Annotated in this window: 43 protein-coding genes (2 of these 43 cut by a window edge); 18 read left to right on the plus strand and 25 right to left on the minus strand. The window is 72.1% G+C overall.

Going from position 1 to position 57,671, the window contains the following annotated elements; translation table 11 throughout:
• The 7 genes from QOM21_RS24120 to QOM21_RS24150 form a co-directional block, all read right to left on the minus strand.
• Window positions 1-1,093, minus strand: the 5' portion of a protein-coding gene (locus QOM21_RS24120; protein WP_407553128.1) for an FHA domain-containing protein. 398 nt of this gene lie to the left of the window's left edge; the window shows 1,093 of its 1,491 coding nt (coding positions 1-1,093); it begins with the start codon at window positions 1,091-1,093; its stop codon lies off the left edge, out of view.
• A 48-nt stretch (window positions 1,094-1,141) separates the two neighbouring features.
• Complete coding sequence (locus tag QOM21_RS24125) at window positions 1,142-2,479, minus strand: vWA domain-containing protein (protein ID WP_407553129.1); 1,338 nt, start codon at window positions 2,477-2,479, stop codon at window positions 1,142-1,144.
• A gap of 283 nt (window positions 2,480-2,762) precedes the next feature.
• Window positions 2,763-4,067 carry a PP2C family protein-serine/threonine phosphatase gene (locus QOM21_RS24130; RefSeq protein ID WP_407553130.1) on the minus strand — a complete coding sequence of 435 codons (1,305 nt, stop codon included), beginning with the start codon at window positions 4,065-4,067 and terminating at the stop codon, window positions 2,763-2,765.
• A 553-nt stretch (window positions 4,068-4,620) separates the two neighbouring features.
• Entirely contained in the window at window positions 4,621-7,470 is a 2,850-nt protein-coding gene (locus tag QOM21_RS24135) for a tetratricopeptide repeat protein (protein WP_407553131.1), read from the minus strand.
• On the minus strand, window positions 7,467-8,789 hold the full coding sequence (locus tag QOM21_RS24140) for a hypothetical protein (protein WP_407553132.1): 1,323 nt from the start codon (window positions 8,787-8,789) through the stop codon (window positions 7,467-7,469). Before QOM21_RS24140 ends, QOM21_RS24135 begins: the two co-directional genes overlap by 4 nt.
• Window positions 8,790-8,942: 153 nt before the next feature.
• A complete protein-coding gene (locus QOM21_RS24145) occupies window positions 8,943-9,965 on the minus strand; it encodes a glutamate ABC transporter substrate-binding protein (RefSeq protein ID WP_407555779.1) in 1,023 nt (340 codons plus the stop codon).
• A gap of 22 nt (window positions 9,966-9,987) precedes the next feature.
• Window positions 9,988-11,361: a hypothetical protein gene (locus QOM21_RS24150; protein ID WP_407553133.1), complete on the minus strand. Its 1,374-nt coding sequence runs from the start codon at window positions 11,359-11,361 to the stop codon at window positions 9,988-9,990.
• A gap of 394 nt (window positions 11,362-11,755) precedes the next feature.
• Between QOM21_RS24150 and QOM21_RS24155 the strand changes: the two genes are divergently transcribed.
• Together QOM21_RS24155 and QOM21_RS24160 are read left to right on the plus strand one after the other, a co-directional pair.
• Entirely contained in the window at window positions 11,756-12,442 is a 687-nt protein-coding gene (locus QOM21_RS24155) for a FadR/GntR family transcriptional regulator (protein WP_407555780.1), read from the plus strand.
• Window positions 12,443-12,691: 249 nt separating this feature from the next.
• Window positions 12,692-13,108, plus strand: coding sequence for a hypothetical protein (locus QOM21_RS24160; RefSeq protein WP_407553134.1), 417 nt, complete (start codon window positions 12,692-12,694; stop codon window positions 13,106-13,108).
• A gap of 355 nt (window positions 13,109-13,463) precedes the next feature.
• Here QOM21_RS24160 and QOM21_RS24165 read toward each other — a convergent pair whose 3' ends face one another.
• From QOM21_RS24165 to QOM21_RS24200, 8 genes are all read right to left on the minus strand, one after another.
• Complete coding sequence (locus QOM21_RS24165; protein WP_407553135.1) at window positions 13,464-14,444, minus strand: N-acetylglucosamine kinase; 981 nt, start codon at window positions 14,442-14,444, stop codon at window positions 13,464-13,466.
• Window positions 14,435-15,688: a 6-phospho-beta-glucosidase gene (locus QOM21_RS24170; RefSeq protein WP_407553136.1), complete on the minus strand. Its 1,254-nt coding sequence runs from the start codon at window positions 15,686-15,688 to the stop codon at window positions 14,435-14,437. The genes QOM21_RS24165 and QOM21_RS24170 overlap by 10 nt, the downstream gene beginning before the upstream one ends.
• 7 nt (window positions 15,689-15,695) lie before the next feature.
• Window positions 15,696-16,598, minus strand: a complete 903-nt coding sequence (locus QOM21_RS24175) for a carbohydrate ABC transporter permease (RefSeq protein WP_407553137.1) — start codon at window positions 16,596-16,598, stop codon at window positions 15,696-15,698.
• A 6-nt stretch (window positions 16,599-16,604) separates the two neighbouring features.
• Entirely contained in the window at window positions 16,605-17,555 is a 951-nt protein-coding gene (locus QOM21_RS24180) for a carbohydrate ABC transporter permease (protein WP_407553138.1), read from the minus strand.
• Window positions 17,556-17,567: 12 nt separating this feature from the next.
• Window positions 17,568-18,908 (minus strand): ABC transporter substrate-binding protein, encoded by a 1,341-nt coding sequence (locus QOM21_RS24185; protein ID WP_407553139.1) that lies wholly within the window; start codon window positions 18,906-18,908, stop codon window positions 17,568-17,570.
• A gap of 194 nt (window positions 18,909-19,102) precedes the next feature.
• Window positions 19,103-20,296, minus strand: a complete 1,194-nt coding sequence (locus tag QOM21_RS24190; RefSeq protein ID WP_407553140.1) for an ROK family transcriptional regulator — start codon at window positions 20,294-20,296, stop codon at window positions 19,103-19,105.
• A 305-nt stretch (window positions 20,297-20,601) separates the two neighbouring features.
• Complete coding sequence (locus tag QOM21_RS24195; protein WP_407553141.1) at window positions 20,602-20,979, minus strand: hypothetical protein; 378 nt, start codon at window positions 20,977-20,979, stop codon at window positions 20,602-20,604.
• A 168-nt stretch (window positions 20,980-21,147) separates the two neighbouring features.
• Window positions 21,148-22,233 (minus strand): mechanosensitive ion channel family protein, encoded by a 1,086-nt coding sequence (locus tag QOM21_RS24200; RefSeq protein WP_407553142.1) that lies wholly within the window; start codon window positions 22,231-22,233, stop codon window positions 21,148-21,150.
• Between the two features lie 290 nt (window positions 22,234-22,523).
• On the opposite strand from QOM21_RS24200, the gene QOM21_RS24205 reads away from it, so the two are divergent.
• Window positions 22,524-23,060: an HNH endonuclease gene (locus tag QOM21_RS24205; RefSeq protein WP_006605595.1), complete on the plus strand. Its 537-nt coding sequence runs from the start codon at window positions 22,524-22,526 to the stop codon at window positions 23,058-23,060.
• A gap of 52 nt (window positions 23,061-23,112) precedes the next feature.
• Here QOM21_RS24205 and QOM21_RS24210 read toward each other — a convergent pair whose 3' ends face one another.
• Window positions 23,113-26,136 (minus strand): beta-N-acetylglucosaminidase domain-containing protein, encoded by a 3,024-nt coding sequence (locus QOM21_RS24210; protein WP_407553143.1) that lies wholly within the window; start codon window positions 26,134-26,136, stop codon window positions 23,113-23,115.
• Window positions 26,137-26,734: 598 nt separating this feature from the next.
• On the opposite strand from QOM21_RS24210, the gene QOM21_RS24215 reads away from it, so the two are divergent.
• The 8 genes from QOM21_RS24215 (at window position 26,735) to alc (ending at window position 35,879) form a co-directional block, all read left to right on the plus strand.
• On the plus strand, window positions 26,735-27,004 hold the full coding sequence (locus QOM21_RS24215) for a hypothetical protein (RefSeq protein WP_393895512.1): 270 nt from the start codon (window positions 26,735-26,737) through the stop codon (window positions 27,002-27,004).
• A 6-nt stretch (window positions 27,005-27,010) separates the two neighbouring features.
• On the plus strand, window positions 27,011-29,164 hold the full coding sequence (malQ, locus tag QOM21_RS24220) for a 4-alpha-glucanotransferase (protein WP_407553144.1): 2,154 nt from the start codon (window positions 27,011-27,013) through the stop codon (window positions 29,162-29,164).
• Window positions 29,165-29,258: 94 nt separating this feature from the next.
• On the plus strand, window positions 29,259-30,992 hold the full coding sequence (locus tag QOM21_RS24225; protein WP_407553145.1) for an alpha-L-fucosidase: 1,734 nt from the start codon (window positions 29,259-29,261) through the stop codon (window positions 30,990-30,992).
• Window positions 30,993-31,051: 59 nt separating this feature from the next.
• Window positions 31,052-31,300, plus strand: coding sequence for a hypothetical protein (locus QOM21_RS24230; protein WP_407553146.1), 249 nt, complete (start codon window positions 31,052-31,054; stop codon window positions 31,298-31,300).
• Between the two features lie 240 nt (window positions 31,301-31,540).
• On the plus strand, window positions 31,541-32,518 hold the full coding sequence (locus QOM21_RS24235; RefSeq protein ID WP_407553147.1) for an acyl-ACP desaturase: 978 nt from the start codon (window positions 31,541-31,543) through the stop codon (window positions 32,516-32,518).
• A gap of 223 nt (window positions 32,519-32,741) precedes the next feature.
• The gene (locus QOM21_RS24240) at window positions 32,742-33,626 is read left to right on the plus strand and encodes a DMT family transporter (RefSeq protein WP_407555781.1); all 885 of its coding nucleotides are present in this window, start codon (window positions 32,742-32,744) and stop codon (window positions 33,624-33,626) included.
• 29 nt (window positions 33,627-33,655) lie between these two features.
• Window positions 33,656-34,618: a LysR family transcriptional regulator gene (locus QOM21_RS24245; RefSeq protein ID WP_407553148.1), complete on the plus strand. Its 963-nt coding sequence runs from the start codon at window positions 33,656-33,658 to the stop codon at window positions 34,616-34,618.
• A 106-nt stretch (window positions 34,619-34,724) separates the two neighbouring features.
• Complete coding sequence (gene alc / locus QOM21_RS24250) at window positions 34,725-35,879, plus strand: allantoicase (RefSeq protein WP_407553149.1); 1,155 nt, start codon at window positions 34,725-34,727, stop codon at window positions 35,877-35,879.
• A gap of 216 nt (window positions 35,880-36,095) precedes the next feature.
• Here alc and pepN (QOM21_RS24255) read toward each other — a convergent pair whose 3' ends face one another.
• Window positions 36,096-38,663, minus strand: a complete 2,568-nt coding sequence (gene pepN / locus QOM21_RS24255; protein ID WP_407553150.1) for an aminopeptidase N — start codon at window positions 38,661-38,663, stop codon at window positions 36,096-36,098.
• 164 nt (window positions 38,664-38,827) lie between these two features.
• Between pepN (QOM21_RS24255) and QOM21_RS24260 the strand changes: the two genes are divergently transcribed.
• Complete coding sequence (locus QOM21_RS24260; protein WP_407553151.1) at window positions 38,828-39,364, plus strand: DUF1203 domain-containing protein; 537 nt, start codon at window positions 38,828-38,830, stop codon at window positions 39,362-39,364.
• An 80-nt stretch (window positions 39,365-39,444) separates the two neighbouring features.
• Here QOM21_RS24260 and QOM21_RS24265 read toward each other — a convergent pair whose 3' ends face one another.
• Window positions 39,445-40,476, minus strand: a complete 1,032-nt coding sequence (locus QOM21_RS24265; protein WP_407553152.1) for an aspartate-semialdehyde dehydrogenase — start codon at window positions 40,474-40,476, stop codon at window positions 39,445-39,447.
• A gap of 576 nt (window positions 40,477-41,052) precedes the next feature.
• On the opposite strand from QOM21_RS24265, the gene QOM21_RS24270 reads away from it, so the two are divergent.
• Window positions 41,053-42,801: a TIGR03767 family metallophosphoesterase gene (locus QOM21_RS24270; RefSeq protein ID WP_407553153.1), complete on the plus strand. Its 1,749-nt coding sequence runs from the start codon at window positions 41,053-41,055 to the stop codon at window positions 42,799-42,801.
• An 11-nt stretch (window positions 42,802-42,812) separates the two neighbouring features.
• On the opposite strand, the gene QOM21_RS24275 is transcribed toward QOM21_RS24270, so the two are convergent.
• Window positions 42,813-43,835 (minus strand): hypothetical protein, encoded by a 1,023-nt coding sequence (locus QOM21_RS24275; protein ID WP_407553154.1) that lies wholly within the window; start codon window positions 43,833-43,835, stop codon window positions 42,813-42,815.
• 124 nt (window positions 43,836-43,959) lie between these two features.
• Window positions 43,960-46,548 (minus strand): aminopeptidase N, encoded by a 2,589-nt coding sequence (pepN, locus tag QOM21_RS24280; RefSeq protein WP_407553155.1) that lies wholly within the window; start codon window positions 46,546-46,548, stop codon window positions 43,960-43,962.
• Window positions 46,549-46,659: 111 nt separating this feature from the next.
• Here pepN (QOM21_RS24280) and QOM21_RS24285 point away from each other — a divergent pair, with 111 nt between their 5' ends.
• Entirely contained in the window at window positions 46,660-47,295 is a 636-nt protein-coding gene (locus QOM21_RS24285) for a DsbA family protein (RefSeq protein ID WP_407553156.1), read from the plus strand.
• A gap of 156 nt (window positions 47,296-47,451) precedes the next feature.
• Here QOM21_RS24285 and QOM21_RS24290 read toward each other — a convergent pair whose 3' ends face one another.
• The 3 genes from QOM21_RS24290 to QOM21_RS24300 all read right to left on the minus strand — a co-directional run bounded on the left by QOM21_RS24290 (window position 47,452) and on the right by QOM21_RS24300 (window position 51,434).
• Window positions 47,452-48,093 (minus strand): superoxide dismutase, encoded by a 642-nt coding sequence (locus tag QOM21_RS24290; RefSeq protein WP_393895527.1) that lies wholly within the window; start codon window positions 48,091-48,093, stop codon window positions 47,452-47,454.
• A gap of 182 nt (window positions 48,094-48,275) precedes the next feature.
• Window positions 48,276-49,724: an amino acid permease gene (locus tag QOM21_RS24295; RefSeq protein ID WP_407553157.1), complete on the minus strand. Its 1,449-nt coding sequence runs from the start codon at window positions 49,722-49,724 to the stop codon at window positions 48,276-48,278.
• A gap of 294 nt (window positions 49,725-50,018) precedes the next feature.
• The gene (locus tag QOM21_RS24300; protein WP_407553158.1) at window positions 50,019-51,434 is read right to left on the minus strand and encodes an amino acid permease; all 1,416 of its coding nucleotides are present in this window, start codon (window positions 51,432-51,434) and stop codon (window positions 50,019-50,021) included.
• A 312-nt stretch (window positions 51,435-51,746) separates the two neighbouring features.
• Here QOM21_RS24300 and QOM21_RS24305 point away from each other — a divergent pair, with 312 nt between their 5' ends.
• The gene (locus QOM21_RS24305; RefSeq protein ID WP_407553159.1) at window positions 51,747-52,373 is read left to right on the plus strand and encodes a biotin transporter BioY; all 627 of its coding nucleotides are present in this window, start codon (window positions 51,747-51,749) and stop codon (window positions 52,371-52,373) included.
• A gap of 97 nt (window positions 52,374-52,470) precedes the next feature.
• Here the strand turns inward: QOM21_RS24305 and QOM21_RS24310 are convergent, their stop codons facing one another.
• Window positions 52,471-53,934: an amino acid permease gene (locus QOM21_RS24310; RefSeq protein WP_407553160.1), complete on the minus strand. Its 1,464-nt coding sequence runs from the start codon at window positions 53,932-53,934 to the stop codon at window positions 52,471-52,473.
• Between the two features lie 214 nt (window positions 53,935-54,148).
• On the opposite strand from QOM21_RS24310, the gene QOM21_RS24315 reads away from it, so the two are divergent.
• Both QOM21_RS24315 and QOM21_RS24320 read left to right on the plus strand, forming a co-directional pair.
• Window positions 54,149-54,634: a ribose-5-phosphate isomerase gene (locus QOM21_RS24315; RefSeq protein ID WP_407553161.1), complete on the plus strand. Its 486-nt coding sequence runs from the start codon at window positions 54,149-54,151 to the stop codon at window positions 54,632-54,634.
• A 73-nt stretch (window positions 54,635-54,707) separates the two neighbouring features.
• Window positions 54,708-55,535: an Fpg/Nei family DNA glycosylase gene (locus QOM21_RS24320; protein ID WP_407553162.1), complete on the plus strand. Its 828-nt coding sequence runs from the start codon at window positions 54,708-54,710 to the stop codon at window positions 55,533-55,535.
• A gap of 55 nt (window positions 55,536-55,590) precedes the next feature.
• Here QOM21_RS24320 and QOM21_RS24325 read toward each other — a convergent pair whose 3' ends face one another.
• Window positions 55,591-56,820: a GNAT family N-acetyltransferase gene (locus QOM21_RS24325; RefSeq protein ID WP_407553163.1), complete on the minus strand. Its 1,230-nt coding sequence runs from the start codon at window positions 56,818-56,820 to the stop codon at window positions 55,591-55,593.
• Between the two features lie 127 nt (window positions 56,821-56,947).
• Between QOM21_RS24325 and QOM21_RS24330 the strand changes: the two genes are divergently transcribed.
• Window positions 56,948-57,671, plus strand: the 5' portion of a protein-coding gene (locus QOM21_RS24330; RefSeq protein WP_407553164.1) for a PP2C family protein-serine/threonine phosphatase. 422 nt of this gene lie beyond the right edge of the window; the window shows 724 of its 1,146 coding nt (coding positions 1-724); its start codon is at window positions 56,948-56,950; the stop codon falls past the right edge of the window.

The following is a 57,671-nucleotide window of genomic DNA, read 5'->3' on the forward strand; positions in this document are numbered from 1 at the left end:
AGCCCGCGCCGACGACCGGCGGCGGACCCTGCGGCGGGGCGGCCGGGACCTGGCCCGTTCCGCCGTTCCACTGCTGGTCGGGCTGCTGCGGGGGACCCTGCTGCTGGTGCTGCTGGTGCTGCTGGTGCTGCTGGGAGTCGTACGGGCCGGGCTGCTGCTGTTCGTACGGCGCCGGGGGCTGCTGCTCGTACATGCCGGGCTGCTGCTGCGGCTCGTAGGGGCCGGGCTGCTGCGGCGGGAACGGCGCGGGCGGCTGCTGCTGCTCGAACGGAGCCTGGGGGCCCGGCTGTGCGGGGGCCATCGGCGGCGCGGCGGTCTGTGCGCTCGGCGGATTCAGGGTCCAGTCGTCGCCCTGCTGCTGCGGCTGCTGGTGGTGCTGACCAGGACCGGGCATGCCAGGACCGGGTTGACCAGGACCGGGCATGCCGGGGCCGGGCATGCCGGGCGGCGGGCCGGGCTGACCCGGGTAACCGCCGGGGCCGGGCTGCCCGGGGGGCGGGCCCTGCTGCGGCTGCTGAGGCTGGTGCTGTTGCTGCGGCGGGGGGAAGCCGTAGCCGCCCTGGCTGTCCTGGGGGCCGGGGCCCGGACCGGGCGCGGGGGGCGGCGGAAAGCCGTAGCCACCCTGGCCGCCGGGGGGCGGGCCGGGCTGCTGGCCGGGCTGCTGGCCGGGCGGCGGGGCGTAGGACGTAGGGGAGTGCGTGAGGAAGTTGTAGCGGCATCCCTCACAGAACGGCGCCATCGCCTGACGCGCTGTACCGCACTGCGGGCACAGCTCGGCCTGTCCGGACTGATCGGGGCCGGGGCCGGGCGCAGGGGCGGGCGGGGGAAAGCCGTAGCCGCCCTGATCGCCCTGGGGGCCAGGACCGGGCGCGGGGGCCGGCGGCGGGAAGCCGTAGCCACCCTGGCCGCCTTGAGTACCGGGGCCGGGGCCGCCGGGCGGCGGGCCGGGCTGGCCGGTCGGCTGGCTGGGCGGCGCGTTCAGGAACCCCGCAGGCAGGGAGGGCGGCGGGGGGACAGCACCCGCCATCCGGTGGCCGCACACCTCGCACCAGTCTTCGGCCACCGACTGGTGGCCGTTCGGGCAGGTCGGCATGTCGGTTCTTCCCCCTCTGTACCGTTTCTCCGGTGGTACTTCTCGTCGTTACTTCTTCACGCGAACGGTCTTCGTCGAGCGCGTTTCGAGTGTCATTTCGTCCGCCTCGGCGACCTTCGCCTTGAGTCGCACAGTACCGGTCGCCGCATCGACGACGTCCACCACCTTCGCAAGCAGTTTCGCAGTCTCCACGTTCCCCGAGGCGTTCGCCAACTGCACCGCCCGGCCCAGTTTCGCGGTGGCGTCGTCCGCATCGCCCGACTTGCGGGCATCGAGTCCCTGCTGGATGGCTTGTGCCAGTTCTGCCTGTCCTGTGTAGTGCGCGACCTGCGGGTTGATCGATGTGGACGCGGCCATGTCATCGGTCCAGACCGCCCGTACGAGCCCCTGGGCAAGGGGCCGCGCGGGGGCGCCGTCCTGACCCGAGATGATCAACGAGACCCGTGCGGCGAGCATCTCCTGGCCGACGCCGGCGTCCGGTACGCGCACGCAGAGGTGGTAGTCGCGGGACTCGTCGCCCCAGGAGCCGGTCGGATAGTCCCCCGACCGCGGGCCCGATTCGGTGCGCCGGCCGGTGAGATCGGCCATGGTGGGCGCCACTTGCTTGACGAAGGCGACCTCCGTGCCCAGTGGTGTCCACAGCCGCAGGCCGACATCGGCGACCTCCTTGCCCATCGCCGCCTCCATCATCTGCCGGAAGTCGGCGGTCAATTCGGCCGGATCGGCGACGATATCGGCGGTGCCGAGCAGCGCCGCGGCGATGCCGGTGACCTCCTTGACCTCCCAGTCGGTCCCCACTCCGCGGGCGTCGCAGGTGAAGCGCCCGGCGCAGGCGTCCAGCGTGGCCCGCAGATCCTGCGGCGTTTCGTGCTCGTTGCGGCCGTCGGTCAGCAGGATGCCGTGCCGGATGCCGACCTCGGCGGACGACAGCAGCCGGTCGGCCAGCCGCAGCCAGCTGCCGATGGCGGTGCCGCCGCCCGCGGTCGGCTTTCGCAGGGCGTCCTTGGCCTCGGCGCGGGTGGCCGCGTCGGCGACGGCCAGCCGGCCGCCGCCGGGGTAGACCTCGGTGGCCCGGTGGGTGCCGGCCACCACCGCGAAGGCGACGCCGTCGCGCACCGTGTCGACGGCGGCGGCGGTCGCCTCACGGGCCCCGTGCATCTTCGTCGGCGGGTAGTCCATCGACCCGGAGCAGTCGACCATGATGACCACGCCTGCGTCCGGCGTGGTGGAACGCCCCGCGAACACCGGCCGGCCACCGGTCGTACCGCCGCCCGTCGCCGTGACCGTGACGATGGCGTTCACCTCGCGCCCGCCCTCGGGGAGGTACGGGTTCTGGTACACCTCGGCGGAGAAATGCGGCACACGCGACTTGGCGAAATTGGCCATCAGTTCCGCTCCTTGAGACTCGTGCCGATTGCTTGGCAAGAGGGGCAAATGGGGCGGACGGAAGTCCTGCTGTACTTCCCCCCGTCGGCGCGGGCCCGCGCCGTGGTCATCGCTCGGTGGTGCGTGCGTGCTTGCGGGTGCGTGGCTGGTCAGTCGGTCGGTGGCGGTACGGGCGTGCTCCCGCCGCGCGCCCGCCCCGGGAGGGGGCACGTTCCCGCTCCCGCTTCCTTCAGGCGAGGTGCGGTTCCGTCGAGATTGTTGCGCCGAGTTCGTTTTCGGCCGGTCAGGCCGATCCTGCCCCTATAAGAGGTGCCGGGAACGGGACGAGCGCCACTGTTACGTTGTCGTGGCCCCCGCTGTCGAGGGCGTGGGTGACCAGCGTCCTGGCGCTGTTCAGCGGTTGGGCGGGCGCGTCGTGGGGCAGGATCGCGGCCATCCGGTCCGCGGACTCGGCGTAGTTCCACAGGCCGTCCGTGCACACCACCACGACACCCGGGCCGTCAGGCTTGAACGTCGCGGTGTGCGGCTCCACTTCGTAAGCGTCGGCCCCGAGCCAGCCCGTGATGGCGTGGGCGCGCTCGTCGGCGTTGGCCTCCGCCTCCGTCATCAGGTTGTTGGCGATCATCTGGGCCGCCCAGGAGTCGTCCTCGGTGAGCCGGACGGGCGGTGCCGTGCGGTCGTTGGGGATCCAGTAGGCCCGGCTGTCGCCCACCCAGCCGACGGTCAGCAGCCCGCCGCCCACCACCGCACCGACGAACGTGCAGGCGGGAGCGTTCTGCTGGCGGTGTTCGTCGTGTGCCGCGGCGGGATCCTCGGCCAGCGCGTCGACAGCGGTGGACGCCGCCATGATCGCGTCGTGCATGGCCTGCTGCGGATGGGTGCCCTGTGGCAGGGCGGCCAGCAGCGCGGCGCCCGCGGCTTCGGACGCCGCCTGGGACGCCTCGTCCGGCCGGGTCGCCGACGAGACGCCGTCGCAGACCACTGCCACGACGGCGGGCGTGCCGTCCGGCAGCGCGGCTGCCCTGAGGGCGAAGAAGTCCTCATTGCGGTGGTGGCGGTGACCGCGGTCGCTGACGGCCGCGATACCGGACAGCTCGCGCTCCATGTGGTCCCGTTGCCGCGGCTGGGCATGGCCGCACCGCTCGCAGTAGCCGTCGGCGTCGACGGCGCCCGCCCGGCACGACCCGCAGACGCGGGTGCCCTGCGGGGGAGTGGGGTGCGCGGCGGTGTCCTCGGCCGGGGTGCCCGCGGCCCGTTCACCGGCGTTCGGGCCGTGCGGCGCCGATCCCGCACCGGCTCCTGCTCCCGATCCTGTTCCCGCACCTGCCGCCGCTGCGGCGTCGGCGACCACCTCGTAGCCGGCGACGCGGGGATCGGCGGGCACGTCGGCCGGCGGGCCGGAGCTCTGCCCCGCGCCGTTCGGCTCGTCGGCCGCCTGTGCGCGTGCGTCCGCTGGTACGCCGCTGCCCGCCGTCGGCGCATGACCGGGCATCGGCGGGGCGTCGGCCTCCCCGTACGCAAGGCGGGCCTGCGGGTCGGGGGGAGGCGGGCCGGCGGGGGCCTGGGGTGACTGGGCTCCCTGAGGCACGGGTGCTCCCTGCGGTACGGGCGCCGGCGCGGGCCCCTGCGCCGGATGGGGTGGGTGTGGCGGATGGGGTGGGTGCGGCGGCTCGGGCGCGCGTGATGCCTCGGGCCGGTGCGACGGCTGCGGAGTGCCAGATGCCTGCGGGGCGCCCGACGCCTGTGGGGCCTGCGGCGCGTGCGGCCCCTCCGGCGGGAGGGGTGTCTGCGAGCCGTGGGGCGTATGCGGGGCCGGCGGCGTCTGCGAGCCGTGGGGCGTCTGCGGTTCGTGAGGTGCGTCGGTGACGGGTGCGGGCCTCGGGGCGGGCACCGGCGGCCCCACCGGCGGGTGAAGCAGCGACGCGGGGCGCGGACCCGCCAACGCTCCCGGGGCGTACGCGGGTGGCGGAGGGGGGGTGTACGCAGGGGCGTCGGCCGCGCCGTTCACCGTGGGCGTCGGCTGCCCGCCCGGACGCTCGGCAGGCGCCACGAGGCCGGCGCCGCACCGCCCGCAGAAATTGTCTCCCGTGTCGAGCGGCTCATCGCAGCTCGGGCACCGGGAAAGCCCAGTCACACCCATGTCACACCCACGTCCTGGGGCGGAAGCGGTTGGCCCGTTCCACCAGCTCGATCCTTTCCTCGCCACGCTGCGCCAACCGCGCGAGCATGCGGTACGACCTCTCCAGCCCGAACCGCAGGCCCCGCTCGTCCAGCGCGCTGCCGAGCAGCGACGGCAGCCCGTGTGTGGTCTGCCCGCCGTCCGGCCCGCCACCGTGGCTCCCGGAGAGTACCCAGTCCAGGGCGCTGCCCAATACTTCGGTGGCGAGTTGTTCCCGGCGGGCGGAGTCCAGGCCGAAGTCCGCGAGGGATTCGACCTGTTCGGCGGCGGCACGCAGATCCGGCAGCAGCGCGTCGCGGGCGGACCGCCGCCGCAGCCGGGCGCGGATCGCCGCGATCCGCGCCGCGGTGAAGTGAATGGACGACTCCGGTACGGATTCCAGCGTCTCGACCGCGCCCGTCCGGTCGCCCGTCGCCAGCCGCACCCGGGCGAGGCCGAACGCGGCACCGACATAGTTGTGGTCGGTCGTCCACACCATGCGGTAGTACTCCGCGGCGTTGTCCAACTGCCCCAGCAGCTCCGCGCAGATGCCCAGGGCCAGCTTCGGTGCGGGCTCCCCCGGGAAGGCGTCGTAGATCGCGTCGAATGCCAGCGCGGCGGTTTCGCGGTCCTCCGTGGCCAGCGACACCAGGCCGCGGTTCCACACCACCCGCCAGTCGGCTCTCCACTCCCCGGCCGGATCCGACTCGATCGCCTCCAGGGCCTCCAGCGCGGCGGCACCCTCGCCCGTCTCCAGGCGCGCCCGCAGGCCCCGCAGCCGCGCCTCCAGGGAATCGGCGGGAGCCGAGCGCAGTGCCGCGATCAGCTCGGCGGGTGCGGCGGTCATCAGGCCCGCGAGGAAACCGGCGTTGGGGTCGGCCGGGTCCACCCGCGGCACCGGCAGCGCGAGCACCGCGACACCGGGGTCGACGGGGCGCAGTACGGGCCCCTCGGCCGAAGCGCCGCCTGGCACGGTCGTATGGGGGACCGCGCCGCCACCCGCCTCGCCCGTGGCACCCGCACCTCCAGGACCACCCGCACCGGCAGTGCCGCTCGCCGGGCCGCTCCCGTCCGGTGGTTCGATCTCGTACGCCGTCTGCGCCGGGATCACCGCAGGGCCGGCCACCGACCCCGGCCGCCCGGCCTTCCTGGCCGCCCGCCGGCCACGGCGAGGCGCCACCTCGCGCGCGCCCAGCAGCGAACTGTCGCCCTGCGGCGCCGCCATCAACTCCGTGTCCACCACTCGCAGTTCCGGCCCGAACAGCTTCGACACCGACGGCCGCTGCTCGTCCGACTGCAGCGCCACGACCTCCCGCAGCACACCCGTCAGCTGCTCGGCCATCTCCTCCGCCGACGCGAACCTGCGGGAGCGCTCCGGGTCCGTCGCGCGCACCAGAAGCCGGTAGAAGGACTCGTACGTCCGGAAGACGTCGATGTGCTCCGGATCCGGCAGGGAGTCGACGAACACATTCGTATAGCCCTGGAAGTCGAAGGTGAGGACGGCCAGGCTGCGCGCGACGGTGTAGAGGTCGGAGGCGACCGACGGTCCCAGGGCGGCCACTTCCGGCGCCTGATAGCCGATCGTGCCGTAGATGGGGCTCTCGTCGTCGTCCATCCGGCGCACCGCGCCCATGTCGATCAGCTTGAGCTGGTCGTTCTGCTGGATGGCGTTGTCGACCTTGAAGTCGCAGTACAGGAGGTTGCGGCTGTGCAGATGCCCGAGCGCCTCCAGCGCCTCGATGCCGTACGCACACGCCTGCTCCACCGGGAGCGGATCGCGCCGCCCGCCCTCGGTGCGCCGGTCGTTGGCGATGTCCTTCAGGGACTTCCCGCCGACGTACTCCATCACGATGTAGCCGTCGAGACTGCCCGTCGACCGGTCGAGATGCTCGACGAAGTTGTAGATGCGCACGATGTTGGCGTGCTCGATCTCGGCGAGGAACCGCCGCTCGGACACCGCGACCGCCAGCGCCTCCTCGTCGCCGGTGTCCAGCAGGCCCTTGAGCACCACCCACCGGTCGGAGACCGCCCGGTCGACCGCGAGGTAGATCCAGCCCAGCCCGCCGTGCGCCAGGCACCCCACGACCTCGTACTGGCCGTGCACCACCTCACCGGCCCGCAGCTTGGGCACAAAGCTGTACGGGTGGCCGCACTTCGTGCAGAACCCCGCCGCACGCCCCTCGTGCTCACCCCGTGCCCGGCCCACCGGCGCCCCGCAGTCACCACGACTGCAGAACCGCTTCCGCTCGGGGACCTCCGGGTTCTCCAGCACCGCCGCGCGGGGATCGGGCCGCGGCACCTGCGGCACCGAGACCAGCCCGGCCCCCAGCCGCCCGCGCGCCGACCCCGCCCCCGAGCCGCTGCCCGCGCTGTGCACCGATATCGACACCGATGCCGGCGCCGACATCCCTTGCGTCGGCTCACCACCGGACATCGCACGCGACAGCCGGCCCGACACCGAACGCCGCGACCCGGCGGAACGCCCGGACGCCGACCGCCGGGACCCGGCGGAGCGCCCCGACGCCGACGCCTCCGCCGCACCGCCCCCCGGAGCCCCGCCCGCACCGGCGGCATGTGTCCCCGCCGTACCGGCGAACGCACCCGCCCTACGCGAGGACAACGCCGAACGGGCCGAACGCGCCGAGTCGCCGCCCCACGCCGCACCGGCCGGCGCCCGGCCCGTCAGACCCGTCGGCGGCGACGACAGCCAGCCTCCCGGCGACACCACCGGCGCCAGACCACAGGTGTCGCAGTACAGCTCACCGTCACCGACATCCTCATAACTCCCCGCGCAGTCCCGCCGCTGGCACTCCGCCCCGGCCCGCGCCGTCACGACTCCTCCCCGGGCTCCACCTGCGGCGGCACACACGCCTCCGTCGCCGCCTGCTGATAGCGCCACACCGCCTGCTCGGCCGCCCGCAGATCACACGGCGCGCTCCACAGCATCCGGCGCGCCACGTCATACCGCTCCACCAGCAGCGGATCCTCCGCCACGCCGTGCCGCGCGACCTTCGCCCGATACGCATCGAGCCTGCCCCGCAGCTCCGCCCGCACCGCAAGCGGCGCCGTCACAGCCGTCAACGACTCCCGCGCCCGGTGGAGTTCGTCCTCCGCACGCTCCTCCAGACTGTCCAGCAACGGCGACAGGCGATGCCACTGCGAACGCCGCCGGTAGTCCGCCGCCGCGGACAACTGCTCGTGCAGCGCCGTCGACGGACCACTGACCGCCGGCACCTCCGACGCCGCGATCTTCGCCAGGACCTCACCGCGCGCCTGCCGCGCCTCGGTCAGCGTGCGGTCGGCACGCGAGAGAACGTCCCGCAACTGCATCAACCGCTGCTCCGCGTCCTGCCGGACGTCCAGCACCGCCTCGACCTCACGCCGGATGTCCTCCAGCGCCCGCGCCGCACGGTCGTACCGCTCCGTATCGGGGCGCCCCCCACCGGGCGCGGAACTCCCCGTCGACGACGACACCCAGAACGCCAGCGGATCCGCGATCACCTCGGCGCGCAGCCGCGACAACTCATCCGTGATCCACTCCAGATCGTCGCCCGCCGGATGCTCACCCGGACGCACCCCCACCGAATGCGCCAGCGACCGCGTCCGCCGCAGCTCCGCCGACAGCAGATCGATCCGCGCGGGCAACGCCGACCACACCGCGTCCGCCGCGACGATCACATCCAGCGACCGCGCGTACAGCCCGTTCATCCGCGCGACCAGCTCCTCCAGGCTGAACCGCTCGCTCAGCACGGCCGGGCCGCTCTCCGTACCGCCACCGGCCGCCGCACCCGGAACCGTCACCCCGCTGCCGCGCAACAGCTCCGTCAGCTCCACGAGATCCTCCGCCGACGGCCAGCGCCGCCGCTCCCGCAGCACCCGCGCAGCCTCCAGCGCATCCGTGTACGCGTCGAACAGCGACCACAGAACCGTGATGGATCGTTCCGTCGACGCCCAGCGCTCCTTGGTGACACCCGACAGATCGGCGCCCTCCAGCAGCCGCCGACCCGCATGGTCCTGCAACGCCAGCAGCGACGTCTCGATCGCCTCGTACTCGGCACTCAGCCGCCCCAGGGCACGATCCACCTCCTCCCGGTCGAGCACCGGGGCATCGGGCCTCCCCGCAGAGCCGGGGAAGGGTCCAGGGACCCCCATCGATCACCTCTCCAATACGCGTACGGTGCACGGCGGTTGCTGAGCTACGGCCTCACGGCCCTCCCAACTCCCTCAATACTGACGGTTCCGGCTTCAAGGACAAGGACACCTCCGTGCCCATAGTGACGGCAACAAGCCCGCCCCGTGGGCCGATCAGTCGCTGTACTCCGGCGACGGCGGCCCCGAGACCCCCGGCAGGTCCGCCGCCAGCCACTTGCGGTACGCCCGCATCCAGTCACTGCCGTCCCCACCGCCCCGGTAGTCGTCCAGCACCTTGTTGACCCGCCGCACCAGATCCGTGTCGTCCTTGTTCATCGCCACGCCGTACGGCTCGTCCGTGAACGGCTCACCCTTCAGCTCCACCGTCGGATCCTGCGCCGCCTGCGCCGCCGCCAGCGCATTGTCCGTGACCACCGCATCCGCCTCACCGAGCTGCAGCCGCACCAGACAATCCAGCTGATTGGGCACCGTCAGCACCCGCGCACCGTGCCGCTGCGCGGCCAGCTCCGACTCACCCGTCGAACCGGCGGCCGTGCACACCCGCTTCCCCCGCAGCGAACCGTCGAACGCCTCGATCTTCGACCCCTTCGGCGCCAGCACCTGCTGCCCGCCCTGGAAATACGCCGTCGAGAACGCCACCTGCTCCTTGCGCGCACAATTGATCGTCATCGTCCGCACCACCATGTCGACCGAGCGCTCGCGCACCGCGGGCACCCGCTGATTCGTCGGCACCGCCCGGAAGACGACCTTGGCATCCGGCCCCAGGATGTCCTCGGCGATCGCCCGCGCCAGATCGATGTCGAAACCCTCCAACTTGCCCGTATGCGGATTGCGATACCCCCAGCGGTAGGTGTTCTGGTCCACACCCACCACCAGCTGGCCCTTCGCCTTGATCCGGTCCACCGCCGCACCACCGCCCGACGACGGCCGCAGACTCTCCGCCACATTCCCCGGCGTGCACTCCGCCGCGGCGGGCGCCGCCTTCGCCGCCTGCGCCGCCCCGGGAACGTCCGTACGATGCGTCGCCGCCGGCCCCGAACCGGCCCCACCGGCCTCCGCGACCTCACGCCCCACCACAGGCACCAACGCCACAGCGGCCACCGCCAACACACCCACCGCGGCCACCACCGGCCTGGCCGGCGCGGCACGCAGCTCCCGCAACGCTCGCGCGCGCACCCTCACGTCCCCACCACGCCCCTCACCGGTACTCCGACAACCTGCGCCCGATACCCAGCACCGCACCGACCGCCGCGAGCACCGCCAACACCGCCGCACCCACCGCAAGCCCACGAAGCGCCCCCCGCCCGCCATCCGCGGCGGACCGGAACTCCCCCTGCTCATGCGCCAACGCCCGCTGCAACTCGGCATCCACCCGGTCGAACGACTCACGCGTCGGCCGGTCCGTACCGATCACCTTCGCCAGCGCCTGCTCGTAATCACCCCGGTCATCCGCCGCACGCGCCTGCGCATGACGCTTCTGCCACTCCCGGACATGCGCCAACGCCTCCCGCACCGGGCGCCGCCCCGCATCGTCGTCCGCCAGCGCCGCCGCCACCCCCAGCCGACTCCCCGCCGCCGCACCACCGCTCCCGCCGGCCCCGGCCAGATCCGTCATCCCCGAGACGAAGCCGACCTCGTAGAAATCCTTCTGGTCCGCCGTCAGCACCGCACCCCGCGCCACCAACGTCAAATTCTCGTCACCACGCGCCTGCAACGCATCGATCCGCGCCTCGTTCAGCACCCGCAACGACCGCGCACCGTGCTCATAGGACTCACCCAACCCCGAGCGCGCCATCGCATGCCCCGCCACCAACCACACCAGCACAGCCACCGAAGCCGCCGACGCGGCCACCAGGCCCCTGTTGAAAACCCGGTTCGTCCGCCGGTAATGACGACGCTGCGCCCAACCGAGCGCCCCCAGAGCCACCACCCCGGAAGCGACCGCCCAATACGGCCACGCCTTCGCCGCGCCGTAATCCGCCGACAGCCGGTCCGTCTCCGCGTCATACAGCGCCCGCGCCGCCGGAAGCAGCTCCGTACGCATCTGCTCATTGGCATACCGCAGATACGCGCCACCCAACGGCAGCCCCTGACGGTTGTCCGTCCGCGCCGTCTCCACCAGGCCCGCATACCGCGGCAACTGGCGATTGAGCCGCGAGATCAGCCGGCCCGCCGCATCCGAACTCCGCGTGTTCGCCGAAGCCTTGACCAGCAGCTCCGACGCCGTCGCGATATCCGCCGCATAGCGCCGGCGGGTGGTCCCGCTCTCCTCGCCGCCGGCCAGGAAGCCACCGGCGGCGGTCGTATCGGCGTCCGCCAGCGAACGGTAGATACTCGCCGCATCCGCGCTCAACGGCTGACTGCGCTCGACGACATCGTCCGCGGCCGCCGCACGATCGGACACCTGCCAGGCCGTGACCGCCCCGAACACCACGACCAGCAGAGCCAGCACCGCACCGATCACCCGCAGCCTGCCGGGCTCGGTCGTCGCCGCCGCACGCAGCTCGTCCAGCCCCTCGGCCCACGCCGTACGGCGCCCCGGCACGGGCGGTGACACACTGCTGGTCGGCACGGACGACACAGAACCTCCCCCTGGCTCGCTCACCGGCCCCGCCCCCGCGCCCGCACGAGAGCGCTCACGAGAACTGGTGCACGGGCAGCAGTATGTCCGCACCCACTGACAACCACACCGCAAATGCCCCGATCTTGTTCCGATCGCGACCCGCGGCAGGGAGCGGCACGGGGGTGGGGTCCGGCCGTGGGCGTGAGGCATGGGCCGAGGCATCGCGGGCCGGGCGGCGGGTGCGTGGAGGCGGCGGCGGGCGTGGATGCGGGCGGCCGCGCCGCTGAGCGACCGGCCCGTGGCGGTGCGCGAGCACGGCCCGCGCCGCTTCGCGAGCGCCCCGATCCGCATTACAGTTGCCAGACATCAGGTGACCTGCCGAAGGGGAAGTGATCGAGTGGAGATGGTCCGCAAGGGCAGGGTGTCGCTGGTGGAGACCGCGACCGACGAGATCCGCGGCCAGATCGTGAACGGCACCTGGCCCGTCGGCAGCCGCATCCCGCCCGAAAGCGCACTGTCCGAGGCCCTCGGCGTCAGCCGGGCATCGGTCCGCGAAGCCGTCCGCTCCCTCGTCCACTCCGGCCTGCTGGAGCCCCGCCAGGGCGACGGCACGTTCGTGATCTCCGACGACGACAGCGCCGTCGCCCTCCGACGCCGCCTCGAACGCGCCGAACTCTCCCACGTCACCCAGGTCCGCCAGGGCCTCGACGTCGTCGCCGCACGCCAGGCCGCCAAGCACCGCACCGACGAGCAACTCGCCGGAATCGAGGCCGCCCTGGCACGCCGCAACGCCGCCCTCGCCGCCCAGGACGGCGACGCCTTCACGGCCGCCGACGCCGAATTCCACGTCCTCGTGGCAGAGGCCGGCGCCAACCCCGTCCTGGCTGACATCTACCGCTCGCTCAGCGCGGCCCTGCGCGCCGAACTCCGCCGCGCCGCCTGCCTCGACACCGCTACCGCGGCCCCCACCGACCCTCACTCCCGGCTCGCCGACGCCATCCGCGCACAGGACCCGCACGCAGCGGTGGACGCGGCCGTCCTGCTGCTCGCCGGCCATGTAAGGGACCTCGCGCTGCCGCTCGAGGACTGAGCTGGAGGGTTGAGGGGCCTGCGGTCGGGTGCCGCGAGGACCCCTGCTCAGCCTTTCTCGTCTCGCGAGCTGTTGAACACGATGACCGGCGCATTGCGGCGCATTCCCCGCCCCCCTCTTCACCTCCGCGCGCCGGTGGTCAACACCCTCTCTCGCGACTACTGTGAGTAATCACAGTAAGCCTTGAGGCAGTGATCGACGCGGGTCCCACCCGCGTCCCGGTGCATCGGAGGTACCCACGTGAGACGCATGGCCAGACTCCTCGAACCCCTCACCGCGGCGACGACCGCGTACTGGGCCGTACCCGACCGTGGGCCGGTGGCCAGCGGCTTCCTCACCATCGGCCGCACTACGTACGTCGACCCGGCCGGGAGTTACCCGATCGACCACCACCGGGCCGACGGCTCCGCCACCGTCATCATCAACGACACCAACCGACACGTCGTCATCGTCACGGAAAGCGACCGTGGCGGGCGCGCAGGGGGGCGTGGGGGAGGACGCGGCGGTGGCGCCGGTGCCGGGTCGGGAGCCGGGGCCGGGATCGGTAGACAGGCCGCCGTCGACAAAGGTGCCGAGGCGTGGGGTGTCGACGGGGACGCTGACGTCGTGCTCGCTCCGGGTGAGCGCGTCGAGACATGGCGCGGAAGCTGCGTGCAGGTCAACTGAGGGGACGGGTAGATCCCTGCGGGCAGGTCCCTCACAGGAGAGGCGCCGCGCACAGCGGGAACGGCGTCGGCCCTGCTGAGACACCACGTACGTCATCGAGCCGCGCAGCCCGTGCGACGCCGACTGCGTCAACGGCGCCGCACACCCATCACGGCGCCGCGTGCGTCATCGAGGCCGCACGCCCATGACGACGCCAGGTGCGCCATCGACGCTGCGCAGCCCGCACAATCGCAAAACCGGGGGAGGGGTGGGGTGGGGAGGGGGAGGGCCCCAGAGGGAGGGTGCAGCCTCGCCCCCACGGCCCACGGCACCCGGCCCCAGCCCCGGCCCTGGCTCCAACCCCCACCCCCACCCCCTACCCCCACCGCCCCCGCACCCGTTCGTAAGCCGCCTGCCCCGTTTCTGCTCGGTCGAGGGCGTACAGGGCCGCGCCCAGGACGGGTGGGGCGGTCACGACGAGGGGGATCGCCTTCGGGGCGCGTTCGGCGAGGAGTTGGGTCACCCGGTCGTGCAGCAGCGGATGCCGGGCGGCCAGCACGCCGCCGCCCAGGACGACGGGAACCGGCTCGGCGAGCAGATCGAGGCGCTCCAGGGCCACGCAGGCCAGCAGGACGATCTCTTCGGCCTGCCGCGCGACGATCGTCCGCGCGACCCGGTCGCCGCCCGAGGCGACGTCGAAGAGCACCGGCGTCAGCTCGTGCCGCCGCAGGTCGGGGAGGTGCCGCAGGTGCAGCGCCTCGATGAGTTCGAGCATGCTGGTCAGGCCGAAGTGGGTGGGCAGCGCGTCGGCCAGTTCGCTGCGCTCACCCCGCCCGTCCTCGGCGCGCGCCGCGTGCCAAAGGGCCTCGTCGGCGAGGTACCCGCCGCCGCCCCAGTCGCCGGAGATCCGCCCGACGGCCGGGAAGCGCGCCGTGGCCCCCTCGCGCCCCAGCCCGACGGCGTTGATGCCCGCCCCGCACACCACGGCGACCCCGATGGGCTCGCCGCTGTCCGGCAGTCCGGCCCTCAGCAGCGCGAAGGTGTCGTTTCCCACGGTCACCGTCCGCGCCCACCCCCGGGCGGTGATCTCCCCGGCCAGGGCCGCCTCCTCGGCGGGCAGATCGGCGTTGGCGAGATACGCGGAGACCTGGTCGACCGGCCCCACCGCCCCCGCCTGCGCCAGCGCCGAGGCCACCAGCGGCGCCAGGACGTCCACCGCCGGCCCGGCGCCCACCACCGGCGGCTGGAAGCCGCCCCCGCGTGCGGTGCCGAGGATGTTCCCGTCCGTGTCCACCAAGGCCACGTCCGTCTTGCTGTTGCCCGCGTCGATGGCGAGCGCCGTGCCGGTCAGGCCCACGTGAGGTGCTCCCGGTTGTGCGCGATCAGCTCGTCGGTGAGCCGGTCCGCGTAGTCGATCTGGCCGATGAGGGGGTGGGAGAGCAGCGCGTTGAAGACGCGGTCCCGGCTGCCCTTCAACGCGGCTTCCAGCGCGAGGTGTTCATAGGCCGTGACGTTGGCGATCAGCCCGGCGTAGAGCGGTTCCAGGGGCCGTACGGGCAGCGGCGCGGCTCCCGTGGCGCCCACCGTGGCGGGCACCTCGATGACGGCGTCGTCCGGCAGGAAGGGCAGCGTGCCGTTGTTGAGTGCGTTGACCACCTGGACATCGCCGGTGTCGCGCAGCAGGGAGGACGTCAGAGCGACCGCGGCCTCCGAGTAGTACGCCCCGCCGCGCTTGCCCAGCAGTTCCGGCTTCTCGTCCAGTGCCGGGTCGGCGTACATGTCGAGGAGTTGCTTCTCGATGGCGGCGACCTCGGCCGCCCGGGACGGTTTGCTGCGCAGTTCCCTGACGACCTCGTCGTGCTGGTAGTAGTAGCGCAGGTAGTAGGAGGGGACGACGCCGAGGCGGTCGATCAGCGTGCGCGGCATGTGCAGGTCGTCGGCGACGGCGTCGCCGTGTGTGGCGAGCAGGTGGGGCAGGACGTTCTCGCCGCCGACGCGTACCGCGCGCTCCCAGGTGAGGTGGTTGAGCCCGACGTGCTCCAACTCGACCTGATCCGGGCTCACGCCGAGAAGCGCGGCGAACTTCCGCTGGAAGCCGATGGCCACGTTGCACAGCCCGACGGCTTTGTGTCCGTGGGTGAGCAGGGCGCGGGTGACGATGCCGACGGGGTTGGTGAAGTCGACGATCCAGGCGTCCGGGTTGCGGCGGCGTACGCGTTCCGCGATGTCGAGGACGACGGGTACGGTGCGCAGCGCTTTGGCGAGGCCGCCGGCGCCGGTGGTCTCCTGGCCGACGCAGCCGCATTCCAGGGGCCAGGTCTCGTCCTGGTCGCGGGCGGCCTGGCCGCCGATGCGCAGCTGCAGCAGGACGGCGTCGGCACCGTCGATGCCGGCGTCGAGGTCGTGGGTCCAGGTGATCCGTCCGGGGTGGCCCTGTGCGGCGAAGATCCGTCGGGCGAGCCGGCCGATGAGTTCCAGGCGGTCGGCGGCCGGGTCGATGAGGACGAGTTCGGTCAGGGGGAGGGCGTCACGCAACCGTGCGAAGCCGTCGATGAGTTCGGGGGTGTAGGTCGATCCTCCGCCGACCACTGCGAGCTTCATTCCTTGATCAGCCCTTCACTCCGGTGAGTGTGACGCCTTCGACGAAGGCCTTCTGTGCGAAGAAGAAAACGATGATGACCGGGGCCATGACCAGGAGCGTCGCGGCCATGGTGAGGTTCCAGTTGACGCTGTGGGCGCTCTTGAAGGACTCCAGGCCGTAGGAGAGCGTCCAGGAGGCGGGGTTCTGCGCGGCGTAGATCTGCGGGCCGAAGTAGTCGTTCCAGCAGTAGAAGAACTGGAAGAGGGCGATGGCGGCGATGCCGGGCTTCGCCATCGGTACGACGATCTTGAGCAGGGTGCGGAGCTCGCCGCAGCCGTCGAGCTTGGCCGATTCGATGTACTCCTGCGGGATGGTCAGCAGGAACTGCCGGAGCAGGAAGATCGAGTAGGCGTCGCCGAACGCCATCGGGATGATCAGTGGCCACAGGGATCCGGACAGATGCAGCTGCTGCGCCCAGACCAGGTACATGGGGATCACGATGACCTGCGGCGGCAACATCATCGTGGAGATGACCAGGATCATGGCCGTGCGGCGTCCGCGGAAGCGGAACTTGGCGAGCGCGTAGGCGACGGGGACGGCCGAGCAGACGGTGAAGAGGGTGCCCAGGCCCGCGTACATCAGTGAGTTCTTCCACCAGTCGAGGAAGCCCGGGGTTCGGAAGACGGTGACGTAGTTGGACCAGTTCCACCGGTGGGGCCACAGTTCGCCGCTCATCGCCTGGTCGTCGCTCATGACGGACGTCAGGAACACGAACACGAAGGGCAGGACGAAGAACAGGGCGGCGGCGATGGCGACGGCGTGGACGGCGATCCAGTGCAGCAGACGTCTGCGGCGGGCGCGTGCCGCCGGGTCGCCGGTGGCGCCGGTGGAAGCCGTGGTCCGGCGGGCGGTGAGAGCGGTGGTGGTCATGTCGGATCAGTCCTCCGCCGGGAGCAGGCCGGCGCGTTTGCGCATCAGCAGGGTGGTGACGGCCATGGCGATGACGAAGAGCACGAGGGAGAGCACGCACGCCGCGCCGGTGTTGAAGTTCTGAAAGCCCATGGAGTACACGAGTTGGGGCACGGTGAGGGTGGTGTGGTCGGGGTAGCCGGGCTGGATGACGGTGCCCGGGCCGATGGAGACGCCGGAGGCGAGCTTCCCGGCGACGAGTGCCTGTGTGTAGTACTGCATGGTCTGTACGACGCCGGTGACGACGGCGAACATCACGATCGGGGTGATCGCGGGCCAGGTGACGTAGCGGAACTTCCCCCAGGCGCCCGCTCCGTCGAGGTCGGCGGCCTCGTACTGCTCCTTCGGTACGTCCAGCAGCGCCGCCATGAAGATCACCATGAGGTCGCCGATGCCCCACAGGGACAGCAGGACAAGCGAGGGCTTGGCCCAGTCGGGGTCGTTGAACCAGGAGGGCGCGGGGATGCCGACCGCGCCGAGGATTTCGTTGACGGGGCCGGTGCCGGGGTTGAGGAGGAAGACGAACGCCACGGTCGCGGCGACGGGCGGCGCGAGGTAGGGCAGGTAGAAGGCGGTCCTGAAGAGGCCGGTTCCCGTTTTTATTTTCGTGACGAGCACGCCGATGCCCAGCCCGAAGACGACGCGTAGCGCGACCATCACCACGACCAGCCACAGGGTGTTCCACAGGGCGGGCCCGAACAGCGGCATCTGGGTGAGGACGTAACTCCAGTTCCGCAGGCCCACGAAGTCGGGTTCCTGGATCTGGTTGTAGTGCATGAACGAGAAATAGACGGTGGCGATCAGCGGGTAGCCGAAGAAGACGGAGAAGCCGACCAGCCAGGGGGAGAGGAATCCGAGGGTGCGCAGTCGTTCACGGGTGTGCTTGCGCCGCAGCGCGGGTGCGGTGGTCGTTGCCATGGCGGGCCTCCGTCAGTTCCGGGACTGAAGGTTGTCGGCGTCTATCTGCGCGTCGAGTCCGCGCAGGCCCTTGCCGAGGTCGGGGACCTTTCCGGATTCGACGTCGTAGGAGAAGTCCTGCAGTGCGGTGACGTACTGCCCGCCGTTGGCGGACGGTGGCAGGGCCGTGCTGTGGGGGTTCTGCGCGATGTCGAGGAAGGTGCGGAACGTCGGGTCGGTGTCCAGCCGGGGTGACGTCAGTGCCGCTTTCGTCGACGGCACGTTGTGGATGGCGTTGGCGAAGCGGACCACCTGTTCGGTGTTGACGGTCAGGAATTTCACCAGTTCCCATGCCGCGTTCTGATGCCGGCTGCTGTGGGCGATTCCGGCGACGGTGCCGGTGAGGTATCCCCGGCCGTAGGTGTCGGCCTGGTCGTCGGGTACGGGCATCGGCGCGGTGTCCCATGCGAACTTCGCCTTGGCGTCGTTGAGCATCAGTCCGCGCCATTCGCCGTCCATGTGCATGGCGACCTTCTGTGTCAGGAAGGCGTTCTGTGAGGACATCTCATCGCCGAAGGTGGTACGGAATCTCTCCAAGCGGCCGTAGCCGCCCTGGGCGTCGACGAGATCGCGCTGGGTGGTGAAGAAGTTTTCGGTGTGCGGGTCATCGGCCAGTTGTGCTGCGCCGTTGCGGTCGAAATACGTCGGCCCCCACTGGGCGAACAGCCGGTCCGGGCTGTTCTGGTAGAGGCGGAAGTTGGGCATGAAGCCCACCTGCTCGTACGAGCCGTTCCTGGCGTGCCGGGTGAGTTTCACCGCGTCGCGTTTCAGCTCGGACATGGTGTGCGGTGGACGGGCGATGCCGGCCTTCTTGAAGGCGTCCTTGTTGTAGTACAGGCCGAAGGAGTCGGCGAGGAGCGGCAGTGCGCACTGCGTTCCTTCGTAAGCGGTGTATTCCAGCAGTGTTTTCGGGAAGACCTTCGCCTTGTCGACCCCGGTTTTCTTCATGAACGGGTCGAGGTCCGCCCACATGCCGGAAGAGCAGTACTGGCCGACGTTGTTGGTGGTGAAGGACGAGACGACGTCCGGTGCGTCGTCGCCGCCGGCCCGCAGCGCCTGGTTCATCGTCTCGTCGGTGACGTTGCCGACCGCCTTCACCGTGATGTTGGGGTGCAGCTTCTCGAAGCGGGCGATGCTGTCGTCGATGGCCTTGACCTCGCCGCGGTTGGACCAGCCGTGCCAGAACGTCAGCGTCACCGGTGCGGTCGGATCGTCGCGGTCACTGCCGACGCTCGGATTGGCGCAGCCCGAAATGAGCAGTCCGGCGCCGGCCAGTGCGGCTGACAGGCAGATGCGCATGCGCGTGTACGGCATGGCGGACTTCCTTTACGGCAGGGGGCGTTGGGGAGAGCGGTGTGGTGGTGGAGCGGAATTCCCGCAGGCTTTCCGACGGGAGATTCCGGTGGGCAATTCCGGTGGGCAATTCCGACGGGTTCCGGGCGGAGGCCGGCGGGAGCTGTCCGGCGGATCCGGGGCGGCCGCGCGGGACTACCCCGTCCAGCCGGGTGTCAGGTGGTGTCGAAGACGGCGTCGCGCGCTTCGGTGAGCGCGGTCCGGAGCGCGCCGATGAGAATGGGATTGCCGGCGATATCGCTGATGCGCAGCTCCGGGCGTGGCAGGGCCAGCCCGGTGAACTCCGCCTCGACCAGGGCCCGCATCGCCTCCCCGCCGGCCTGCGCGACCTCGCCGGACAGCACCACCAGCCGCGGGTCGACGACGGCGACGACCGCGGCGAGCCCGGTCGCCATCCGGCGCGCCACCTCGGCTCGCACCTCGTCGTGCGCCAGCGCCTCCTCGACGGTGCGGACCTCCGGGTTGCCGTACTCGCGGGCCAGCTCGATCACGCTCGGCGAGCCGACCAGCCGCTGGAAGCCGCCTCCGGCGTCCGGCCGGGCTGCGCTGCGGTCGCCGCCCCGGGCCAGCGGCGCGCCGGGCAGCGGCATGTAGCCGATCTCGCCGGCGCCGCCGGTCGCCCCGCGCAGCAGCTGTCCGCCCAGCACGATGGCGGCGCCGACGCCTTCGTCGGCCCACACCAGAACGAAGTCGTCGAAGTCCTGTGCCGCGCCGTCGTGCTGCTCGGCGAGTGCCGCCAGGTTCACGTCGTTCTCGATCACGAGGGGGGTGCCCAGGACCTCGCCCAGCTCTTCCTTCAGTGCCCGCGAGTGCCAGCCCGGCAGATGCGGGGCGTAGCGCAGTTCACCGGTGTGCGGGTCCAGGGCGCCGGGCGTGCCGATCACCGCGCCGTGCAGCTGCTCGCGGCCGAGCCCGGCCTTGGCGAGAGCGCCGTCCACGGCCGCCGCGACCAGCTGGGCGGTGCGGTGCGGCGCGGCCTCGTCGATCGCGTCGGTCTCGACGCGTTCCTCGCCGAGAACCTGTCCGGTGATGTCGGCGACCGCGGCGGTGATGCCCAGTTGGTCCACGGCAAGTGCGGCGATGTGCGCGACGACCGGGTTGATCTCGTACAGCTGGGCGCTCGGCCCGGGGCGCCCGGTGACGTTCCCGGTGGTCCGCACGAGTCCGGCCGTCTCCAGCCGTGCCAGCAGCTGGGAGGCGGTCGGCTTCGACAGTCCGGTGAGTTCGCCGATCTGGGTGCGGGTCAGGGGGCCCTGGGAGACCAGGAGGTCCAGTGCGGCCCGGTCGTTCATGGCCCGCAGCACCCGCGGCGTTCCGGGCGTCCCGTGCGGACCCTGCGTTCCGGCCATGCCTGTCACCCCGTCCGTCGGCTGCCGCTGCCGCGGTCGTCCGACCGTCTGTTAGTAAACCTTCCAATTGATGAACAGGAAGGTAGGTCGGCTCTTGGGGCGCCGTCAATGGGTTCTGCCGGGCGACTTTCCGGGAGGCCGCGGGCGAACGGCGGAGGCGGGGCGCGGGCGGCGGTGCGTACGACGAAGGGGCGCACCGGTGGTCAGTCGGTGCGCCCCTTCTGGGTGCTGTGGGAGGCGGGCTATCGGCCGTTGCCCGGTTCGGTGGGTCGCCGGCCGTCAGTCGCGTCCCTCAGCTGCGGCCCTCAGCCCTCCTGCCAGTCGACGCTTCCGACGCCGGTACCACCGCTGCAGGTGGCGGCGGAGTTGTCGCGGGCGCCCGGGTTGAGGGTCTTCCAGGGGCCGGTCTGGTCCGGCCACCAGCCGCAGACCACCGTCGCGCGGAAGGCGATCGTGCGGTTGGTGTTGTTGGTGCAGTCCGCGGTGCCCGTGCGGCCATCCGTCCGCGTGGTGCAGCTGAGGGCGCCGCCGAGGCGGGCGCCGGAGTGGGCGGCGGTCGCCTCGGCGGCCGCGGGTGCGGCCGGTGCGGCGGAAGCGGGGGCCGCGGCGGCCAGGGCCGCCGCGCTGCCGAGCATCAGAACCGAAGCGACGGCCCCCGTGGCCATGCGATTGCGGATCTTCATGGTGAAGTCTCCTTCTCCGTCGTACGTGTCGTTGGTGCTGACACCTGGGACACGGTTCGGGGGAGAGGGATGTATGACACCGGTTGATGTGATCTGGGTCACATTGACGGGTCGTCTGTGGAAAGGGCGGCCCGACCCGCCACGGGCCCGCAGCGGCTGTGGGCGGGCCTACTTGCCCAGGTTCGGGGTCGATATGGGGTTCGACGCCACGGACTGGGGTGAGAGCGGGTTGTTGAGGGCCGACGGTGCGGCGACGCCGGCTGTGGAGTCGACGGCCTCCTCCTCGGCCTCCTCGGGGGCCGGGCGCGGGGCCAGGTGGATGCCGGCCGCGTCCAGGGCGCGCTTGAGGCGCCAGCGCAGCTCACGCTCCACGCCGGGAGCCTTGCCCGGCATCGTCTTGGCCGAGACGCTGATGGTGACCGTGTCCAGGTGCACCTCGCTGAGGCCGAGCACCTCCACCGGCTCCCACAGCTGCTCGTTCCAGGGCTCGGCCTTGGACATCTCCTCGCCGGTGGCGGTGATCGTCTCGCGGGCCCTTTCGAGGTCCTGGTCGGCCGCGATCAGGACATCGACGAAAGCCGTCGACCAGCCCTGGCTGAGGTTGCCGATCCGCTTGACCTCGCCGTTGCGGATGTACCAGATGGCGCCGTTGGGGCCGCGCAGCTTGGTGACGCGCAGGCCGACCTCGATGACCGTGCCGGTGGCCACGCCCGCGTCGATCTCGTCGCCGACGCCGTACTGGTCCTCAAGGATCATGAAGACGCCGGAGAGGAAGTCCGTGACGAGGTTCCGGGCGCCGAAACCGATGGCGACACCGGCCACTCCGGCGCTGGCCAGCAGCGGCGCGAGGTTGATCTTGAGGACGGAGAGGACCGTCAGTGCCGCGGTGCCCATGATCACGAAGGAGGCGACGCTGCGCAGCACGGAGCCGATGGCCTCGGAGCGCTGCCGGCGTCTCTCGGCGTTGGCGAGCAGGCCGCCCAGCGCGGTGCCCTGCGCGGCGGCCGCGGTGCGGTTCATCCGCTCGATGAACTTGGTGATCGTGCGGCGTATCACATGGCGCAGGACCACCGCGATCACGATGATCAGCAAAATCTGCAGGCCGGACGTGAGCCACGTCCCCCAGTTCGCCTCCACCCAGCCGGCGGCGTTGGTGGCCTTCTCCGTGGCCTCGTCCAGCGAGGTCGCACCGTTGGAGCCGGGGGACGTGGCGCCCAGGGGCGCGGCAGCGGCCGGCGAAGCGGACCAGTACACAGCAGAACCTTCCGTGTGGGACAGCAGACCCGGACCCTGGTGGGACCACCGGCGGACCGGGCAGACCAACCACACTAACGGGGCAACGGGGCCGGTCCGCGCCCGTGTTCGTGGGGACAGGTCCCGCGACGGCCTGAAAGAGCCGGTGTGGAGGGATGTGGGGCGGTGTGGTGGAAAACACCTCCGACCCGTTACTCGGTCATGCTGGCGCTCCGACCAGGCACCGGGGGACACTGTGGAGAGATCGTCCCGGCGCGAGCCACGCGCCGCCGGCGTACAAGGAGGCACCCGTGCCGCATGTCCTGGTCCTCAACGCGTCGTACGAGCCGCTCGGCGTCGTACCGCTCCGCCGCGCGCTCATCCTCGTCCTCAATGAGAAGGCCGTAAGCCTTGAGGAATCCGGCGCCCTGATGCACAGCGCGACCCACGTGATACCGGCTCCGAGCGTGGTCCGCCTGAAGCGGTTCGTGCGGGTGCCCTTTCGCGGCCCCGTCCCACTGACCCGCCGGGCCCTGTTCGCCCGGGACGGCGGGCGCTGTATGTACTGCGGTGGCGTCGCAACCAGCGTCGACCACGTCATCCCCCGCAGCCGCGGAGGTCAGCACACCTGGGAGAACGTCGTCGCCGCCTGCCGGCGCTGCAATCACGTCAAGGCCGACCGCCATGTCGCCGAGATCGGCTGGCGGCTGCGGCACCAACCCGCCCCGCCGTCAGGACTGGCGTGGCGCATCATCGGTACGGGACACCGGGATCCGCGCTGGCTGCCCTACTTGCAGCCGTACGGCGCGGATGACGCCCTGGCCCGGATCGACGCCGTATCGGCGTAGGTCCGGGTTTCTTCGTCCGGGGGACGGGTGTGCCCCGCCCCCCGGACGGAGTTCACCTGCCCCTGCCGGGGCTCCCGTGCCTCTTCGGCGTGCCCTCCTTCTTCGGCGTGCCCTCGGAGCGCTTGCCGGTCACCGCGTACGCCTCCACCGACCAGAGCGAGTAGCCGTAACGGGTGCCCCGCCGGTCGCCCTGGATGCGCACGTACCGGGTGTCCTCGGCGTCCATCCGGACCGATTCGCGTCCGCCCTTGCCGTCGCGGACGGTGGCCGCCGTGCGCCAGCTGTGGCCGTCCGCGGAGACCTGCACGCGGTAGCCGGCGGCGTAGGCGTCCTGCCAGTGCAGGACGACCTGGCCGAGCCGGGTCGGGCGGGGGAGCGGGAACTGCAGCCAGGCGTGGTCCTCCAGGCGGGAGGACCACCGCGTCGAGGACTTGCCGTCGGTCGCTGCGGAGGCAGGGAAGTCCGGGGTCTCGTCGCCCGAGGAGGTGGTCCGGGCGCCACGCGCCAGGTCGGGCCCACCGGCGGGGGGATAGGCCCGCACCGTCAGCGTCTGCTTCTGCCCGGCGAAGGTGACGGGGATCTCGTACGTTCCCGACGGGGTGTCCTCGGGGAGGTCGACGGTGACACGCACGGTCGCGGTCCCGCCACGGGGCGCGGTGACCCGGTCCGGCGCGTGCACGGTGAAGCCCTTGGGCGCCCTGACGTCGAGTTTCTTGTGGACGTCCCCCGGGCGGCGGGAGAAGATCCGGGCGTCGACGCTCGTGCTGCCGCCGGTCTCCGCGTCCACCTCCGTGCGGGACAGCTCCAGCCCGGCGGGAGCGGTGTCCTCGAACCACGGGGTCAGCGCGTGCACGGACGGGGCGACCGCGCCCCTTTGCCATGACAGGCGCACCGCGTCGGCGCGCAGTCCGGCCGACCGCTTCTCGGTCCAGCCGGTGGCCGAGGTGGCACCGAGGCGCCGCCAGCCCTCCCCGGGGACGTGCGCCTCCAGGAACGCGGCGTCCGCGGACGGGCCCGGCTCGGTGAGCGCGGTGACCGCGGCCAGTGGGCGGGTCCGCCCGAACGGGACGGTCAGGGCCGTGGGGTCGGCGCCCTCGTTGGGCCGCGGGGAGTCCTTGCGTGCGCCGGTCCAGGCGTCGGCCTCGGTCATCGCGCGCTCCAGGAACGGCGCGAGGACCCCCTTGCCGACGGTCACCGGGCTGTCCTGCGCCGCGCGGCGCTCCTTCTGGGCCGCGCGCTGCGCGGTCCAGGCCGCGGCGCCGTCGCCCCGTGCCTGCGCCATCAGGGCGTCCACGGCCTGCTCGCCGGCCCGGCCGTGGCGGGCCAACTGCTCGGCCCACGGGCGCACTTCGGCGGCCAGGTCCGAATGCAGGTCGCGCGGCGCGGTGCTCATGGTGTGGAAGGCGGCCCGCAGCGCCTTCGCCGCCTTGGCGAAGTCCGCGTCCTCGCCGGGCCTGCCGGGGTTGGTCGCCGCTTCGCGGGCCTTCCAGAAGCGGGCGATCAGCGGCCGCAGATACGCCGACTCCTCGGCGCCCAGCACGGAGGACGCGTCGTTGCCGGCCAGGGCGCGCAGCGCGGTACGGGCCCGCGCATCGCCGCCCGCCAGATCCTCGATGGCGGCGTTCCAGGACTCCGCCGGGCGGTAGTCGCGCGGGTTCCAGGCGTAGTCGGCGGCGGTGAACAGCGGGATGCGGGAGGCCAGGGGCTGTTCCATGGCATTGGCGAGCAGTGCGGCGGAGCCGGTGGCCACGGCCGGCTCGCGGCCGGTGTACGGGCCGAGGAAGAGCCGGTCCTGGGCGTAGTCGTTGACCGGGTAGTTGTCCATGGTGACCAGCGGGTGGCCGAAGGCGCGGCGGGCCGTGGACAGCTCACCGCCGGTGATGGTGCGCGGGACGACGCCCACGCCGGTCCAGGCCACCTCCACGCGGTGGTCCAGGGCGTCGGAGAGCGCGCTGCGGTAGGCCGTCACGCCGTTCTGGTAGTACTCGGTCGGCATCAGGGACAGCGGCGCGGCGCCCGGATGGCGCTCCGCGAGATGCCCGGCGAGCGCGTTGGCGACCCTCGCCTGGGCCTCGGCCGCCGCCCGCGGCCCCGACCCGAAGATCTCCTCATCGGCTCCGCAGTGCCACTCGCTGTAGCTGACGTCCTGGAACTGGAGCTGGAAGGAGCGCACGCCCAGCGCCCACATCGCGTCCACCTTGCGCCGCAGCGCCCGCATGTCCTCCTCGGACGACAGGCACATCGCCTGTCCGGGCGCGAGGGCCCAGCCCAGCGTGACGTGGTTGGCGCGGGCCCGCTCGGCCAGCGCCCGGAAGTCGGCGCGCTGCGCGGCCGGATACGGGTCCCGCCACTGCGCCTGGCGGTAGGGGTCGTCGCCGGGCGCGTACAGGAAGCGGTTCTGCTTGGTGCGGCCCATGAAGTCCAGCTGGGCGAGCCGCTGCGACCGGCTCCAGGGCTGGCCGAAGAACCCCTCGGTGGTGCCGCGCACGGTGGTGACCGGCCAGTCCCGCACCGTCACCGACGCCAGCTGCCGGCCGCCGCCCTCGCGGCCGGTGACGAGCTGGCGCAGCGTCTGCGCGGCGTGGAAGAGGCCGTCCGTGCCGACGCCGTCCAGGGCGACCGTGTCGCGGCCGCCGACCTGGCCGACGGCGAGGCGGTAGCCACCGGCCGGCAGGTCGGCGCGGGCGGGCGCGCGCAGCGCCCGCAGGGCGTCCTCGGCCTGTCGCCCGCCGACGAGGATCACCGGGCCCGCCTCGGGCGTGCGGGCGCCGGGCGCCGCCTCGCGGACCGTGCCCACCCCGGCGTTGCGCAGCAGACCGCGCAGGACGTCCAGGGCGTACGGGTCGGTGTCCGGCGCGGCGACCAGCGTGGCCTCGTCGCCCAGCGGCACGGCGTCGCCCAGCTCGCGCATCGACTGGGGGCGCGGCCAGACGGCGGGCGGCTGCCCCGCGCCGGCCGGCCGGTCGGGCCGGTCAGGGGCTCCGACGGACGGGTCCGCGGGCGCCGCCTGGGCGCTCGGCACCCCGCCGAGAAGACCTCCGATGACCGCGGCGGCCAGCGCGGTGGTCCCCGCCACCCGCGCGCGTGTGCCCCCGCCGCTCCTACCGATTTTTCCGACGCTCCATCCGCCCCGGACTCGCACGGCTGCTCCTCGTCCCCGTCACAGTGCATGCCGGCTCGCGCCGGCGCCTGCCCCGTTACCCCGTTGTCCTGATACCCCGTACCCCGGCAGCCCGGCCGTCGCACGGCCCGGCGCCCCCGAAGATTCGTCCGCCGGGCCCGCGCCTCGGTGGAAGCCGTGGGTCGTGGTGCGCGCGGCGTGGAACCGGTGGTGTCGCGACCTCCGGTGCCCGTTCGGACAGACCTTCGGCTGTGAGCCCACCATTGTGGCGGTGAGGTGTCAACTGTGCGATGTGGGACGTCCCGGGCAGTCGGCGAAGTGCCGGATTTGCCCCGTGGTGGCCATCCGTCGGAGGCGCCCGGTGGCCCGCAGAAATTTCGTCACGACGCCCCTTTCACCGGTCATCCCCGCGCCCCCGGACGCTCCGCGCAGTGAAATCGCCTGCGACCGGTAGAATGTGAACTGACTCACGTTTGCAGTCCGCATACGTCTGCGATCGTGTTCCGTGGGTAGAGCAGAACGTGTCCCATTACCGATGAACGGGAGGCCCCCGGTGGCCGCATCCGCTCAGCTTCTGCTCGATGCCCTGTCGTACAAACAGGGAGGTGCGTCGATGGAGCACGATCTCTTCGACGGGGTCTCCGACCCCGACTCGGGCCTCGACGGCTCGGGCACCCTCAGCTTCGCCGAGCCGCCCCTGACCAGCGAGCCGCCGCTCGCCGACGCCGCGCCGCTCACCAGCGAGGTCCCGATCTCCGCGGAACTGCCGCTGACCAGCGAGCCGACAGCCACCGGCCTGGGTACGGAGTCCATGGAGGTCTGACGACCCATGGGCCGCAAGCGGCTCGCCCAGCTGCACGGCATCGCCGTGTCGTATGAACCCTCTCCCGGGCAGACCGTCCACATCGGGGACGACACCGTCGTCGCCGTCCTGGCCGCGCTGGGTGTCGACGCCTCGACCCCGCAGGCCGTACGCGCCGCCCTGGACGCTTTCCCCGACGGCCCCGGCCGCCCCGGTGGGGCCCTGCTGCCCCGCACCGTCGTCACGCGCCCCGACCGCCCACCGGACCTCGCGCACCTCCCCGAAGGCACCGGCCTTCGGGTGGAGACCGAGGACGGGCAGGTGCTGGAGGGGCCCGCCCGCGACGCGGGCGCGCGCAGCCCCTGGGCGCCCGGCCGGCTACCGCTCGGCATCCACACCCTGCACGCCCACACCCCCGACGGCCGGACCGCCCGCGCCCGGCTGATCGTCGCGCCCGACCGGGTGCCCGCGCCGCCCGGCCGCAGCCACGGCCTGATGGTGCAGCTCTACTCCCTCCTCTCGCGCCGCTCCTGGGGCATGGGCGACCTGGGTGACCTCGCGGACCTCGCGGCCTGGTCCGGGCGCTCCCTCGGCACCGGCTTCGTCCAGCTCAACCCGCTGCACGCGGCCGTCCCCGGCCCGCCGACCGACCCCTCGCCCTACCGCCCCTCCTCCCGCCGCTTCCCCGACCCCGTCCACCTGCGCATCGAGCACATCCCCGAGTACGCCCACCTGCAAGGCGCGGCCCGGTTACGCGCCGACGACCTGGCCGGCCGGGCGTCGGCGCTGCGCGCGGACGTCCTCGACCGGGGCGCGCTGATCGACCGGGACGCGGTCTGGGAGCTGAAGAAGGAAGCCCTGGAGCTGCTGTGGGAGGTCCCTCTGACCCCCGGCCGCCGCGCCGCGTACTGCGACTTCCTCGCCGAACAGGGCCAGGCCCTGGACGACCACGCCACCTGGTGCGCCTTCGCCGAGCGGCACGGCCCCGACTGGCGCGCCTGGCCGGCCGCGCTGCGCGACCCGCGCTCCGCGGCCACGGCGCGGCTGCGCACACAGCTGCTGGACCGCGTCGACTTCCACTGCCGGCTGGCCTGGCTCACCGACCAGCAGCTGGCCGCCGCGCAGCGGGCCGCGCGGGAGAGCGGGATGGGCGTCGGGCTGGTGCACGACCTCGCCGTCGGCGTGCACCCCTCCGGGGCCGACACCTGGGCGCAGCAGGACGCCTTCGCCGCCGGGATGTCCATCGGGGCGCCGCCGGACGCCTTCAACGCGCGCGGCCAGGACTGGGGCCTGCCGCCCTGGCGCCCCGACGCGCTGGCCGCCGCCGGTTACGCCCCGTACCGCGAGCTGCTGCGCGGGCTGCTGCGGCATGCGGGGGCGCTGCGCATCGACCATGTGATGGGGCTGTTCCGCCTGTGGTGGGTGCCGGAGGGCCGGCCGCCGACGGACGGCGCGTACGTCCGCTACGACGGCGAGGCGATGCTCTCGGTGCTGGCCCTGGAGGCGCACCGCGCGGGTGCGTCGGTGATCGGTGAGGATCTGGGGACCGTCGAGCCGGGTGTGCGGGACGCCCTCGCCGAGCGGGGTGTGCTCGGTACCTCCGTCCTGTGGTTCGAGCGGGACTACGGCGGCGGGGCGGGCGAGGGGGCGGAAGCCGCGGAGCCCGCCGCGGAAGCGGCGTCCGACGGCGAGGCCCGGATCCTGGCGCCCGAGGAGTGGCGCGCCGACTGCCTGGCCACCGTCACCACCCACGATCTGCCGACCACCGCCGCGCGGCTGAGCGGCGAGGACGTCGCGCTGCGCGAGCGGCTGGGGCTGCTCGCCGGGCCCGCGGAGCGGGAACGCTCCCGTGCGAAGTACGAACTCGCCGAGTGGCTGCGCGAGTTGGCGCACCGGGGGCTGCTGCCCGAGGGGGCGGGCGACGAGGAGGCGGCGGTCAAGGCCGTGCACCGCTTTCTGCTGCGCACGCCCGCGCGGATGGTCGGGGTGTGGCTGCCGGACGCGGTGGGGGACCGCAGGCCGCAGAATCTCCCCGGTACATGGGATGAATACCCGAACTGGCGGTTGCCGATCGCCGGACCGGACGGTCGGCCGCAGACCCTCGAAGAACTCGCCGCATCGCCCCGATTGCACGCACTGATGCGGGAATTGGCGGACGGGCAGCCTCAGCTCCGTTCTTGACGCGCACTCTTCCGGTACGTCGTTCCGTCCGGCACCATGCCGTGGACACCATCCAGACATCCGACCATTCATGGCCGGCGAGTTGGAGGGCACCATGGCATCCCGCACGGAACCGACCCCCGGGCGCCCCAGGGCCCACAGCGCCCCCCGCGCCCCCGGATCCCCGGCTCGGCGCTCCACCGGGCGGGCCCTTTGCGCGCTGGCGCTCGCCGCGGCCGCCGCCCTGCTTCCCGTTCCGGACTCCCGGGCCGCGCCCGCGCCGCCGGGCACGGGCGCCTGTGACGGGCCGGTTCGCCCCGCCTCCCAGATGGCGATCGAGCCCTGCGACAGCCCGGACCGGATCATCGACAAGGCCGCCCACATCGTCCCCACGAAGGGCCAACTCGCCTGGCAGGGGCGGGAGGTGACGGCCTTCACGCACTTCGGTATGAACACCTTCACGGACCGGGAGTGGGGCTCGGGAGCCGAGGACGAGAAGCTCTTCCGTCCCGGCCGTCTCGACGTCGACCAGTGGATGCGGGCCTACAAGGCGGCCGGCGCCGAGCAGGTGATGCTCACCGCCAAGCACCACGACGGCTTCGTGCTCTACCCCAGCCGCTACACCCCGCACTCGGTGGCCAAGAGCCCCGGCAGTCCCGACGTCGTCGGCGCCTACGTCAAGGCCGCCCGCAAGGCGGGGCTGAAGGTCGGCATCTACCTCTCACCGTCCGACGGTGCCGAACTTCCGCACGCCTGGCACGCGAGGTGGGTCGAGGAGATCCGCAAGAAGCAGGCGGAGGGCAAGCCGCTCAGCCTGCCCGAACGGGTCGCGCTGGAGGACGGCGACCAGGCGCCCCGCGGCCTGGGCCGGTTCGGCAACGGCAGCGAGGTCACCGAGCGCACCATCCCCACCCTCGTCCCCGGCGACGACCGTGCCGCCGCGGTCCGCAGCGGGGAGCTGCCCACCTTCACCGTCCGGGCGGACGACTACGACGCCTACTACCTCAACCAGGTCTACGAACTGTTCACCCGCTACGGGCCCCTGGACGAGCTGTGGCTGGACGGCGCGAACCCGTGGACGGACTCCGGCATCACCCAGAAGTACAACGTCGTGCAGTGGTTCAGGATGATCCATCAGCTCTCCCCGGACACCGTGGTCTTCGCCGGTCCCCAAGGCGCCCGCTGGGTCGGGAACGAGAAGGGCGTCGCGCGGGAGACGGAGTGGAGCGTCACCCCCTCCTCCGCCGACCCCTGGACCGTGATGGCCGGGGGCCTGCCCAACGACTCCACCGACGCCGACATCGGCTCCCGCGACAAGCTCCTCGCGCCCACCGCCAAGTACCTCCAGTGGTACCCGGCGGAGGCCGATGTCTCGCTGCGGCCCGGCTGGTTCCACCACCCGCAGGAGCGGCCCAAGACGCCGGGCGCGCTGCTGGACCTCTACGAGAAGAGCGTCGGGCGCAACGCCTCGCTGCTGCTGAACGTCCCGCCTGCCCGGGACGGCCGGATCGCTGCCGAGGACGTCGCCTCGCTCACCGCCTTCGGCACCGCCGTACGCGAGACCTACGGCGCCGACCTGAGCGCCGGTGCCCCGGGCCCGCGCACCTTCGACCGGGTCGGCCTCGCCGAGGACATCCGGCACGGCCAGCGGGTGGAGCGGTTCACCGTCCAGGCCAGGACCGGCGGCACCTGGACGAAGATCGCCGAGGGCACCACCATCGGGCACCGGCGGATCCTCGCGCTGCCCGCGCCGGTGACCGCGGACGCCGTACGGGTCGTGGTGCAGCAGGCCAGGGGCCGGACGTATCTGAAGCCGGTCACGCTGCACCGCAGCCGGCCGCCGGCGTGAGGGGCCGGGGAGGCCACCCCGGGCGCGCGGGGCGACGGCGGGTCCGATACGTTGACTTCGTGAGCAACAAGGTCAATAAGAATGTCCTGCGCGCCGGAACCATCACGGCCGGCACCGCGCTGATGCTGCTGATGTCGTCCCCCGCGTTTGCGCTCACGCGCGACGACGGTGACGACCCGGGTCCGGGTCTGAGCGTGATCGAGACGCTCGGCCTCTACGTCGCTGCACCCCTCGTCCTCTTCCTGGTCATCGCCGGGCTGGTCATGGTGGGCGACAAGAGCCACAAGCCGGCCAAGACCAAGGGCTGACACCGGCCCCGGTGACGCCTCGGGCGCCCCTCGGTTCTGATGAACCGGAGGGCGCCCTTTGTCGTACCTGGGGGTATTTCCGCAGGTGAGAAACCGGTTGCGAGGAGGCTATCGGGCGGTTTTCCGGTGGTTTGCGAGGGGCGAAGTGTTTAACCGGACCAAACCTACGATGACGTAACCTACGGAGCCGTAGGTCAACCTACGTCCCCGTAGGTCATCGTCGTCCCCAGGAGTTCCCGTATGACCATCGCCCCCGCCCGCCAGAACGGAGAGCGCGGCCAGACCGCCTGGAGCGACGCCCAGCTGCTCTACGCGCTCGAAGAGGTCGTCGAGAAGGAACTCAACCGGCACCTGAAGGTCGCCAAGGAGTGGATGCCGCACGAGTACGTGCCCTGGAGTGACGGGCGCAACTTCGACGGGGTCATGGGCGGCGAAGCCTGGGCCCCCGAGCAGTCCAAGGTCACCGACATCGGCCGCACCGCTCTCGTGGTCAACCTCCTGACCGAGGACAACCTCCCCAGCTACCACCACGAGATCGCCACGCTCTTCGGCCGCGACGGCGCCTGGGGCACCTGGGTGCACCGCTGGACCGCGGAGGAGGGCCGGCACGGCATCGTCATGCGCGACTACCTCCTCACCAGCCGCGCCGTGGACCCGGTCCAGCTGGAGCGGTTCCGCATGGCGCACATGGAGGAGGGCTTCGAGTCCGACAACGCGCACAGCATGCTGCACTCCGTCGCGTACGTCGCCTTCCAGGAGCTCGCCACCCGCATCTCGCACCGCAACACCGGCCACCACTCCGGTGACCCGGTCTGCGACCGGATGCTCTCCCGTATCGCCACGGACGAGAACCTCCACATGGTCTTCTACCGCAACCTCCTCGGCGCGGCCTTCGAGCTCGCCCCGGACCAGACCATGTGCGCGGTGCGCGACGTCGTCACCGGCTTCCGGATGCCCGGCCACGGCATGCCCGGCTTCGAGCGGGCCGCGGCCCGGATGGCCATCGGCGGCATCTACAACCTGCGCATCCACCACGACGACGTGCTGCAGCCGGTGCTGCGTTTCCTGAAGGTGCTGGAGATCGGCGGCCTCGGCCCGGCCGGGCTGGCGGCGCAGGAGGAGCTCGGGCTCTTCATGGGCGGCCTGGACGACCAGGCGCGGAAGTTCGACGAGCGCCGGGCGGCGCTGCTCGCCCGCCGCGAGGCCCGTAAGGCGTAGCGGACGCCGCAGGCGGGCCCGTCGGGGGCCGGGCCCGCCTGCCGTCAACGGCTCACGGCTCCATCGAATCGTTCAGTTCAACTTAATGAATTGATCGAAAGTTTTCGATGGACCTGATGAATAGCCGACTGTCACGGTGGATCTCCACACCACCGAGGGAGAGGAACCCGTGGCAGCAGTCCTGGAGAGCATCCGTGCACCCCGTACACCGTCCGCGAAGGGTATGGGGCTGACGCTCGCCCTGACGGCGACCGTCGTCTGGTCCGGCAACTTCGTCATCGCCCGCGCACTGCACGAGAGCGTCCCGCCCGTGCAGACCGCCTTCTGGCGCTGGATCATCGCACTGCTCGCGGTCGCGCCCCTGGCCCTCCCGCAGGTCCGCCGCCAGTGGCCGGTCATCCGTCGGCACCTGCCCTTCCTGGCGGCCGCCGCCCTGCTGGGCGTCACCCTCTTCAACACCCTCATCTACCAAGCGGGCCGCAGCACTTCCGCCACCAACATGGCGATGATCGCGGCGGCTTCCCCGGTGATGATCGCCCTGTTCGACCTCGTCGGACGCCGCGGCGGCCGCGAGAAGCTCGGCGCGCGCAGGGTCGCCGGCATGGCGATCGCCCTGCTCGGCGTCGTCACCCTGGTCGGCAAGGGCTCCCCGGCGGCCGTCCTGCGCCTCGACTTCGCCACCGGCGACCTCTGGATGCTCGCCGCGACCGCCGCCTTCGCCGGCTACAGCGCCCTGCTGCGCCGCCGCCCCGGCGGAATCAGCGGCCTCTCCTTCCTCTTCATGACCTTCGCGCTGGGGGCCGCGATGCTGCTGCCCGCCTACGGCGTCAGCCTCGCCGTCGAAGGCGGCTTCGCACTCACGGCGGCGACGGTGGGCCCGCTCCTCTACATCGGCGTGCTCTCCTCCGCCGTCGCCTACTTCACCTGGAACAAGGCGATCGCGCTGGTCGGCGCCGCACGGGCCGGAGTCGTCTACTACCTCCAGCCGGTGTGCGTGGCACTGCTGTCGGCGGCCGTCCTGGGCGAGGGCGTCGGGGCCGTGCAGGTGCTGTGCATGGCGCTGATCGTCGCCGGGGTCGCCCTGGGGGCGGCGGGCGGCACCCGGTGACCAGCGGGGCGGGTGCGTACGCTGCCCGCATGGCCGACTGGGACATCAAGAAGCTGCGCATCCTGCGCACACTCCACGAGCTGGGTACGGTCACCGCGACCGCCGAGGCGCTGCACATGACGCCCTCGGCGGTCTCGCAGCAGTTGACGGGCCTCGCCAAGCAGCTCGGGGTCACGCTCCTGGAGGCCCACGGGCGGCGGGTGCGGCTGACCGACGCCGCCCACTTGGTGCTGCGGCACGCCGAGGCCGTCTTCGCCCAGCTGGAGCGCGCCGACGCCGAACTCCTCGGCTACCTCCAGGGCGAGGCCGGGCAGGTGCGCGTCGGGGCGTTCTCCACGGCCATCCCCGCGCTGGTGGTGCCCGCCGTCCAGGAGCTGCGCCGTACGCATCCGGGCCTGGCCGTCGCGGTGCGGGAGGCCGAGGCGGAGGCCGCGTACGAGCTGCTGGCGGAGGGGGCCGTCGATCTGGCGCTGTCCCTGGCCGCGCACGCGCCGACCCCGCGCGACCCCAGGTTCAGCCGGGTCTCGCTGCTCGCCGACCCGCTGGACGTGGCGCTGCCTGCCGGTCATCCGCTGGTCGCCGAGCCGGGGCTGCGGCTGGCCGACCTGGCGGGCGAACCATGGATCTTCGGCAGCAGCGGACCCTGGTCCCAGATCACCACCACGGCCTGCGAGAGCGCCGGCTTCGTCCCGGAACAGGCACACGCCGCCGCCGACTGGGGCGCCATCCTGGCCATGGTCGCGGCGGGGATGGGCGTCGCCCTGGTGCCGCGGATGGCGATGCCGGCCGGCCGCGGGGAGCGGGCGGTCAGCGGGGTGGCGCTGCGGGTGCTGCACGCGGACCAGCCGCGCCGCCATGTGGTGGCCGCCGCGCGGCGCGGCTCCGAAGGGGCGCCGGGCCTGGCCCGGGTGCTCGCCGCGCTCCAGCAGGCCGCGGCGACGCAGTCGCGGGGCGAGGCCCCACGGGCTTCCGGGACCGGCCCGCACGTCTGAACCGTTCAGTTCCACTGAATGTATTCCTCAAGAACTTTCGATGGACCTGCCCGGTGGGGTGCTGCGACGGTGGAGACGTCAGCACCCGCCACCGCGAAGGGCAGAGATGACCACCACCCCGGCCGCCGCCTCCAACGATCCGCACGCCAACGACGCCAACCCGTACGGTGGCGGAGACCCCTTCGCCGACTACCGCGGCGGGGACTTCCCCTTCACCTCGCTCGTGGATCTCGCCGACCGCCGCTTCGGCGCCGGTGTGATCGCCGCGAACGACGAGTTCTTCGCCGAGCGCGAGAACCTGCTGAAGCCCGGCCCGGCGGTCTTCGACCCCGAGCACTTCGGCCACAAGGGCAAGATCATGGACGGCTGGGAGACCCGGCGCCGCCGCGGCGCCGACGGCGACCATCCCTTCCCGACCGACGACGAGCACGACTGGGCCCTGATCCGGCTCGCCGCCCCCGGCGTGATCCGCGGCGTCATCGTCGACACCGCGCACTTCCGCGGCAACTACCCGCAGCAGGTCACCGTCGAGGCCACCGCGCTGCCGGGCAGCCCCAGCCCCGAGGACCTGCTCGCCGACGACGTCAAGTGGGAGGAGCTGGTCGCGCGCACGCCGGTACGCGGCCACGCCGCCAACGGCTTCGAGGTCACCGCCGAGCGCCGCTTCACGCACCTGCGCCTGCGGATGCACCCGGACGGCGGCATAGCCCGCCTGCGGGTCTACGGCGAGGTCGTGCCCGACCCCGAGTGGCTGGACGTGCTCGGCACCCTCGACCTGGCCTCCGTCATGCACGGCGGCACCGTCGAGGACGCCTCCGACCGTTTCTACTCCTCGCCCACCCAGATCATCCAGCCCGACCTCTCCCGCAAGATGGACGACGGCTGGGAGAACCGCCGCCGCCGGGTCAAGGGCACCAACGACTGGGTCCGCTTCCGCCTCGCCGCCCAGGGCGAGATACGCGCCGTGGAGATCGACACCGCCTACCTCAAGGGCAACTCCGCCGGCTGGGCCGCCCTCTACGGCTGCGACGCGGCCGCCGGCGACCCGGCCGACGACGCCGCGTGGTTCGAGATCCTGCCGCGCACCAAGCTGCAGCCCGACACCCCGCACCGCTTCACGCTGCCCGAGACCGTCACCGCCACCCACGTGCGGCTCGACGTCTTCCCCGACGGCGGTCTCGCCCGGATGCGGGTGCACGGCAGCCTCACCGACAGCGGGCGCGCCGAACTCGGCCGCCGCTTCGACGAGCTCAACGGCTGACCCACCCGCCACACCGCTTCCGCCGGGCCCCGTGATGGGGACGCCCCGAGAGGGGACGGGGTCCGGCGGAACCGCGCTCGCCCGGCGGACGGCTGCGCACGACGCCCGTCCGCCGGGCGGTTTCACCCACAGGTGAACGACCGGCGCACCCGCCACGCACAGGGGCGCCCGGGACCACTCGGTCCCGGGCGCCCCTGTCGCGATGCGCGGGTGGCGTCAGCCGGCCGCCGCGTCCGCCGCCCGCGCCTTGAGCGCGCGCTCGACGCCCGCACGGGACTCCGTCACCAGCCGGCGCAGCGCGGCGCTCGGCTCGGCCGAGGCCAGCCAGGCATCCGTGGCGTCCAGGGTCTCCTGCGAGACCTGCAGCGCCGGGTAGAGGCCCACCGCGATCTGCTGCGCCATCTCATGGCTCCGGGAGTTCCAGACGTCCTTGACCGCGTCGAAGTACCGCGCGGTGTAGGGCGCCAGCAACTCCCGCTGGTCGGTCTGCACGAAGCCGCCGATGACGGCCTCCTGGAGGGCGTTGGGGAGCTTGTCGGACTCCACCACCGAGGCCCATGCCTCGGCCTTCGCCCCGGCCGACGGCCGTGCCGCGCGCGCCGTCGCCGCGTGCCGCTCGCCCGCCGAGGTCCGGTCGCGCTCCAGCTCCGCCGCGATGGCCTTCTCGTCGGCCCGGCCGGTGGCGGCCAGCCGCTGCAGCAGCGACCAGCGCAGCTCGGTGTCCACGGCGAGCCCGTCCAGCTCCTGCGTGCCGTCCAGCAGGCCCTGCAGCAGGTCCAGCTGCTCGGCGGTGCGGGCGGTGGCGGCGAACGCACGGGCCCACGCCAGCTGGTGGTCGCTGCCCGGCGCCGCCGCCCGCAGCTGTTCGAGCGTCTCGTCGGTCCACATCGCCAGGCCCGACTCGCGCCACTCCGGCGCCGCGTACAGCTCCAGCGCCAGCTTCACCTGGCGGTGCAGCGACTGGACGACGCCGATGTCCGACTCCTTGCCGATGCCGGAGCGCACCAGCGCGAGGTAGTCACGGGTGGCCAGCTCGCCGTCCCGCGTCATGTCCCACGCGGACGCCCACGACAGGGCGCGCGGCAGCGACTCGGTGAAGTCGCCGAGGTGCTCGGTGACGACCTTCAGCGACTCCTCGTCCAGGCGGACCTTGGCGTACGTCAGGTCGTCGTCGTTGAGCAGGAGGACGGCCGGCCGCGGGGTGTTCGCGGGGAACGGCACCTTCGTCAGCTCGCCGTCCACGTCCAGCTCGATCCGGCTGGTGCGGACCAGCTTGCCGTCCTGGAGGTCGTAGCAGCCGATCGCGATGCGGTGCGGGCGCAGCACCGGCTCGCCGGTGGCGCCGGCCGGCAGCGCGGGCGCCTCCTGGCGCACCGCGAAGGAGGTGACGTGGCCGTTGGCGTCCACCTCGATCTCCGGGCGCAGGATGTTGATCCCGGCGGTCTGCAGCCACTTCTTCGACCAGGTCTTCAGGTCGCGGCCGCTGGTCTCCTCCAGCGCTCCCAGCAGATCGCTCAGCCGGGTGTTCTTGAACGCGTGCGCCTTGAAGTACGCCTGCACGCCGGTGAAGAACTCGTCCATGCCGACGTACGCGACGAGCTGCTTGAGCACCGAGGCGCCCTTGGCGTAGGTGATGCCGTCGAAGTTGACGAGCACATCGTCCAGGTCGCGGATCTCGGCCATGATCGGGTGGGTGGAGGGCAGCTGGTCCTGCCGGTACGCCCAGGTCTTCATGGAGTTCGCGAACGACGTCCAGGAGTGCGGCCACTTCGAGCCCGGCGCGTACGCCTGGCAGGCGATCGAGGTGTAGGTGGCGAACGACTCGTTCAGCCAGAGGTCGTTCCACCACTCCATGGTGACCAGGTCGCCGAACCACATGTGCGCCAGCTCGTGGAGGATGGTCTCGGCGCGCGACTCGTAGGCGGCGTCGGTGACCTTCGAGCGGAAGACGTACTGGTCGCGGAAGGTGACCGCGCCGGCGTTCTCCATCGCGCCCGCGTTGAACTCCGGCACGAAGAGCTGGTCGTACTTCGCGAACGGGTAGGGGTAGTCGAACTTCTCCTGGAACCAGTCGAAGCCCTGCCGGGTGACGGCGAAGATCTCCTCCGCGTCGAGGTGTTCGGCCAGCGAGGGCCGGCAGTAGATGCCCAGCGGCACCGTACGGCCGTCACCCTCCCAGGTGCTGTGCACGCTGTGGTACGGCCCGGCGATGAGTGCCGTGATGTAGGTGGAGATCCGCGGCGTCGGCGCGAAGCGCCACACCGTGCCCTCCGGCTCGGGCGTCGGCGAGTTGGAGATCACCGTCCAGCCCTCCGGCGCCTTCACGGTGAACCGGAACGTCGCCTTGAGGTCTGGCTGCTCGAAGCTCGCGAACACCCGGCGGGCGTCGGGGACCTCGAACTGCGTGTAGAGGTAAGCCTGTTCGTCCACCGGGTCGACGAAACGGTGCAGTCCCTCGCCGGTGTTGGTGTAAGCGCAGTCCGCGACGACCGTCAGCTCGTTGCCGCCGGCCCGCAGCCCCGCGAGCGCGATCCGTGAGTCCTCGAACACCTCGGCCGGATCCAGCGCCCGGCCGTTGAGGACCACCTCGTGGACGGTGGGGGCGACCAGGTCGATGAACGATTCCGCGCCCGCCTCGGCGGCGTCGAAGCGCACCGTCGTCACGGACCGGTACGTGCCGCCCTCCTGCGCGCCGGAGAGGTCGAGATCGATCTCGTACGCATCCACGGTCAGCAGCCGCGCGCGCTGCTGCGCCTCGTCGCGGGTCAGATTCGTGCCAGGCACCCGTTCATCTCCTTCGCATGCAACGTCGCATCGGACTCTTCGGCCATCCTTCCACGCTGACCCGGCCGGACGCGGGCTGGTATCCGCGCCCGGGTGCCCGATATCCGGAACGAGGCGTCCGATTTCCGCCGGCGGGCGGGCCGGCCCGACGCGATGCTGAGGGCATGACGAAGCAGCCCGTGAAGTACACCCCTCGCCCCATCGGGGCCGACGCACTCAAGGAACTGCGCGCGAGCGACGACGCGGGCCGGCCCGTCCGGCCGTTCACCGCGAACGAGGACGGCGATCGTGTCGACTCCGTCGGCAGCCCGCTGCGCTGCTGTCTGCGGTCCGTCGCGCCCGGTGAGCGGGTCGCGCTCGTCTCGTACGCACCTCTGCGCCGCTGGGCGGAGGACACCGCGGCCGACCCCGGGGCCTACGACGAACAGGGGCCGGTGTTCCTCCACGCCGAGGAGTGCCGGGGGCCGGACCCCACCGCGGGCGCCGCGTACCCGTTCGCGCGGCCGGGCGCCCTGCGCACGCTGCGCCGCTACAACGCCGGGGGGCGGATCGTCGGCGGCCGCCTCTTCGAGATCCCCGAGGACGCCGGGGCCGGCTTCGACGCGGCCTTCGACGAGGCGTTCGCCGACCCCGACGTGGCGCTGGTGCATGTGCGGGCGGTGGAGTACGGCTGCTTCCAGTTCGAGGTGCGGCGGGCCTGACCGGACCCGCGGCCCGCAAAACGCGGGTGCCCGTACGGAGAAGTCTCCGTACGGGCACCCGGCGGTTCGGCGGGAGCGGATCAGCCGCGCAGCTCCGCGGCGACCAGCTCCGCGATCTGGACGGCGTTCAGCGCCGCGCCCTTGCGGAGGTTGTCGTTGGACACGAACAGCGCGAGGCCGTTCTCGACCGTCTCGTCCTCGCGGATACGGCCGACGAAGGACGCGTCCTGGCCCGCCGCCTGCAGCGGGGTGGGGACCTCGGAGATGCTGACGCCGGGGGCGCCGGCCAGCACCTCCTGGGCGCGGGCCGCGCTGACCGGGCGTGCGAACCGGGCGTTGATCTGGAGGGAGTGTCCGGTGAAGACCGGTACGCGCACGCAGGTGCCCGAGACCTTCAGCTCCGGGATGTCCAGGATCTTGCGGCTCTCGTTGCGGAGCTTCTGCTCCTCGTCGGTCTCGTTCAGACCGTCGTCGACGATGGAGCCGGCCATCGGCAGCACGTTGAAGGCGATCGGGCGGACGTAGTTGTCCGGCTCGGGGAACTCCACCGCCGCGCCGTCGTGCGTCAGCTTGGTGGCGTCCTGGTCGATGACCTTGCGGGCCTGGCTGTCCAGCTCCGCCACACCGGCGAGACCGCTGCCGGACACCGCCTGGTAGGTGGAGACGACGATCGAGACCAGACCGGCCTCGTCGTGCAGGGGACGCAGCACCGGCATCGCGGCCATCGTGGTGCAGTTCGGGTTGGCGATGATGCCCTTGGGGCGGTCGGTGATCGCCGAGGGGTTGACCTCGGAGACGACCAGCGGCACCTGGGGGTCACGACGCCAGGCGGAGGAGTTGTCGATCACGACGGGGCCGGCGTCGGCGACCTTCTCGGCCAGCGCCTTGGACGTCGCGCCGCCGGCCGAGAAGAGCACGATGTCCAGCCCCGAGTAGTCGGCGGTGGCCGCGTCCTCGACGGTGATCTCGGTGTCCTGCCAGGGCAGCGTCCGTCCGGCGGACCGGGCCGAAGCGAACAGGCGAAGCTGCTCGACCGGGAAGTTCCGCTCGGCGAGAATGCCGCGCATCACGCCGCCGACCTGTCCGGTGGCTCCGACGATTCCGATCCTCATGGGACTCCTTCTTCCTAACCTGACATCCGGTGTCTGCTGGGAACACCTGCTCAGAAGCGCTCCCATCATGTGTGTGACCCCCGTCGCGTTGTCCAATCCGTTCCACCACGTGGAGCGTCCGTTCCACGCCGTGGAGCCCGGCGGACCGGACCGCTCGGGGGGCCGCCCGTTCCTCAAGAGTGCCGCACCGCAGGCCTAAGCGGCGGTATCGGGTGTCCGGGGCGCGGCCGGACACACTCCGGCGGACGGGGGCGGGGCGGGCCCGCAATGTGCCGCTCCTCACTCCGCCGGGTGGGGCATGTCCCGGGGCCGGTGCCCCTCGGACGGTGGCGGCGCCGGTGGGCGCGGCCGGTGGCGACGATCATGGTCCCGCTACCCCGCCGGATGAACACCCGGTGACCGTCACCCGCCCCCGCGGCCAGAGGCCGATGACGGCTTCCCGGCGCCGGGACCCCTGTGCGGTGATGGGCGGACGGCGTTGCGGTGCCGTTCACGCGCAAGTTACCCCCGCTGCCAAACATCCCTGGTGACAGGGCAGTTGCGCTGCCCGGCCGCTCGCACCCGGGGAGTCCGCGCATGTCCCGTATCCGGTCCGCCGCCGCCACCCTCGACCGCCGTACCTTCCTCGCCGCCACCGGCGCCGTCGGTGCCGCCACCGGGCTCGGCCTCACCCTGGGCATCGGCGGCGACCGGCCGGCCGCGGCCGCCACCGTCCCCCCGGGGCCCGCCCCGGCCGCCCCCGAACCCGTCCAGGCCCCGGCGGTACCGCGGGTGCCGTACGCCCGCGGCACCACCCTCGGCAATGTCGCCACCCCCCGCGGCAGCGGCGGCTACCGCCGGCTCGGCGACGGCCCCGGCTGGGACCGGGTCGTCCGTGCCGACCTCGCCCCGGCCCACGGCGGGCGCGCGGACCGCCGTACGGCGCTGGCGTCGTTCGTGCAGTTCACCGACCTGCACCTGGTCGATGTGCAGAGCCCGCTGCGCTACGAATACCTGCGCTCGGAGACCGCCAGCGCCTGGCGGCCCCAGGAGGCGCTGTCGGTGGCCGGGGTGATCTCGCTGATCGAGCGGGTCAACGCGCTGCCGGGCGGTCCCGCCACCGGCGCCCCGCTGTCCTTCGTCATGACCACGGGCGACAACACCGACAACAACTCGCGCCTCGAACTCGACTGGTTCCTGACGGTGATGAGCGGCGGCCGCATCACCCCCAATTCCGGGGCCCCGCGCCGCTACGAAGGCGTCCAGGACAGCGGGCTGCCGCTGTACTGGCAGCCCGACAGCGCCCTGCGCGACTCCGACAAGCAGCGCGGCTTCCCGCAGCTCGACGGCTTCCTCGACGCCGCCATCCGCACCGTCCACAGCCCCGGACTGCGCCTGCCGTGGTACTCCACGGTCGGCAACCACGACTCGCTGGCGGGCGGCTGCTACGCCCCCGGCGACCCCTTCTTCACCGAGATCGCCACCGGCGGCCGCAAGCTGGAGACGCTGCCGGCGGCGGAGGCCGCGCGGGTGTGGAAGGCGGTCAAGGACGGCCTGGACCCGCGCGGTGAGGACTTCAAGCAGCTGCTGAGGTCGCAGGCCAAGAAGGCACGTCCGGTCACCCCCGACGAGCGGCGGGCCCCCTTCACCCGGGCCGAATACCTCAAGGCGCACCTCGACCCGGCGTACACCGGCCCCGGCCCGCACGGCCACGGCTACACCGCCGACCACCTCGCCGAGGACCGCCTCTACTACAGCTTCCCCGTCTCCGACGACGTCCTCGGCATCAGCCTGGACACCACAGACCCCGGCGGCCACTACACCGGCTCCGTCGGCGAGGGCCAGCTGCGCTGGCTGGAGCGGACGCTGAAGGACAACGAGAAGCACGCGAACAAGTACGTCCTGATCTTCAGCCACCACACCGGCAAGACGATGAACAACACCCGCCCCGACCCGGCCCGCCCCGACGAGCTGCGCCACGGCGGCGACGAACTCGTCGAGCTGCTGGCCGGCCACCCGAGTGTGGTCGGCTGGATCAACGGCCACAGCCACAAGAACGACATCACCCCGCACGGCACCTTCTGGGAGATCTCCACCGCCTCGCACATCGACTTCCCGCAGCTCGCCCGGGTCATCGAGCTGGTGGACAACCACGACGGCACCCTGTCGCTGTTCACCACCCTGGTCGAGTCGGCCGCCCCGCACCGCACGGACTTCGCCGACCTCTCCCAGACCGGCCTCGCCGCCCTCTACCGCGAGCTGTCCTGCAACGCTCCCGCGGGCCGCACCGACCTCGCCGGCACCCCGACCGACCGCAACGTCGAACTGCTCCTCAAGCGCGGCTGACCGGACCCCCGCTACCGCGGCAGCACCACCACATACGCGCTCGGCTCCCGGTCCGTCGCCGCCATCAGCGCCGTACGGATCACCGCGGCCTGCTGCTCCGGCGCCTCCCGCAGGGTGCGCGGCCCGCAGCGCACGACGGTGATGCCCAGCCGCTCCAGATGCTCCCGCTTGCGGTCGTAGGGCGAGCGCAGCGGGTCCTCCTCCGGGCGCGCGGCCCGGGTGTCGATCTCCAGGGCGACCGCGTGCTCCGGCCAGAACGCGTCCACGCCCCCCAGGTGCGGCCCGCCCGGCAGCCGCAGATCGACGTTCCACAGGGGGTCGGGCAGGCCGTGCGTGTGCACCATGGCGTACAGCCGCTGCTCGGCCAGCGCCCGGCCCTCGGCCAGCAGAGTGTCCACCGCGTCCACCACGTGCGGCCGGGTCAGCAGCCGTGCCCGGGTCAACTCCCGCACCACCGCGGTCGCCTCGCAGTGCCCGCCGCGCACCGCCTCGGTCAGCAGGCGGCGCACCGCGGACGCGTCGGTCAGCCGGCCGACCGCGTCCGCGAGGGCGCGGGGGACCGGAGCGGTGAGCACCCCGCAGACCTCCTCGGGCACCGGCATCTCCTGCGCCCGCACGATCAGCGCGAAGCCGGTCGAGCGCAGCCGCCGGGTCCGGCCGACGAGTACCTCGATCCGGTCCAGGGACGACAGCGGCGGAGCGGCGGAGAAGCCGTGCAGGGCGAGCGCCGCCAGACCGGTGATCATCGCCTCCGGTGCCTCCGGGGCCGGGCCGGCCTGGCTGGGCACGGTCGGTCCGCGCTGGGCGGCGTACAGCAGGGCGGCGTGCAGGCGCTCCTCCTCGGTCGGCGGGCCCGGGTGCAGCAGGTGGACACCGGGCAGCAGCTGCTGCCAGGGGCCGCCCGGACGGCACCGATCGGTGATCTCCGCCGTCGCGACGCCGTGCTCGCGCAGCCGGCGGGAGGTCAGTACCCGGCACCGGGAGTCGAAGAGGTGGCGGAGGGGGAGCGGGGAGAGCGGGGTGTCGTGGTTCATGACCCGGCCATTCCCGCTCCCCGACCGCCCCCTAACCGCTGTTACACGCCCGTGGCACAACCCGGACAACCCCGCCCTAAAGTACGGGCGTTCGACTGCCGAAAGGGGCTGGTCGGCTCGCGGGTTACGGCCTCGGCGCCGCCGCCGCGTCACAAGCCTGTCCGCGCAGTGCACGGGCCAGATCGTCCCGCTCCTCCAGGACCAGCCGGCGCAGTGCGGGAGCCGCCGCGGCGTGCTCGGACAGCCAGGCGTCCGCGGCGTCCAGCGTCCGCTGCTCCACCTGCCAGGCGGGGAACAGCCCGCGCACCACGGCCATCGCGATCTCGATGGACCGCTCCCGCCACACCCGCTCGATCATCTCGAAGTAGCGCGAGGTGTACGGCGCCAGCAGCTCCTGCTGCCCGAGCTGCGCGAAACCGCTGATCGTCGCCTCCACCAGCGCGTTCGACAGGGTGTCGGACTCCACCACCTCCGCCCACGCCGCGGCCTTGACCTCGGCGGACGGCCGCGCGGCCAGGCAGCGCACCTGGTGGCGCTTGCCGGAGGCGGTGTCGTCGCGGGCCAGCTCGGCGTCGATCGCGGCCTCGTCCGCGACGCCGTGCGAGGCCAGCTGCGCCAGGAACGTCCAGCGCAGCTCCTGGTCCACCTCCAGGCCGTCGATCTTCGCCGTCCCGTCGACCAGGCCCTGCAGCAGCTGAAGATCGGCCGGCGTCGAGGCGACCGAGGCGAAATGCCGGGCCCAGGCCAGCTGGTGGCCGCTGCCGGGCTCGGCCAGCCGCAGCTCGCGCACCGCGCCCTCGGCCAGCTCGCGGCCGGCGCTCTCGCGGCGGTCCGGCGCGGTGTAGTGCTCCCACGCCGTACGGGCCTGGCCGTGCAGCGACTGCAGCACGCCGATGTCGCTCTCCCGGCCCGCGAACCGCAGCACCGAGCCCAGGTAGTCGCGGGCCGGCATCAGCGCGTCGCGGGTCATGTTCCACAGCGCCGACCAGCACAGGGCGCGCGCGAGCGGGTCGGCGATCTCGCCGAGCCGGGCCCGCAGGGTGGCCAGCGAGCCCTCGTCGAAACGGATCTTGCAGTACGTGAGGTCCTCGTCGTTGACCAGGATCACCTCGGGCCGCTCCGCGCCGACCAGCTGGGGCACGGCGGTACGCGCCCCGGAGACATCCACCTCGGCGTGCGCGAAGCGCACCAGCCCGCCGGTCGCGTCCTGGCGCCGGTAGAGGCCCACCCCGACCCGGTGCGGCCGCAGCTCGGGGTGCGAGGGCGCCGCCTCCTGGAAGATGCTCAGCTCCGTGATCCGGCCCTGCGCGTCGTAGGTGGCCTGCGGCGTGAGGGAGTTGACGCCGGCCGTCTCCAGCCAGGCGCGCGACCAGGCCGCCATGTCCCGCCCGGAGGTCTCCTCCAGCACCGACAGCAGATCGTTCAGCTCGGTGTTGCCGTACGCGTGCCGCTTGAAGTAGCGCCGCGCGCCCTCCAGGAACGCCTCCCGCCCCGCGTACGCCACCAGCTGCTTGAGCACCGAAGCGCCCTTGGCGTAGGTGATCCCGTCGAAGTTGAGCTTGGCGTCCTCCAGGTCGCGGATGTCCGCGGTGACCGGGTGGGTGGAGGGCAGCTGGTCGGCGCGGTAGGCCCACGTCTTGCGGCGGTTGGCGAAGGTGATCCAGCCGTCGTGGAAGCGTGTCGCCTCCACCAGTGAGAACGCGCCCATGAAGTCCGCGAACGACTCCTTGAGCCACAGGTCGTCCCACCACCGCATGGTGACCAGGTCGCCGAACCACATGTGCGCCATCTCGTGCAGGATGACGTTGGCCCGGCCCTCGTAGGACGCGGCGGTCACCTTGCCGCGGAAGATGAACTCCTCGCGGAACGTCACACACCCCGGGTTCTCCATCGCGCCGAGGTTGTACTCCGGCACGAACGCCTGGTCGTACTTCCCGAAGGGGTACGGGTAGTCGAAGTGCTCGTGGAAGAAGTCCAGGCCCTGCTTGGTGACGGTGAAGATGTCCTCCGCGTCGAAGTGCTTCGCCAGCCCCTTGCGGCACAGCGCGCCCAGCGGAATCTCCAGCTCGGTGCCGTCGTCGAAGGTGCGGCGGTAGCTGTCCGAGACGTAGTGGTAGGGGCCGGCGACGACCGCGGTGATGTACGTCGAGATCGGCCGCGTCGTCGCGAACCGGTGCCGGCCGCCCTCGGGCCGGCCTTCCTCCGCGCCGTTGCTCAGGACCGTCCAGCCCTCCGGGGCGGTGACCTCGAAGGTGAACGGCGCCTTCAGGTCGGGCTGTTCGAAGTTGGCGAAGACCCGGCGGGCATCGGCCGGTTCGTACTGGGTGTAGAGGTACACCTCGCCGTCCTCCGGGTCGACGAAGCGGTGCAGCCCCTCGCCGGTCCGGCTGTACGCGCACCGCGCGTCGACGACGAGCGTGTTGTCCGCGGCGAGCCCGTCCAGCGCGATCCGGGTGCCGTCGAAGACCGCGGCGGGGTCCAGCTCCCGGCCGTTGAGGGTGACGGAGTCGACCGACGGGGCCAGCAGGTCCGCGAAGGTCGAGGCGCCCGGCTCGGCGCAGCGGAAACGCACGGTCGTACGGGAGCGGAAGGTCGCGGCGTCCAGGCCGCTGTCCACCGCTGAGCGGACATCCAGCGCCACGTCGTACCCGTCGACACTCAGCAGCCGGCCCCGCTCACGGGCCTCGTCCCGGGACAGATTCTCACCTGGCACGACGTGACTCCCTTGTCCTCGTCTCGAATATCGAACACGGGAATCATGGCATGGCAGGCGGGGGTTGAAGCGTTGACGGAACAAGCAGTGGAACGCGCACAAGGAGACGACGTGTCCGAGACGGCCAAGACCCCGGCAGATTTCTGGTTCGACCCGCTGTGCCCCTGGGCCTGGATGACCTCCCGCTGGATGCTGGAGGTGGAGAAGGTCCGCCCGGTGGAGGTGCGCTGGCACGTCATGAGCCTGGCGGTGCTCAACGAGGACCGGCTGGACGAGCTGCCCGCCGAATACCGCGAACTGCTGCGGACCGCCTGGGGCCCGGTCCGGGTCTGCATCGCCGCGGAGGAGGAGCACGGCAGCGAGGTGCTCGGCGCGCTCTACACGGCGCTCGGCACCCGCTTCCACAACGAGGGAAGGGAACGCAACCGCGAGACCATCCTGGACGCCCTCGCGGAGGCCGGTCTCCCGGCGAGCCTGGCCGACGCCGCGGACTCCGACGCCTACGACAAGCAGCTGCGCGCCTCCCACAAGGAGGGCATCGACCTCGTCGGCCAGGAGGTCGGCACCCCGGTCATCGCCGTCCCCGGCTCCGACGGCGAGCAGATCGCCTTCTTCGGCCCGGTCGTCACCCCGGCCCCCAAGGGCGCGGACGCCGCCAAGCTCTGGGACGGCACGCTCATGGTCGCGTCCATCCCCGGCTTCTACGAGATCAAGCGCACCCGCACCCAGGGCCCGATCTTCGACTGACGCAGCCCGAGAGCCCGAGGCCCGGACGGCGGGTACGGGCGAGGCCCCACGAGTCACGTCCTCGTGGGGCCTCGCCTTTTCTCCGCCTGCCGGGTGAAGGTTGAGAAGACGATCACGAGGCAGGGCGTCCGTGGCGGCGCGACGCCGCCGGCGGCGCTACGGCGCCAGGAGCAGGGTGTTCGCGCGGAGCTTGGCGGACGCGTACCGCTTGGCGACGTCCTGCCAGTTGACGACCTGCCACATCGCCTCGATGAAGTCGACCTTCTGGTTCTTGTACTGCAGGTAGAACGCGTGCTCCCAGGCGTCGAAGACCAGGATCGGCACCGAGCCCTGGCCGACGTTCCCCTGGTGGTCGTAGATCTGCTCGACGATCAGCCGGCCGCTGACCGGCTCGAAGGCCAGGACGCCCCAGCCGGAGCCCTGTGTGGTGGCCGCCGCCTTGGTCAGCTGTGCCTTGAAGCCCGCGAAGGAGCCGAAGCTCTCGGCGATGGCGTCGGCCAGCTCGCCCACGCCGTCCTTCTCCAGCGGCTCGCCGCCGCCGTCGCCGGTCATGTTGTGCCAGTAGATGCTGTGCAGGATGTGGCCGGAGAGGTGGAACGCGAGGTTCTTCTCCAGGCCGTTGATACCGCCCCACTGCTCCTTGTCGCGCGCCTCGGCGAGCTGCTCCAGGGTGTCGTTAGCGCCCTTCACGTACGCCGCGTGGTGCTTGTCGTGATGCAGCTCGATGATCTCGGGGCTGATGACCGGGGCCAGCGCCGAGTAGTCGTACGGAAGTTCCGGAAGTGTGTAGGTGGCCATGCCCAGCCTCTCCAACTGCTTACGACTTCTTATTGCGACTGATGTGCAAGAGCACGCTACCAGCAGGAGTGATCACCGGCGGGGCACGGGCCCGGTCCGGTCACAAAGACGGAGGCGGGGCGGGACCTCGGAAGGAGGTCCCGCCCCGCCTTGTGCCGGGAGGCGTCGTGGATCGGCCGGGGTCAGCCCTTGGCCGGCTCCGTTCCCGCGTTCTTGCGCAGCGCCCGCTGCCGCGCCACGCCGACGACGGCCAGCGCCACACCGAAACCGGCCGTGAACAGCAGCTGGATCCGCTGGTTGTCGTCGCGCAGCATCAGCAGCAGGACCGCGGCGATACCCGCGAGCGCGACCCAGGTCAGGACGGGGAAGGCCCACATCTTCACGACGAGCTTCTCGGGCGACTCGCGCTCCAGCCGGCGGCGCATCCGCAGCTGGGCCACCGCGATGAAGCCCCAGACGACGAGGACGGCCGCGCCGACCATGTTGAGGAGCCACTGGAAGACGGTGGTGGGCCACCAGAAGCTGAAGAGGACCGCGAGGAAGCCGAACGCGGAGCAGAGGAGCACCGCGCGGCGCGGCACCCCGCCGCTCACCTTGTTGAGGAACTTCGGCCCCTGGCCGCGGAAGGTCAGCGAGTACGCCATCCGTGACGAGCCGTAGATGTTGGCGTTCATCGCGGACAGCAGGGCCACCAGGATGACCACGTTCATGATCTGGCCGGCGGCCGGGATGTGCAGGTAGTTCAGCACCGCGACGTACGGGCCGTGCTCGGCGATCGAGGCGTTGTTCCAGGGGATGACGGTGACGATGATCGCCATCGAGCCGACGTAGAACAGGGCGATGCGCCACATCGCGGTGCGCACCGCGCCGGCCACACCGCGGACCGGGTCCTTGGACTCGGCGGCCGCGATGGTCACCGTCTCCAGCCCGCCGTAGGCGAAGACCGAGGCCAGCAGGCCGACCATCAGGCCGTCCACGCCCTTGGGCAGGAAGCCGCCGTCACCGGTGAGGTGCGCGGTGCCCGGCGCGTCCGTGCCGGGCAGGACGCCGAAGATGGCGAGCAGGCCCAGGACCAGGAAGATGCCGATCGCGGCCACCTTCAGCGCGGCGAACCAGAACTCGAACTCGCCGAAGTTGCTGACCGCCGCCAGGTTCGTCCCGGTGAAGATCACCATGAACAGCAGCACCCACATCCACGGCTCGGTACCGGGGAACCAGGCGGTCATGATGTCGGCGGCGCCGAGCGCCTCGGCGGCCACCGCCACGCACAGCAGCGCGGTGAACATCCAGCCGACGGTGAAGCCGGCCCAGGAGCCGATCGAGCGTTCCGCGTGCACGGAGAACGAACCCGAGGCGGGGCTGGCCGCGGCCATCTCGCCGAGCATCCGCATCACGAGCATGACCAGGGCGCCCGATATCGCGTAGGCCAGCACGATGGAGGGGCCCGCGGCCGCGATGCCTTCGCGGGAGCCGACGAACAGGCCCGCTCCGATCACACCGCCCAGCGCGATCATCGAGAGGTGGCGCTGCTTGAGGCCGTTGGAGAGCGAGGAGCCGCCGTCCAGGCCGGCGCCCGGGACCGCGTCGGTCTGCTCGCGCGTGGGCGCGGCGGACGAGGGTGTCCGATTCATTCGTACCTGTCCCATGTGGTGAGAGCGGAGCGGGGCGATACTGCGTTCTCCCGGGGCCGCGACCAGGGCGACGGTGGTGCCCGGCCCCCTGGACCCGCGCGAGGCAGCGGGTCGCTCAGGGGCTGCCGACGGCTCAACTCCGGGGGTCCTCGGTGAAGCGCGCTCAGTTTGAGCGCCGGTGTCCGCTCAGGGCAACAGTCGTGCAGCGAATGTTCGGTATTCAGACATGATCGTTACTTTGCGTGTCTGATGAGTCGTCGGTTGGGACGTACGGTGACCGTGCCCGCGCCGGGCTCAGCGGGCGGCGCGTCGGCGGTCCCGCAGTTCCCGCACCGCCGCGACGAGCAGCACCACGGCGGTCGCCCCGGCCGACCACAGCAGCTGCGGGCGGGCGGTGGCGTCGGTCAGCATCAGGACCAGGACCCCGCCCATCGCGAGCAGCGCCGCCCAGGTCAGCCAGGGGAAGGCCCACATGCGCAGGGACAGCGTGTGCGGTGCCTCGCGCTCGATGCGGGGCCGCAGCCGCAGTTGGGAGACGGCGATCAGGCCCCAGACGAACAGCAGCACCGCGCCGACGGCATTGAGCATGTAGAGGAAGACCGAGTCCGGCCACTTCAGATTGAGCAGCACCGAGACGAAACCGAAGGCCACGGAGGCCAGCACGGCCCGGCGCGGCACCCCGCCGCCCGACACCTTCAGCAGCGAACGCGGCGCCTCGCCCCGCTCGGCCAGCGAGAAGACCATCCGCGAGGAGCCGTACAGGTTGGCGTTCAGCGCCGAGAGCAGCGCCACGAAGACCACGATGTTCATGATCTGTCCGGCGCCCGGCACCCCGATGCCGTCCAGCACCGCGACGTACGGGCTCTTGCCCGGCTCCATCGACGACCACGGCAGCAGCGTGACGATGACCAGCATCGAGCCGACGTAGAAGAACAGGATGCGCCAGACAGCGCTGCGCACCGCCCGGCCGACCGCGCGCGCCGGGTCGTCGGACTCGGCGGCGGCGATGGTCACGACCTCCAGGCCGCCGAAGGCGAAGACCACCGCGAGCACACCGGAGATGACCCCGGACCAGCCGTTGGGCAGGAAGCCGCCCTGCCCGGTGAGGTTCGCCAGGCCCACCGGGTCGGTGTCCGGCAGCACGCCGAGGACGGCGAGGACGCCGAGGCCGAGGAAGAGGACGATCGCGGTGACCTTGAGGGTGGCGAACCAGAACTCGAACTCGCCGAAGTTCTTCACCGCGGCCAGGTTGGCGAGGGTGAAGACGACCATGAAGATCAGCACCCAGCCCCACTGGGGGACCGCCGGCACCCAGCCGTTGGCGATCTGCGCCGCGCCGGTGGCCTCCACGGCGAGCACGACGACCAGCAGGAACCAGTAAAGCCAGCCCACGCTGAAGCCGGCCCAGCGGCCCAGCGCGCGCTCCGCGTGCACCGAGAACGCGCCGGAGGCCGGCATCGCCGCCGACATCTCGCCCAGCATCCGCATCACCAGCATCGCGAGCGCGCCGGCGATCAGGTACGACAGCACGATCCCCGGTCCGGCCACCGCGATCCCCGCACCGGAGCCCACGAAGAGGCCCGCGCCGATCACCCCGCCGAGCCCGAGCATGGTCAGATGGCGCTGCTTCAGCCCCGCGGACAGGGGCTCGCGCTCGCCGGCGCGCTCACCGGGAGGGGTCTTCCCGGAGGTGGTCGGTGCATCGTGCATGGTTTCGTACGCTCGCAAGGTGCTTTGGGGGAACTCCACAGGTCTCCGCGGGGCGCTGCCAGTCTCGCCGCACGCCGCGCGCTAGCACAAAACCCGCACCCTGCCCTCGCGTACGCCCGTGATGAGCATCACGTGACCTGCGAAGACGCTCCTCGCCCCGCCACGGCCTGGCATCGTGGCGGTTGTTCGGAACTCTCCAAGCGGGCCACCGGGGCTTTGTCGCCGCCACACGATGATCGCCGGGGCCCCGCTGGACTAACGTCGTCGCGTCCCGTCCTGTCCCGGATCCTTCTCACACCTCGCGGAGTACCGATGAGCACTGAGTCCGCCCTCACCCTCCCCCAGGCTTCGCGCGGGGGAACCCCCATCGGTGCGGTCCTCGCCGATCTGCTGCCCGCCGCCACCGCCTCCCGCGCCCGCGTCCGCGACGCGGCGCTGGTGCTCGGCGGCGCCGCGCTGACCGGCGTAGCGGCCCAGATCGCCGTCCCGGTTCCCGGCTCCCCGGTCCCGGTCACCGGCCAGACCTTCGCCGCCCTGCTGGTCGGCGCCTCGCTCGGCGCCGGCCGCGGCCTGCTCTCCCTCGCGCTGTACGCCCTGGCGGGCCTGGCGGGCATGCCGTGGTTCGCCGGTGGCGCCTCGGGCGCCGGCGGCGCGACCTTCGGCTACATCCTGGGCATGCTGCTGGCCGCCACCGTCGTGGGCGCGCTGGCCCGCCGCGGCGGTGACCGCGGAGTGCTGCGCACGGCCGGAACGATGGCCGCGGGCACGGCCCTGATCTACGCCGTCGGCGTCCCGTACCTCGCGCTGAGCACCGGTATGTCCTTCGGCGAGGCGGTGGCCGTCGGCCTGGTGCCGTTCCTGATCGGCGACGCCCTCAAGGCCGCGCTGGCCATGGGCGCGCTGCCCACCGCCTGGAAGCTGGCCGGCCGCCGCGGCTGAGCCCCCGGGGCCGCCCCTGCGGCCGCGCCCGACGCAGCAGAAGGCGGGGCCCGCACCGAACCGGTGCGGGCCCCGCCTTCTGCTGCGTCGGGCGGCGTTACTTGAGCGCGCCGGTCCCGGGCGCCTCCGCCGCGTCCCGGTCCCGCGGCCTGCGCCGGTCCAGAACCAGCCCGATGGCCAGCACCACGACGGCCGCGACGACCGACAGGATCATCTGCTCCCGCCCGTCCGGGTCGTAGAACATGTAGCCGATGACGAAGACGATCATCCCGATGGTCGCGTACGTCAGCCACGGGTACAGCCACATCCGCACCGTCAGCCGCTCCGGGGTGTCCCGTTCGATGACCCGGCGCATCCGCAGCTGCGAGAAGCAGATGACCAGCCACACGAACAGGGCCACCGCACCGGAGGAGTTCAACAGGAACTGGAAGATGGTGTCCTTCGACGTGTAGCTGAAGATCGTCGCGATGAAGCCGAAGGCGACCGAGGCCCAGATCGCGACCGCGGGCACCCCGCCCTTGTTGACCTTCTTGAACGCCTTGGGCGCGTCGCCGCGCTCACCGAGCGAGAACGCCATCCGGGAGGCGGTGTACAGCCCGGAGTTCAGACAGGACAGCACAGCGGTCAGCACCACGACGTCCATGACCGTGCCCGCGTAGGGGATGTCCAGCGACTTCAGGACCGCCACGTACGGGCTCTTGACCACCGCCGGGTCGTTCCACGGCAGCAGCGTCACGATCACCGCGATCGAGCCGATGTAGAAGATCGCGATACGCCAGATGACGCTGTTGACGGCCTTGCGGACGGCCTGCACCGGGTTCGGCGACTCGCTCGCCGCCAGCGTGACGATCTCGCTGCCCATGAAGGAGAAGACCACCAGCAGCATGCCGGAGAGGATCGCGCCCGGTCCGTTCGGCAGGAACCCGCCGTGCCCGGTCAGGTTCGTCACGCCCACCGGGTCGCCGCCCGGGGGCAGCCCGAAAATCGCCAGCGCGCCGACCGCGATGAAGACGACGATCGCGACGACCTTGATGCCGGCGAACCAGAACTCGAACTCGCCGAACGAGCCGACGGAGATGAGGTTGGTCCCGGTCAGCACGATCATCACCAGCAGCGCCCAGGCCCACTGCGGGACGGCCGGTACCCAGCCGGTGAGGATCGCGGCGGCGGCGGTCGCCTCGACGGCCAGCACGACCGACCAGAAGAACCAGTACAGCCAGCCGATGGTGAAGCCCGCCCAGCGGCCGAGCGCACGGTCGGCGTAGGCGGAGAACGAGCCGGAGGTGGGGGAGGCCGCGGCCATCTCGCCCAGCATCCGCATCACCAGCACGACCAGCAGGCCGGTCAGCGCGTAGGAGAGGAGGATGCCCGGCCCGGCGGCCGAGATCCCCGCGCCGGAGCCGACGAAGAGCCCGGCGCCGATGACGCCGCCGATCGCGATCATCGACAGGTGGCGGTTCTTGAGTCCTGCCTGCAGCCCGTCCTGAGGCTGGCTCCCGGGTCCGCCGCCGGGTTCGCCGGTGGTGGGGACCGTCTTGGTGGTAGGCGGGTGCGCGCCCATGTGCACCGTCCTTGTGTGGTTCACGGAATGGAACTCCCGCATTAGATCTTCGCTAACCCATGGTTTGGAAGGTCTGAATCCGGATCGTTGCATGAAACCCTGGACGGTTACGTCACGCGCTTGCGTACGCAAGGTCGACCAGGGTTTCCATGCGTAGAACCGTAGGAAGACCCAGTCGCGCCTACCCGCACATCGTCATGCCACACTCATGGCCATGCGCGTGTATCTCGGCTCCGACCATGCAGGTTTCGAACTCAAGAACCACCTCGTCGAGTGGCTCAAGGCCAATGGCCACGAGCCCGTCGACTGCGGTCCGCACATCTACGACGCCCAGGACGACTACCCCCCGTTCTGCCTGCGCGCCGCGGAGCGGACCGCGGACGACCCGGACAGCCTCGGCATCGTGATCGGCGGCTCCGGCAACGGCGAGCAGATCGCCGCCAACAAGGTCAAGGGTGTACGGGCCGCGCTGGCCTGGAGCGAGGAGACCGCCAAGCTCGGCCGCGAGCACAACAACGCCAACGTCATCTCCGTCGGCGGCCGGATGCACACCCAGGACGAGGCCACGAAGTTCGTCGAGGCGTTCCTCGCCACGCCGTACTCCGGTGAGGAGCGTCACACCCGCCGCATCGACATGCTGTCGGCGTACGAGGCCACCGGCGAGCTGCCGCCCATCCCCGCCCACCACCCGCAGGGCTGACGCCCACCGCCGTCGCCGCCCGCCCACCCCGGCCGCCGGGGTGGGCGGGCGTGCCCACTGGAGGACCACCCGCATGCCCGAGGGGCACACGATCCACCGCCTCGCGCTGGACCACCGGGACCGCTTCGAGGGCGAGCCGGTCCGGGCGAGCAGCCCGCAGGGAAAGTTCGCCGGCGGCGCCGCGCTGATCGACGGCCAGGTCATGGACACCGCCGAGGCGCACGGCAAGCACCTCTTCCTCGGGTTCGGACCGGCCCGCTGGGTCCACATCCACCTCGGACTGTTCGGCAAGCTCGGCTTCGGCGACGCGCCCGCGCCGCCGCCCACCGACACCGTCCGGCTGCGCCTGGCCGGCTCCCGCCACTACGCGGATCTGCGCGGCCCCACCACCTGCGCGCTGATCACCGACGCCGAGAAGCACGCGATACACGACCGGCTCGGCCCCGATCCGCTGCGCCCCGGGGACGACGGGGAGCGCGCCTGGCAGCGGATCACGCGCAGCCGTACGACCATCGCGGCGCTGCTGCTCGACCAGAAGGTCATCGCGGGCGTCGGCAACGTCTACCGAGCCGAGGTCCTCTTCCGGCACGGCATCGACCCCTACCGGCCGGGCCGCGACCTCACCCGCGCCGAGTGGGACGCCCTCTGGGCGGACCTGGTGCTGCTGATGCGGGAGGGCGTGCGCCACAACCGCATCGACACCGTCCGCCCGGAGCACCTTCCCGAGGCCATGGGCCGCCCGCCACGGGTCGACGACCACGGCGGTGAGGTGTACGTCTACCGCCGCGCCGACGCTCCGTGCCACATCTGTGGCGGCGAGATCCGCACCGCCGGTCTCGCCGCCCGCAACCTCTTCTGGTGCCCCGGGTGCCAGCCGGCGACGGGTGGCCACCGGCCCTGAGCGGCCGGCATCCGGCGCGGAAGGCCGCCCGCGCCGGATGCCCCTCCGTACGGGCCTAGAACCCGTGCGGCAGCCACGGCGCGACGTCGGAGCCGAACGCCACCGACGCCGCCTGCAGCGCACCGGGCCGCAGCTCCTGGACCCGGCCCGCGGCCGCCAGCGCCGACAGGGCGAAGCCGCCCAGATAGGCGGAGCCCAACTCCCGTACCGAAAGCGCCAGATCGGGCGCGTCGGTGGTGCGCGCGCAGGAAGCGCCCTTGGCGTCGCCGCTCAGCCGCCAACGCCCTTCGTTCCAGGGGCAGAACGGGTCCGCGACCTCCAGCACCACATCCACCGGTGTGAGGTACGTCCGCGCCGCCAGCGCCTCGCCCACCTCGACCGGCCGCACGAACAGCGACTCCCGCACCTCGATGCCGCAGCGCCGCATGTCCGCCACCAGGTGCAGCACCGGATCGTCCACCGGCCTGCCGCGCACCGACACCCACGAGGTGAGGTCGATCCCGAACAGATAGCGCCACAGCGCCGCGTACACCACCGGCTCCAGGGCGTCGATCTGCCGCAGGCGCACCGCCCCGCACGGCCCGGCGTGGTCCCACTCCGGGTTGACCGCGTAGCGCGCGTATCCCCGTACCTCGCCGTCGACCTCGGCCACCACGCACTGCAGCTTCCCGGCGCCGTCCCGTTCGCTCTCCGGGTCGTACACGCCCATCCGCTCCCAGCCCGGCCGCCGCGCGAGCATCCCCGGACGGGTCGGCACCAGCTGCTCGTACACCCGCTCGCAGTCGGGCAGCGACTGCGCCGGGTCCACCAGCCGCAGGCGTACGCCGTCGATGCCCGGCAGGTCCGGGGGCGCCAGCCGTAGCGTGTCGACGCCCAGCCGCAGCTCCTGCGTCGCCGCGCCGTAGCCGAACCGGCCGTAGATGGCGGGCTCCGAGGCCGTCAGGACCGCCAGCGACTCACCGCGCGCCCGGACGTCCGCCAGCTGATGGCGCATCATCGAGCGCAGCACTCCCCGCCTGCGGTGCGTCGGCTGGACCGTGACCATCGTGACGCCGGCAGCCGCCACCCGGTCCCCGCCCGGCACCGTCAGCCAGAAGGAGAAGGCCCCGGCCGTGCCGACCCAGTCTCCGTCCGCCCAGGCCCCGAAGGAGCGCGCGACCTCCGTGCGCTCGCGCCAGAGGGCCCGCCCCTCCGGCGGTTCGTGCACCCCGCCGAACGCGAGGTCCACCTTGTCGAACCAGCCATCCCACTCGGCGTCGCGCAGCTCCCGCAGATCTGTCGTCATACGCCATGCCTAGCAGGACACTCTCCGGCCGCGCGACCGCATTTCGAACGCGGTTTCCCGGCAATTGACCTGAGGTCTGTACGGCGAATCGACGCACCGCCGAACGGGTGGCTAAAGTCCCAGAGCGATGACAAACGGCCCGGGAGCGGAACCCCTGACGGCCCGGGTGCACAAAGGCCTGCACCGGGCGCGCATCGGCGTGCGCAAAGCCGGCGTCGACTACTTCCGGGGCGACGGCTCCGACTGGCTCGCGCTGGCCGCCCTCCTCCTGGCCATACCCGCGATCGCGGCAGGCACGCTCTGGCGCCCCGACTGGATCGCCCCCACCGCGCTGGTGCTCCCGGTCATCGCCGGCGGCCTGCTGCTGCGGCCGGCCAACCTCCTCGCCCTGTACGCCACATCGGCCGGCGCGCTGATCGTCGAGGCGGCACTGCTCGGCCCGTACACCGCGGGGCCGGACCGCGTCACACCCGGCACGGTGCTGGTCGTGGCGGCGGTCGGCCTCTTCGGGCTGCTGATCGCGCAGTTCCGCAGCCGGGTCGGGGTGCCCTGGCGGCGTGGCGGGACGATGCTCTTCGACCTGCGCGAACGCATCCGCGTCCAGAGCAAGCTCCCCGAACTGCCCCGGGGATGGCACCGCGAGATGGCCCTGCGCCCGGCCGGCGGCCAGTCCTTCTCGGGCGACTTCGTGGTGGCCTCGCGCACCCAGGGCGGCAACATCCTCGAAGTGGTGCTGACGGATGTCTCGGGCAAGGGCATGGACGCGGCATCCCGTGCGCTGCTGCTGTCCGGGGCCTTCGGCGGCCTCCTCGGCTCCCTGCCGCCGCACGCCTTCCTCCCCGCGGCCAACG

It is taken from the genome of Streptomyces sp. Pv4-95 (assembly GCF_045782725.1).
Classification (GTDB): Bacteria; Actinomycetota; Actinomycetes; order Streptomycetales; family Streptomycetaceae; genus Streptomyces.

What these genes read in the sequence shown, in the direction of transcription:
- QOM21_RS24125 (WP_407553129.1), bottom strand. Translation starts at nt 2,479, where the DNA reads ATGGCCAATTTCGCCAAGTCGCGTGTGCCGCATTTCTCCGCCGAGGTG.
- QOM21_RS24140 (WP_407553132.1), bottom strand. Translation starts at nt 8,789, where the DNA reads ATGGGGGTCCCTGGACCCTTCCCCGGCTCTGCGGGGAGGCCCGATGCC.
- QOM21_RS24155 (WP_407555780.1), top strand. Translation starts at nt 11,756, where the DNA reads ATGGTCCGCAAGGGCAGGGTGTCGCTGGTGGAGACCGCGACCGACGAG.
- QOM21_RS24160 (WP_407553134.1), top strand. Translation starts at nt 12,692, where the DNA reads ATGGCCAGACTCCTCGAACCCCTCACCGCGGCGACGACCGCGTACTGG.
- QOM21_RS24170 (WP_407553136.1), bottom strand. Translation starts at nt 15,688, where the DNA reads ATGAAGCTCGCAGTGGTCGGCGGAGGATCGACCTACACCCCCGAACTC.
- QOM21_RS24175 (WP_407553137.1), bottom strand. Translation starts at nt 16,598, where the DNA reads ATGACCACCACCGCTCTCACCGCCCGCCGGACCACGGCTTCCACCGGC.
- QOM21_RS24180 (WP_407553138.1), bottom strand. Translation starts at nt 17,555, where the DNA reads ATGGCAACGACCACCGCACCCGCGCTGCGGCGCAAGCACACCCGTGAA.
- QOM21_RS24185 (WP_407553139.1), bottom strand. Translation starts at nt 18,908, where the DNA reads ATGCCGTACACGCGCATGCGCATCTGCCTGTCAGCCGCACTGGCCGGC.
- QOM21_RS24190 (WP_407553140.1), bottom strand. Translation starts at nt 20,296, where the DNA reads ATGGCCGGAACGCAGGGTCCGCACGGGACGCCCGGAACGCCGCGGGTG.
- QOM21_RS24195 (WP_407553141.1), bottom strand. Translation starts at nt 20,979, where the DNA reads ATGAAGATCCGCAATCGCATGGCCACGGGGGCCGTCGCTTCGGTTCTG.
- malQ (WP_407553144.1), top strand. Translation starts at nt 27,011, where the DNA reads ATGGGCCGCAAGCGGCTCGCCCAGCTGCACGGCATCGCCGTGTCGTAT.
- QOM21_RS24225 (WP_407553145.1), top strand. Translation starts at nt 29,259, where the DNA reads ATGGCATCCCGCACGGAACCGACCCCCGGGCGCCCCAGGGCCCACAGC.
- QOM21_RS24235 (WP_407553147.1), top strand. Translation starts at nt 31,541, where the DNA reads ATGACCATCGCCCCCGCCCGCCAGAACGGAGAGCGCGGCCAGACCGCC.
- QOM21_RS24240 (WP_407555781.1), top strand. Translation starts at nt 32,742, where the DNA reads ATGGGGCTGACGCTCGCCCTGACGGCGACCGTCGTCTGGTCCGGCAAC.
- QOM21_RS24245 (WP_407553148.1), top strand. Translation starts at nt 33,656, where the DNA reads ATGGCCGACTGGGACATCAAGAAGCTGCGCATCCTGCGCACACTCCAC.
- alc (WP_407553149.1), top strand. Translation starts at nt 34,725, where the DNA reads ATGACCACCACCCCGGCCGCCGCCTCCAACGATCCGCACGCCAACGAC.
- QOM21_RS24260 (WP_407553151.1), top strand. Translation starts at nt 38,828, where the DNA reads ATGACGAAGCAGCCCGTGAAGTACACCCCTCGCCCCATCGGGGCCGAC.
- QOM21_RS24265 (WP_407553152.1), bottom strand. Translation starts at nt 40,476, where the DNA reads ATGAGGATCGGAATCGTCGGAGCCACCGGACAGGTCGGCGGCGTGATG.
- QOM21_RS24270 (WP_407553153.1), top strand. Translation starts at nt 41,053, where the DNA reads ATGTCCCGTATCCGGTCCGCCGCCGCCACCCTCGACCGCCGTACCTTC.
- QOM21_RS24275 (WP_407553154.1), bottom strand. Translation starts at nt 43,835, where the DNA reads ATGAACCACGACACCCCGCTCTCCCCGCTCCCCCTCCGCCACCTCTTC.
- QOM21_RS24290 (WP_393895527.1), bottom strand. Translation starts at nt 48,093, where the DNA reads ATGGCCACCTACACACTTCCGGAACTTCCGTACGACTACTCGGCGCTG.
- QOM21_RS24295 (WP_407553157.1), bottom strand. Translation starts at nt 49,724, where the DNA reads ATGAATCGGACACCCTCGTCCGCCGCGCCCACGCGCGAGCAGACCGAC.
- QOM21_RS24300 (WP_407553158.1), bottom strand. Translation starts at nt 51,434, where the DNA reads ATGCACGATGCACCGACCACCTCCGGGAAGACCCCTCCCGGTGAGCGC.
- QOM21_RS24305 (WP_407553159.1), top strand. Translation starts at nt 51,747, where the DNA reads ATGAGCACTGAGTCCGCCCTCACCCTCCCCCAGGCTTCGCGCGGGGGA.
- QOM21_RS24310 (WP_407553160.1), bottom strand. Translation starts at nt 53,934, where the DNA reads ATGGGCGCGCACCCGCCTACCACCAAGACGGTCCCCACCACCGGCGAA.
- QOM21_RS24315 (WP_407553161.1), top strand. Translation starts at nt 54,149, where the DNA reads ATGCGCGTGTATCTCGGCTCCGACCATGCAGGTTTCGAACTCAAGAAC.
- QOM21_RS24320 (WP_407553162.1), top strand. Translation starts at nt 54,708, where the DNA reads ATGCCCGAGGGGCACACGATCCACCGCCTCGCGCTGGACCACCGGGAC.
- QOM21_RS24325 (WP_407553163.1), bottom strand. Translation starts at nt 56,820, where the DNA reads ATGACGACAGATCTGCGGGAGCTGCGCGACGCCGAGTGGGATGGCTGG.